General features: G+C 58.4%; 55 protein-coding genes and 2 tRNA genes (2 of these 57 cut by a window edge). 29 read left to right on the top strand and 28 right to left on the bottom strand.

Going from position 1 to position 56,313, the window contains the following annotated elements:
• From AGR13A_RS02160 to AGR13A_RS02150, 3 genes are all read right to left on the bottom strand, one after another.
• Positions 1-51: transfer RNA gene (locus AGR13A_RS02160), tRNA-OTHER, on the bottom strand (it extends 21 nt beyond the left edge of the window).
• Positions 52-82: 31 nt separating this feature from the next.
• Positions 83-1,330 carry a tyrosine-type recombinase/integrase gene (locus tag AGR13A_RS02155; protein ID WP_080833427.1) on the bottom strand — a complete coding sequence of 416 codons (1,248 nt, stop codon included), beginning with the start codon at positions 1,328-1,330 and terminating at the stop codon, positions 83-85.
• Positions 1,327-1,710: an Arc family DNA-binding protein gene (locus AGR13A_RS02150; RefSeq protein ID WP_139786004.1), complete on the bottom strand. Its 384-nt coding sequence runs from the start codon at positions 1,708-1,710 to the stop codon at positions 1,327-1,329. The genes AGR13A_RS02155 and AGR13A_RS02150 overlap by 4 nt, the downstream gene beginning before the upstream one ends.
• Positions 1,711-1,799: 89 nt before the next feature.
• Here AGR13A_RS02150 and AGR13A_RS25215 point away from each other — a divergent pair, with 89 nt between their 5' ends.
• The 15 genes from AGR13A_RS25215 (at position 1,800) to AGR13A_RS02070 (ending at position 12,814) form a co-directional block, all read left to right on the top strand.
• Positions 1,800-2,042, top strand: coding sequence for a helix-turn-helix domain-containing protein (locus tag AGR13A_RS25215; protein WP_374701800.1), 243 nt, complete (start codon positions 1,800-1,802; stop codon positions 2,040-2,042).
• A 61-nt stretch (positions 2,043-2,103) separates the two neighbouring features.
• On the top strand, positions 2,104-2,460 hold the full coding sequence (locus tag AGR13A_RS02140) for a hypothetical protein (protein WP_080833423.1): 357 nt from the start codon (positions 2,104-2,106) through the stop codon (positions 2,458-2,460).
• Positions 2,453-2,650 (top strand): hypothetical protein, encoded by a 198-nt coding sequence (locus tag AGR13A_RS02135; RefSeq protein ID WP_080833422.1) that lies wholly within the window; start codon positions 2,453-2,455, stop codon positions 2,648-2,650. The genes AGR13A_RS02140 and AGR13A_RS02135 overlap by 8 nt, the downstream gene beginning before the upstream one ends.
• Positions 2,637-2,918 (top strand): hypothetical protein, encoded by a 282-nt coding sequence (locus AGR13A_RS02130; RefSeq protein ID WP_080833421.1) that lies wholly within the window; start codon positions 2,637-2,639, stop codon positions 2,916-2,918. Before AGR13A_RS02135 ends, AGR13A_RS02130 begins: the two co-directional genes overlap by 14 nt.
• Positions 2,915-3,670 (top strand): hypothetical protein, encoded by a 756-nt coding sequence (locus AGR13A_RS02125; RefSeq protein ID WP_080833419.1) that lies wholly within the window; start codon positions 2,915-2,917, stop codon positions 3,668-3,670. The genes AGR13A_RS02130 and AGR13A_RS02125 overlap by 4 nt, the downstream gene beginning before the upstream one ends.
• A gap of 211 nt (positions 3,671-3,881) precedes the next feature.
• On the top strand, positions 3,882-4,268 hold the full coding sequence (locus AGR13A_RS02115) for a hypothetical protein (RefSeq protein ID WP_080833416.1): 387 nt from the start codon (positions 3,882-3,884) through the stop codon (positions 4,266-4,268).
• A gap of 14 nt (positions 4,269-4,282) precedes the next feature.
• Positions 4,283-5,143 (top strand): hypothetical protein, encoded by an 861-nt coding sequence (locus AGR13A_RS02110; protein WP_080833414.1) that lies wholly within the window; start codon positions 4,283-4,285, stop codon positions 5,141-5,143.
• A gap of 1 nt (position 5,144) precedes the next feature.
• Complete coding sequence (locus AGR13A_RS02105) at positions 5,145-5,486, top strand: phage tail assembly protein (RefSeq protein ID WP_139786003.1); 342 nt, start codon at positions 5,145-5,147, stop codon at positions 5,484-5,486.
• A complete protein-coding gene (locus AGR13A_RS02100; protein ID WP_167377378.1) occupies positions 5,473-5,769 on the top strand; it encodes a phage tail assembly protein in 297 nt (98 codons plus the stop codon). The genes AGR13A_RS02105 and AGR13A_RS02100 overlap by 14 nt, the downstream gene beginning before the upstream one ends.
• Entirely contained in the window at positions 5,766-6,086 is a 321-nt protein-coding gene (locus AGR13A_RS02095; RefSeq protein ID WP_080833409.1) for a phage tail assembly protein, read from the top strand. Before AGR13A_RS02100 ends, AGR13A_RS02095 begins: the two co-directional genes overlap by 4 nt.
• 169 nt (positions 6,087-6,255) lie before the next feature.
• Positions 6,256-8,559 carry a phage tail tape measure protein gene (locus tag AGR13A_RS02090; protein ID WP_080833407.1) on the top strand — a complete coding sequence of 768 codons (2,304 nt, stop codon included), beginning with the start codon at positions 6,256-6,258 and terminating at the stop codon, positions 8,557-8,559.
• Positions 8,559-9,863, top strand: coding sequence for a S49 family peptidase (locus AGR13A_RS02085; RefSeq protein ID WP_080833406.1), 1,305 nt, complete (start codon positions 8,559-8,561; stop codon positions 9,861-9,863). Before AGR13A_RS02090 ends, AGR13A_RS02085 begins: the two co-directional genes overlap by 1 nt.
• A gap of 12 nt (positions 9,864-9,875) precedes the next feature.
• Positions 9,876-10,907 carry a major capsid protein gene (locus AGR13A_RS02080; RefSeq protein WP_080833403.1) on the top strand — a complete coding sequence of 344 codons (1,032 nt, stop codon included), beginning with the start codon at positions 9,876-9,878 and terminating at the stop codon, positions 10,905-10,907.
• Between the two features lie 68 nt (positions 10,908-10,975).
• On the top strand, positions 10,976-12,067 hold the full coding sequence (locus tag AGR13A_RS02075; RefSeq protein ID WP_080833402.1) for a phage late control D family protein: 1,092 nt from the start codon (positions 10,976-10,978) through the stop codon (positions 12,065-12,067).
• Between the two features lie 237 nt (positions 12,068-12,304).
• Positions 12,305-12,814, top strand: coding sequence for a hypothetical protein (locus AGR13A_RS02070; protein WP_080833400.1), 510 nt, complete (start codon positions 12,305-12,307; stop codon positions 12,812-12,814).
• Between the two features lie 127 nt (positions 12,815-12,941).
• On the opposite strand, the gene AGR13A_RS02065 is transcribed toward AGR13A_RS02070, so the two are convergent.
• The 8 genes from AGR13A_RS02065 to AGR13A_RS02020 all read right to left on the bottom strand — a co-directional run bounded on the left by AGR13A_RS02065 (position 12,942) and on the right by AGR13A_RS02020 (position 20,835).
• Positions 12,942-13,622 carry a hypothetical protein gene (locus AGR13A_RS02065; RefSeq protein WP_080833398.1) on the bottom strand — a complete coding sequence of 227 codons (681 nt, stop codon included), beginning with the start codon at positions 13,620-13,622 and terminating at the stop codon, positions 12,942-12,944.
• A 16-nt stretch (positions 13,623-13,638) separates the two neighbouring features.
• Entirely contained in the window at positions 13,639-13,992 is a 354-nt protein-coding gene (locus AGR13A_RS02060; RefSeq protein WP_139786001.1) for a hypothetical protein, read from the bottom strand.
• A 14-nt stretch (positions 13,993-14,006) separates the two neighbouring features.
• The gene (locus AGR13A_RS02055; protein ID WP_080836441.1) at positions 14,007-14,267 is read right to left on the bottom strand and encodes a pyocin activator PrtN family protein; all 261 of its coding nucleotides are present in this window, start codon (positions 14,265-14,267) and stop codon (positions 14,007-14,009) included.
• Between the two features lie 158 nt (positions 14,268-14,425).
• Positions 14,426-14,501, bottom strand: a tRNA-Phe gene (locus AGR13A_RS02050).
• A gap of 239 nt (positions 14,502-14,740) precedes the next feature.
• Positions 14,741-15,166 (bottom strand): hypothetical protein, encoded by a 426-nt coding sequence (locus AGR13A_RS02040; RefSeq protein WP_080833391.1) that lies wholly within the window; start codon positions 15,164-15,166, stop codon positions 14,741-14,743.
• Positions 15,167-15,321: 155 nt separating this feature from the next.
• Positions 15,322-17,538 carry a 3-hydroxyacyl-CoA dehydrogenase NAD-binding domain-containing protein gene (locus AGR13A_RS02035; RefSeq protein WP_080833389.1) on the bottom strand — a complete coding sequence of 739 codons (2,217 nt, stop codon included), beginning with the start codon at positions 17,536-17,538 and terminating at the stop codon, positions 15,322-15,324.
• Positions 17,539-17,792: 254 nt separating this feature from the next.
• Entirely contained in the window at positions 17,793-19,001 is a 1,209-nt protein-coding gene (locus tag AGR13A_RS02025) for an acetyl-CoA C-acetyltransferase (RefSeq protein WP_080833385.1), read from the bottom strand.
• Positions 19,002-19,038: 37 nt separating this feature from the next.
• Positions 19,039-20,835, bottom strand: a complete 1,797-nt coding sequence (locus AGR13A_RS02020; RefSeq protein WP_080833383.1) for an acyl-CoA dehydrogenase C-terminal domain-containing protein — start codon at positions 20,833-20,835, stop codon at positions 19,039-19,041.
• A 378-nt stretch (positions 20,836-21,213) separates the two neighbouring features.
• On the opposite strand from AGR13A_RS02020, the gene podJ reads away from it, so the two are divergent.
• The 4 genes from podJ to AGR13A_RS01995 all read left to right on the top strand — a co-directional run bounded on the left by podJ (position 21,214) and on the right by AGR13A_RS01995 (position 27,575).
• Positions 21,214-24,966: a cell division protein PodJ gene (gene podJ / locus AGR13A_RS02010; RefSeq protein ID WP_080833381.1), complete on the top strand. Its 3,753-nt coding sequence runs from the start codon at positions 21,214-21,216 to the stop codon at positions 24,964-24,966.
• A gap of 261 nt (positions 24,967-25,227) precedes the next feature.
• Positions 25,228-26,154 (top strand): sulfite exporter TauE/SafE family protein, encoded by a 927-nt coding sequence (locus tag AGR13A_RS02005; RefSeq protein WP_035227581.1) that lies wholly within the window; start codon positions 25,228-25,230, stop codon positions 26,152-26,154.
• On the top strand, positions 26,151-26,978 hold the full coding sequence (locus AGR13A_RS02000) for a TIGR02186 family protein (RefSeq protein WP_080833379.1): 828 nt from the start codon (positions 26,151-26,153) through the stop codon (positions 26,976-26,978). Before AGR13A_RS02005 ends, AGR13A_RS02000 begins: the two co-directional genes overlap by 4 nt.
• Positions 26,979-27,137: 159 nt before the next feature.
• A complete protein-coding gene (locus AGR13A_RS01995) occupies positions 27,138-27,575 on the top strand; it encodes a universal stress protein (RefSeq protein ID WP_035227577.1) in 438 nt (145 codons plus the stop codon).
• A gap of 18 nt (positions 27,576-27,593) precedes the next feature.
• Here the strand turns inward: AGR13A_RS01995 and pdeM are convergent, their stop codons facing one another.
• Together pdeM and AGR13A_RS01985 are read right to left on the bottom strand one after the other, a co-directional pair.
• Complete coding sequence (pdeM, locus tag AGR13A_RS01990) at positions 27,594-28,322, bottom strand: ligase-associated DNA damage response endonuclease PdeM (RefSeq protein ID WP_080833376.1); 729 nt, start codon at positions 28,320-28,322, stop codon at positions 27,594-27,596.
• Between the two features lie 70 nt (positions 28,323-28,392).
• Complete coding sequence (locus AGR13A_RS01985; RefSeq protein ID WP_080833374.1) at positions 28,393-30,912, bottom strand: ligase-associated DNA damage response DEXH box helicase; 2,520 nt, start codon at positions 30,910-30,912, stop codon at positions 28,393-28,395.
• Between the two features lie 121 nt (positions 30,913-31,033).
• On the opposite strand from AGR13A_RS01985, the gene AGR13A_RS01980 reads away from it, so the two are divergent.
• Together AGR13A_RS01980 and AGR13A_RS01975 are read left to right on the top strand one after the other, a co-directional pair.
• Positions 31,034-31,537 carry an RrF2 family transcriptional regulator gene (locus tag AGR13A_RS01980; protein ID WP_080833372.1) on the top strand — a complete coding sequence of 168 codons (504 nt, stop codon included), beginning with the start codon at positions 31,034-31,036 and terminating at the stop codon, positions 31,535-31,537.
• A gap of 109 nt (positions 31,538-31,646) precedes the next feature.
• Positions 31,647-32,108, top strand: coding sequence for a carboxymuconolactone decarboxylase family protein (locus AGR13A_RS01975; RefSeq protein ID WP_035227571.1), 462 nt, complete (start codon positions 31,647-31,649; stop codon positions 32,106-32,108).
• Positions 32,109-32,134: 26 nt separating this feature from the next.
• On the opposite strand, the gene AGR13A_RS01970 is transcribed toward AGR13A_RS01975, so the two are convergent.
• The 3 genes from AGR13A_RS01970 to AGR13A_RS01960 form a co-directional block, all read right to left on the bottom strand.
• Positions 32,135-32,776 carry a YitT family protein gene (locus AGR13A_RS01970; RefSeq protein WP_080833370.1) on the bottom strand — a complete coding sequence of 214 codons (642 nt, stop codon included), beginning with the start codon at positions 32,774-32,776 and terminating at the stop codon, positions 32,135-32,137.
• Between the two features lie 73 nt (positions 32,777-32,849).
• Positions 32,850-33,461, bottom strand: coding sequence for a YitT family protein (locus AGR13A_RS01965; protein WP_080833368.1), 612 nt, complete (start codon positions 33,459-33,461; stop codon positions 32,850-32,852).
• 134 nt (positions 33,462-33,595) lie between these two features.
• The gene (locus AGR13A_RS01960) at positions 33,596-34,537 is read right to left on the bottom strand and encodes a class I SAM-dependent DNA methyltransferase (protein WP_167377377.1); all 942 of its coding nucleotides are present in this window, start codon (positions 34,535-34,537) and stop codon (positions 33,596-33,598) included.
• Between the two features lie 157 nt (positions 34,538-34,694).
• On the opposite strand from AGR13A_RS01960, the gene AGR13A_RS01955 reads away from it, so the two are divergent.
• A complete protein-coding gene (locus tag AGR13A_RS01955; RefSeq protein ID WP_003493739.1) occupies positions 34,695-34,961 on the top strand; it encodes a DUF6460 domain-containing protein in 267 nt (88 codons plus the stop codon).
• 1 nt (position 34,962) lies between these two features.
• Entirely contained in the window at positions 34,963-35,460 is a 498-nt protein-coding gene (locus AGR13A_RS01950) for a CAP domain-containing protein (RefSeq protein WP_035227562.1), read from the top strand.
• A 207-nt stretch (positions 35,461-35,667) separates the two neighbouring features.
• On the opposite strand, the gene AGR13A_RS01945 is transcribed toward AGR13A_RS01950, so the two are convergent.
• Together AGR13A_RS01945 and AGR13A_RS01940 are read right to left on the bottom strand one after the other, a co-directional pair.
• Entirely contained in the window at positions 35,668-36,759 is a 1,092-nt protein-coding gene (locus tag AGR13A_RS01945; protein WP_080833366.1) for a quinone-dependent dihydroorotate dehydrogenase, read from the bottom strand.
• On the bottom strand, positions 36,759-37,112 hold the full coding sequence (locus tag AGR13A_RS01940; protein WP_080833364.1) for a DUF952 domain-containing protein: 354 nt from the start codon (positions 37,110-37,112) through the stop codon (positions 36,759-36,761). Before AGR13A_RS01940 ends, AGR13A_RS01945 begins: the two co-directional genes overlap by 1 nt.
• A gap of 242 nt (positions 37,113-37,354) precedes the next feature.
• On the opposite strand from AGR13A_RS01940, the gene AGR13A_RS01935 reads away from it, so the two are divergent.
• Entirely contained in the window at positions 37,355-38,005 is a 651-nt protein-coding gene (locus AGR13A_RS01935) for a response regulator (RefSeq protein WP_035227557.1), read from the top strand.
• A gap of 111 nt (positions 38,006-38,116) precedes the next feature.
• Positions 38,117-38,770 carry a S24 family peptidase gene (locus AGR13A_RS01930; RefSeq protein WP_035227555.1) on the top strand — a complete coding sequence of 218 codons (654 nt, stop codon included), beginning with the start codon at positions 38,117-38,119 and terminating at the stop codon, positions 38,768-38,770.
• A 63-nt stretch (positions 38,771-38,833) separates the two neighbouring features.
• Here the strand turns inward: AGR13A_RS01930 and AGR13A_RS01925 are convergent, their stop codons facing one another.
• Both AGR13A_RS01925 and uppY read right to left on the bottom strand, forming a co-directional pair.
• The gene (locus AGR13A_RS01925; protein WP_080833362.1) at positions 38,834-39,586 is read right to left on the bottom strand and encodes a polysaccharide deacetylase family protein; all 753 of its coding nucleotides are present in this window, start codon (positions 39,584-39,586) and stop codon (positions 38,834-38,836) included.
• Positions 39,587-39,613: 27 nt separating this feature from the next.
• A complete protein-coding gene (uppY, locus tag AGR13A_RS01920; protein ID WP_080836438.1) occupies positions 39,614-40,909 on the bottom strand; it encodes a Wzy-type polysaccharide biosynthesis protein UppY in 1,296 nt (431 codons plus the stop codon).
• A 284-nt stretch (positions 40,910-41,193) separates the two neighbouring features.
• Here uppY and uppX point away from each other — a divergent pair, with 284 nt between their 5' ends.
• On the top strand, positions 41,194-42,486 hold the full coding sequence (uppX, locus tag AGR13A_RS01915) for a Wzx-type polysaccharide biosynthesis protein UppX (RefSeq protein WP_167377376.1): 1,293 nt from the start codon (positions 41,194-41,196) through the stop codon (positions 42,484-42,486).
• A 12-nt stretch (positions 42,487-42,498) separates the two neighbouring features.
• Here uppX and AGR13A_RS01910 read toward each other — a convergent pair whose 3' ends face one another.
• Positions 42,499-43,260: a transporter substrate-binding domain-containing protein gene (locus tag AGR13A_RS01910; RefSeq protein ID WP_080833360.1), complete on the bottom strand. Its 762-nt coding sequence runs from the start codon at positions 43,258-43,260 to the stop codon at positions 42,499-42,501.
• A 170-nt stretch (positions 43,261-43,430) separates the two neighbouring features.
• Here AGR13A_RS01910 and AGR13A_RS01905 point away from each other — a divergent pair, with 170 nt between their 5' ends.
• On the top strand, positions 43,431-45,368 hold the full coding sequence (locus AGR13A_RS01905) for a glycosyltransferase family 2 protein (RefSeq protein WP_167377375.1): 1,938 nt from the start codon (positions 43,431-43,433) through the stop codon (positions 45,366-45,368).
• Between the two features lie 209 nt (positions 45,369-45,577).
• Here AGR13A_RS01905 and AGR13A_RS01900 read toward each other — a convergent pair whose 3' ends face one another.
• Positions 45,578-45,871 (bottom strand): hypothetical protein, encoded by a 294-nt coding sequence (locus AGR13A_RS01900; RefSeq protein WP_167377374.1) that lies wholly within the window; start codon positions 45,869-45,871, stop codon positions 45,578-45,580.
• A 52-nt stretch (positions 45,872-45,923) separates the two neighbouring features.
• Positions 45,924-46,649 (bottom strand): aquaporin Z, encoded by a 726-nt coding sequence (gene aqpZ / locus AGR13A_RS01895; RefSeq protein ID WP_080833357.1) that lies wholly within the window; start codon positions 46,647-46,649, stop codon positions 45,924-45,926.
• A gap of 340 nt (positions 46,650-46,989) precedes the next feature.
• On the opposite strand from aqpZ, the gene AGR13A_RS01890 reads away from it, so the two are divergent.
• A complete protein-coding gene (locus AGR13A_RS01890; RefSeq protein WP_080833355.1) occupies positions 46,990-51,501 on the top strand; it encodes a beta strand repeat-containing protein in 4,512 nt (1,503 codons plus the stop codon).
• Positions 51,502-51,752: 251 nt separating this feature from the next.
• Positions 51,753-52,328 carry a recombinase family protein gene (locus AGR13A_RS01885; protein WP_080833353.1) on the top strand — a complete coding sequence of 192 codons (576 nt, stop codon included), beginning with the start codon at positions 51,753-51,755 and terminating at the stop codon, positions 52,326-52,328.
• A 23-nt stretch (positions 52,329-52,351) separates the two neighbouring features.
• Here AGR13A_RS01885 and AGR13A_RS01880 read toward each other — a convergent pair whose 3' ends face one another.
• The 5 genes from AGR13A_RS01880 to AGR13A_RS01865 form a co-directional block, all read right to left on the bottom strand.
• Positions 52,352-52,834, bottom strand: coding sequence for a hypothetical protein (locus tag AGR13A_RS01880; protein WP_080833350.1), 483 nt, complete (start codon positions 52,832-52,834; stop codon positions 52,352-52,354).
• 52 nt (positions 52,835-52,886) lie between these two features.
• Positions 52,887-53,120: a hypothetical protein gene (locus AGR13A_RS25085; RefSeq protein ID WP_308399962.1), complete on the bottom strand. Its 234-nt coding sequence runs from the start codon at positions 53,118-53,120 to the stop codon at positions 52,887-52,889.
• A complete protein-coding gene (locus AGR13A_RS25080) occupies positions 53,117-53,263 on the bottom strand; it encodes a hypothetical protein (protein WP_308399960.1) in 147 nt (48 codons plus the stop codon). Before AGR13A_RS25080 ends, AGR13A_RS25085 begins: the two co-directional genes overlap by 4 nt.
• A 556-nt stretch (positions 53,264-53,819) precedes the next feature.
• Complete coding sequence (locus AGR13A_RS01870; protein ID WP_080833348.1) at positions 53,820-54,233, bottom strand: hypothetical protein; 414 nt, start codon at positions 54,231-54,233, stop codon at positions 53,820-53,822.
• On the bottom strand, positions 54,230-56,313 hold the end of the coding sequence (locus AGR13A_RS01865) for a hemagglutinin repeat-containing protein (RefSeq protein ID WP_308399959.1). 5,053 nt of this gene lie beyond the right edge of the window; only the last 2,084 of its 7,137 coding nucleotides appear in the window; the start codon falls outside the window, past its right edge — the gene reads right to left on this strand; the stop codon is at positions 54,230-54,232. The genes AGR13A_RS01870 and AGR13A_RS01865 overlap by 4 nt, the downstream gene beginning before the upstream one ends.

The following is a 56,313-nucleotide window of genomic DNA, read 5'->3' as shown; positions in this document are numbered from 1 at the left end:
AACCACCGACACGCGGATTTTCAATCTTACCATGAGCCCTACTTTCCGGGCTTTTTCGTAATAATGTTGCATCCATGTTGCGTCAAGATAAAAGCGCCCGCTCCGCCTCGGCCAGCTCGTTACCGTCGTCGTGACGAGGGAACAGGTGTCCGTAAACGTCCATCGTCATAATGATCGAGCTATGCCCGAGACGCTCCTGCACTACCTTCGGCGGAAGCTCCATACCTCCATCCCCCCGTGCGTTGATGCACCATGAGGCATAGAAGTGGCGCAGCGCATGCATGCCGCCGTACTTGGCATCCATGACAGGTTTGCCGTTCTCATCTTTCTCGTCAGTCGCGATCGTCACCCCTGCCCGAACTTGCGTCGGAATGAGGCCACGATTGATAATGTTCGCCAGGCTTTCGACCTTGCCAACACCATTCGGGAAAACGAGATGGGTCGGCCGGGCTTCTTCGCGAATTTCCGTTCCGTCATCGCGCTTACCAGTCACCGGACGGCTGTAGGCGAGCCGCCATTCTTTGAGAGCATCAATAACGGTTGGGCCAGCTGGCACTGATCTTTCACCCGCCTCAGATTTTGGCCGGCCGATATCATTGAACCGATCTGCGCGCTGGCGAACGTGGATCAACTTTTTCTGGAAATCTACATCCTGCCAGCGAAGGCCGCGAAGCTCCGAGGCGCGCAATCCGCAGAAGATCGCAGTTAGCAACAGCGGCCGCCATCTCCCCTCGACAGCTTGAACGATGGCTTTTATTTCCGCCTTCGTCGGGATATCGACGCCGACCTTGAGTTTGCCTTTCTGTCGCCGCTCGTGGCGCCGATCCTTGCCCTTCTGGCGCGCACGGCTCTTTTCCCTGACCACGTTGCGGCCCACAAGGCCGCGCTCTTGAGCGTCGGCCAACAGCGAGCCGAGGCTCACCATTACTTTTTTGACCATCGCGGGCGAGCGACCGCTTTCCCGGAGCTTATCCTCGAATGCACGGGCCGCCGGCAGCGTGAATTTAGAAAGCAGGGTCTCCCCGATCAGTGGCGATATGTGCAATTCGACGTGCTGGCGATATTGGTCGATGGTCGAGCGCTCAAGGCCGTTGGCCGTCGCGCTCGCTATCCAGAATTTGCCCGCCTGGCTTATCGTCGCGCTTGCGCTGTCCGCAACGTGTGTTCCCTGCCGAACCTCTACGGATGCGGTGGCCGCGAACTGATCCGCATCCTTCTTGAGCTTGAATGTCTTATGGCGTCGTTTCCCCGTGGCATCAACGTAATCGACGGCCCAAGCGGACTTTTTCACCCCTTTTGGAGTTGTCCATTCACGTTTCCGGACACTCATTGATCGCGCTCAAACCAGATTTGCTGTTTCTCAGCGTCCGATTTCCACAAATTGTACGCTTGGGATATCGCGCGCTTTTGCTCCTCGGAAATACCCTCGACGCTGCCGTGAGCAACGGCGTCAAGTACGTCATGTGCCTTTGTCAAAAACTCCGCAATCGCTGCGTTTCCATCCCCCTTCCTGAATATTTCCAGTACGTCCAATAGGTCAGTGAGTTGGTTTTCAATGATTTCCGGCTCGGGAAACTCTCGCTCTAAAATCCTTACAATCTCCGCGTTTGTGGATCGCCCATGACGATCTGCATGCGCCTTGATGCGATCCCTCAGGCCCGGCGGTAGCCGTAGCTGAAATTGATCTGTGTTCGTTCGGTTCACACCCATCGCCAATCTCCCGCGCATGTGACTATCCAGCAGATACATTTACCGCTTGACTGTAAATCCTATCTGCTGGATACATCTATCTGCTGGATATGAACAGAGGGTTACGATTTATGACAAGAAATGACAAAAACACAGCCGAGCAACTCGATCTCATTTGGGGTTGCGAGGAGATGGCTAAGTTCATTGGCCGATCACAGCGGTCAGTCCTTCGCATGCTGGATAATGGTGAACTTCCAGCGAAAAAGGTTGGGGGCCGATGGGTAGCAGAGCGCGGTGCGCTTACAGCGGTATTCACACAGCCGGAAAAAGCACAGAACCGCTCAACGAATTAAGCCGATGCGGCTGCAACCGCATCGGCCCGTTCACGAAACCGCAAACATCTAGGAATTCGATATGTCTACCAAAAAGATCGACACCGCGAAAGCTGCCCCCGAGGAGTTTTTCGCCGCTATGACGCTCCCCGACTTGGCGAGCGCACTTTCCGCGCTCGTATCTATGCGCACCACGGCTGGTCTCACTTCCAATCTTGCGAACCACATGAAGCGCGATAATCTGGAAGATTTCGCGGACGCTCTCAGCGAGGCCCTTGGCGATCAGATCGAGGCCATTGAAGCGGAGTTGCTCAGCCGCTCCCCACTCGATGCAGCGGATATTGCCGACCGAGACGAACTTCTCGCCATCGCCGTCAACACGCTGCGGCCGGGAGAGCGTGGAACCAATATGCGGATCGGGAGGGCTGCTCATGGCTGAGCAAATCGAACAGTCTGACGTGATTTGGGGTGCGGGAGAAATCGCGAAGGCGATCGGCACGACCGAGCGGGCGACGTATCACATGCTTGAACTCGGCAAAATCCCTGCCCGTAAAATCGGCGCTCGTTGGGTTGCTTCGCGTCAGAAGCTCCGCCAGCATTTCGAGGGCGAAGCCAGTGAGCAAAATTGATCATAGGAAGCGCGCGCAGGCCGATCGCCTGCGCCGCCATGGCGCCGAGACGGCCGACGATCTCGGCCCGATCTTCCCGACGAAACAGAGGCCAGTAAAACGCCGGCCTTCTAAGGCCGACCTCCGCAGCCAGGCCGAGAAGGCGGTCGCGAACATTACACGCACCGTCACATGCACGGGCTGCGGCCATTCCGCCAATGTTGCGTTGCCGGCGTCGGCCGCCGGCAAGCGGCTGCGGTGCTCGGTTTGCAAGAGGGTCGCGGAATGACAGAGACTGCAAAAAAGCGCCGCGATACCGCTATCGTGTCCACATTTTTTGACTGGCAAAAGCGCTTCCGTGAACGCTTGCTCGTTCATCCAGCTTCACAAAAAAATCCGCGTCTTTTCTGCCTCGGCTTCATTCTCTCGGACATGTTCGATTGGCAGAATTTCGACTGCCATCCGAGCCGGGAAAATCTCGCGGCGAAACTCGGCGTGACGGTTACGCAGGTTTCGACGCTGACAAAGGAACTCGCAAATATGGGGTTCCTTCATGTAAAGCGCCGCCGCAACACGTCAGCTATTTATGTCGGGCAGATGCCGCAGGAAGTAAATTCTAGTTCACTTCCTAATGGTGTGACATCGCATGTGACAGATGATCAGGAAAACAAGTCTAGCGCACTTAGGAAATCAAGTGTGGTTGACTTCGGGAAGTCAAGTGGACTTGTCCCTAACGTAGTGAGGAACGTAGGTTTTGACGTAGGCGGCGGCGCCCATGCGCCCGCCGCCCCTTCCGTATTTACTGTAGCTGACCTCGATCGATTGTCAGACGATGTATTCATTCCGCCCGCCGCCGCTAAGGCGGCGCGGGCCGACATCATCGAGTTTCTGATCCGAGACGCTGTATTTAAGATCGAAGCTGCCGAGGTAATTGGCCCCCTCTTAGACCGCGGCACTCTTACCAAAAGAATATCCCGGGAGATCACTGACGAGATCGATAGAGGGGATGACGTTCAAGAAATTTTGGAGGGTTTGCGATGAGCGTACAGCTAGACTTATTCGCATGGGCAGATAGTCGCCCCTCCAATGTCATCAACGCCCGCGGGAAGTTCGAGAAACGCATAGTTGAGCTTGGCGTTGCTATGGCTCGCGGGCGGGTTCCCTTCCGCAACGGCGACGTTGTTCCGTTCATTCGACGCGCGAACATTGCACCCTTGTCAGGACCGCCCGCAGGCGGAATGCGGGGCGCGCGATGAATTCATCCGAGGACAAAGCATTTCCTGTCCCGATGGCGGAAGCCGAAATTATCAGCCTTAAAGAGGCGCGGCGGAGATCGGGGAAGGACATCAAGACAATTAAGCGTTGGTGCATTAGCCACGGCATCGGCCGGCGGCCTGGTAATTCCGGCCCGTGGCAAATTTCTGGTCCCGCTCTCGAAATGTATCTCAACGGCGATATGGAAGCGATTGAAATTCTCCGAATGAACGATCGATTGCATCCGCGATTGATAAAACATTTCTCTCGTCTCGGCCTGCCGCCCGTTCCGCCCGGCGAGATGGACATAGCGCGCAAAAGGGCTGCCGTGTCCGGCCGTGTCACCTTATTCCGCTCCGCTCAAAATGGTGAATTGGCTCCGTAACCCGGAGCCAATCGATGCAATTCTCTCCCGCACAGCTGAAGAAACTTCCCTCGAAAGCCCGAGAAAAGGCCATCAAGCTTGGTGAGCGGTCGGAATATCATCTCGGGGCAGCCAGACAGGTCTACGCGCAGAAGGATGATCTTCATAAGCGGGCCAATGACATCGTTATCGAGCGCTCCGAGTTCATCGCCCGCCTCGGCGGTCAGAAACTCAGTGCCGACGCCGAGAAGGGATTTAACGAGCGCAAGGCAGCGGTCAGCGTCCAGATCAAACAACTGGCGGACGAAATCCCCAAGTTTCGCGATGCTTGGGAGGAATTCGATAATCTCCTCCGTAAGTGCGCCGCCGTTATCGATGATCACAGTGGACCGTTTGAGCCAGCGAAGCCAGCCACGCGGCCCCGGTCAATTGAGGCCGCGCGGGAGCGGATTGCGGCGCTCAAGAAGCAACATGCCGATGTTTCTATCGCTCCCATCCCACGCGATCAGTACATTGCCGCCGCCAAAGTGGCGCTGGATAAAGCGGCGAAGACAGGCGAGACCTTTTTCGATCCCCGTGTCCATTCCGGCGATCCTTTCCGCCTCGCCTCAGTGATCAACAATGACGGGCGAGCTTCCGGCATAGGAGCCGGAGCCCTTCTACTGGCAATTTTTCGTGACGAGGTTCTCGCCAAGCTCGAAGCGATGATCCCGCCGGATAGTCCGGATACGTTGACGGAAGAACAGCGGGCCAAGAAACTCGCCAAAATCGAGGCCGATTTACTTCAAGCGGAGCGCGAGGAGGAAGCGTTTATTGAGGCCGCCGACGCCGATGGCTGGCGCATCGCCCGCCGATCGGACGCGAACCCTCTCGCTATCCTCGGTATAGAGGCCTGACATGAAGACGATTTCCTTATCGCAACCTTTGTTGCTTGATGGGTCCGTTTCTGTCGATCGAATTGTCGTTCGCAAACCGTCTGCCGGCTGCCTTAAGGGTATGCGGAATTCGAGAAATTCCGTCGCGGGCTTCACGTATTCGCAAGTGATCTGGTTTTGCTGCCGCATGACTTGCTACGGCGAAGTTGCGCTTCGGAACCTCAGTGCCGCTGATTTTGCCGAACTCTCGCGCGCGATTGAGGAAATCTATCAAGCTTGCCAAGGCGAAATTTTTCTCGAAAGCGAGAACGGTAAGGCGATCCTTGATCGTGGCAATGGGGAGCGTCCCGATGCAACGGATTAATCTCTCTCACCCCATTCAGCTTGCCGGCCGCGAAATCACTTTCATCGAAATCCGGACGCCAGGTCGCGCCGCCTTCGATCGGATCACTGCGGTTGCCGATCCGACGCTCAACGAGGCGGTCCGGCATGTGTCCCGGCTGTCGGGAGCCTCAGAGGCCAAAATAAGAAAACTTCACCCCGCCGATCTGCGGCGCGTCCTCGACGCGGTGCAGGAAGAGATAGCCACCATGCGGAAGGCTATGCGCGTACGGAAAGCCCAATCCAAAAACGGAGAAATGAAATGATGCAGGACACCCAAACCCCTGTCACAACTTGGCGAACGGTTGAGCACAAGCTCATTCACCCCGTTGCCGGGCCTGATGGCAATATTTCCTCGGTCGTTTTAAAAGAACCTGACATCGAGGCGCTCGAAAAGATCGATGATCTCGGCATCATCGAAGGAAAGCCGATGAAGGTCGCACAGATCAGGGGCATCATCGGCGCTGTCTCCGGCCTTCCTGATGAGGCGCTCAAGCGCATTCATCGCGACGATTTCGCCGCCCTCGGAGAGCTTGCTGTCCCTTTATTGGCGGCGCCGGAGAAGGAGAAGGGCAAGGATTGAACCTTGCCGTCATTCTTCTTTGGGCGCGCGCCCGGGGCGGTCTCGATCGAGTGTCGGCGGAAATCTCGGCCGTCCTCAACACTCCTTTCCCAACAGTCCGGTCAACCCGCATTTCGCTCATCATGCGAATGCACAGGGAGGTTGAGCGCATAAAGCGCTCCTCGATGTTATGGCAGCAAGTTCGCTAACCTCATCGCTTGTCGTTCGCCTTATTGATCAGGTGACGGGACCGGCCCGGGCAGCGTCGAAATCGCTGCTGGGGTTGAACCAAGCCGCCAACGCTGGTCTCGGTAACCGATTGTCGGCGGCAATGGCGCAGAACAACGCAGCGCTTGACCGTGCCCGAGGCGGTCTCGCAGATGCGGCGATCGGCTTCTACGCTCTCAAATCCGCAATACAAGCGCCGCTAACGGCCGCCATGGACTTCGAAAGTGCGATGGCAGACATCGCCAAGGTTTCCGGCTTTGACGATGCCGGCCTCGCGGCCTATGCAAAGCAGCTTCGAAATCTCGCAAAAAACGAGATACCTATGGCCGTCAGCGATCTGGCCGCGCTCTCTGCGGCCGCGGCTCAGGCTGGCGTCCCTGACGAGGATTTGTACGATTTCACTCGCTTGACGGCACAGGCAGCCGTCGCATGGGAAGTAACGGGCGGCCAAGCTGGCGAAGCCCTCGCAAAAATCCGCACGGCCCTCAATCTGACGAACGCGCAGACGGCCGCCTATGCCGACGCGATCAACTATGTTTCGGACAGCCTAGCAACGAATGCACCTGAGCTCATCGATTTTACGAAGCGGGTCGCAGTGCAGGGTGAGTTCTTTGGTTTTGCAAAAGAGCAGTCGGTTGCATTCGGCGCCGCGATGATCTCCGCCGGCTTCAATGCCGACGTAGCCGCTACCTCGTTCCGCAACATGGGCCGCGCGCTCACCAAGGGGGCCAGCGCCACAAAAGCGCAGCGCGGAGCGTATGAGACGCTTGGTCTAGACGCCAAGAAGGTCGCCAAGGCGATGCAGAAAGACGCCGTTGGCACAACAATGAAAGTCATCGAGAAGCTCGGGCAACTTCCCGAGCACATGCAGGCGTCGGTCATGTCCGGTCTGTTCGGGGATGAGGCCGCCGCACTCGTTCCGCTTCTCAAAAACACAGAGCTCCTCCGAAAAGCTCTGTCGCTAACAGCAGATGAGCAAAAATACCTCAACAGTGTTGGCAAAGAATTTGAAAAGCGGGCCGCCACGTCAGCTTACAAGTGGCAAATGTTCAAATCTCAAATTTCTGACATAGCAATGACGATCGGTGGGGCGTTGTTGCCGGCACTTAATCAGACAATGAAGGCGCTCGGCCCGGTCCTGCTCAAATTGTCGGACTGGTCGGAAGCTCACCCCGAACTTATCCGCAATCTCGTTGCGGCAACAACTGCTGTTGTAGGCTTCAAGGTTGCCGTTGCGAGCCTCAAATTCCTCGGCCTCATAGGCCGAGGCGGCGCTCTATCGATGATGGCGCTCGGTTACAACACCGTGGGCAAGGCTGCGATCTTCGCCGGCCGCGGGATGAAGCTCATGGCATTTACGCCAATCATCGCCGGCCTCGGCGCTGCGCGTCGAGCCATGGTCGGGTTCGCTGCCTCTGCGGCTATCCTCGGGCCAGGCGGAGCGGCAGGCATCGCGATCAAGGGCTTGGGAAAAGGGGTTCTGTCCATCCTGAACCCCCTCAACATTGTGCGCCGATCGGCTGTTCTTTTGCGGGGAGCGCTGATGTTTACCGGCGTAGGCGCCGTGATCGCCGGCATCGCTGCGGCCGGCACCCTCATCTATAACAATTGGGATGGGTTGGTGTCGTTCTTCCAAGGCGTGGGGAAAGGCTTCATGGAAGCCCTCGCGCCGGTGCGCCCTATCATGGAGCCGATCGCTGGTTTTGCTGAGCGCATATACTCGGCCGTAAGCAACATGCTCGGGCCGATCAAGGCCACAAACACCGAATGGCGCGCATGGGGCGAAACTGTTGGCGGCGTTGTCGGCGGCGCCGTCCGCACTGTTGTCGAAGCGATCAATGATTTGATCGCGAAGATACAGAGCGCCGTGCAATGGGCGCAGAACCTCGGAACCTCGATCAAGAATGCCTTGACGTGGGGCGGTGGCGAGGCCGAGGGCGGCGCAAGTGGCAGCGCTGGCGGTGGCGGAACGCCCGAATATGACAGCATGGGCAATGTTACCGGCCATCGAAAGAACGGCGGTCCTGTCTGGCCCGGCGGTTCCTTTATCGTCGGTGACGGGGGCGAGCCAGAAGTTTTCAGACCTAAGACGGCCGGAACGATCACGCCAGCAAGCAAAGCCGGCGGCGTCCGCGACATCACAGTCATCAACCACATCAACGGCGTGACAAACCCCGAGGAGGTTGCGCGTGAGGTCGAAAAGCGACTTCGAAACAGCCTCCGCGACCAGATGCACGGCGCGTTCTCAAACTCCGGAGTTAGATAATGTCCGATAATTTTCTACCCATGCTCGCGGATCGCATCCTCAACCGTCCGCTTTTGGTGCATCCGGACAAGGCGGCAACCATCCTTCATGTGCTTGAGGGCCGCATCACGCTCGGCCGCAGCGTCGATCAGGTGGACGCAAGCCGGTTTGTCGGAACAACGGCTCGCGGCGATGGGACCGGCCGGCGGTTTACCCGGGCAGATGGCAAAACGGCTATCATCACGGTGGACGGATCGCTCGTAAACCGCGGCGCATGGGTCGGCGCAAGCTCAGGCTTGACCTCCTATGAAGGGATAGCCGCTCAGCTTGACGAGATAGCCGCCGAGGTCAGAGCCGGGCGGCTCGAAAACCTCGTTATCGACATGAACAGCTATGGCGGTGAAGCTACCGGCATGGCGGCCGTTGCAACGAAAATCCGAAACCTGCGGAAATCGATGCATGTCGTTGCGGTTGTCAACGACGTGGCGGCGAGCGCTGGTTACGGGATTGTGAGCGCGGCCGATGAAATCGTAATTTCGCCAACCTCGCTTGTTGGCTCGATCGGCGTCGTAATGATGCATCTCGATCGATCCGCGGAAATGAATGCGAAGGGCATTCGCCCGACACTTATTCATGCCGGTGCCAAGAAGGTTGACGGCAACCCCTTCGGGCCTCTGCCCGAGAACGTTCGAGCAGACATGCAAAAGGACGTTCTGGCTTTCTACGATCAGTTTCTTGAGACCGTGGAAGCCGGGCGCGGCAAGGCGCGATTGAGCGCCAAGAAAGCGCGCGAAACCGAGGCTGACGTCTTTATCGGAAAAGAAGCCATTGCCGCCGGATTGGCGGATCGCATGGCCTCTCTCGATGAGGTTCTAGCCGAATTATCCCGCCCCGCTCGGGCTGCGGGCAAACCCTCACAAAGGACGTTAACTATGGACAGAGAAGACTTGCCCTCGGCTCATGCCGAGGCTGAAAAATCCGCATCTGCAATCTTGCTGGCTGCGACGAACGAGCGCGAGCGCATCAAGGCCATTCTCGCGCTGCCCGAGGCGAAGGCTCGGCCGGCAGTTGCTCACGGCCTGGCATTCACGCCCGGTTTCTCTGTAGACGCGGCAAAAACCGCGCTGGCGGCCATGCCCGAGGAAGTTGCGGCGATCGCAGGTGTCAGCCCGGCGCCGGCTGCGCGGACAATTCCCTCGATCGCAGAGCGAGCCCTCGAACAACGCGAGATAGGTCCGACCGGCAGGCCCGAGGGCGCGGCCCCCGACACCATTAAGGCGGGTTGGGCCAGTGCCGCCAACAAAATCAATTCCCGTTACGAATAAAGGAAAAAAGCGATGCTCGATATCTTCAACCAAGACGCATTCAGCGTAACCTCTCTGACGGACGCGCTTCGCGACGTGAAGCCGCGCCCTTCCCGCATCGAGAATATGGGGCTTTTTCGAGGCAGCGGCGTTCGCACTTTGACAATCGCAATTGAGCGCATTGGCGATATTCTGCAACTCGTTGCTCCCACGCCTCGCGGTGGCCCGGGTGAAACCCGCGACAAGCCAAAGCGTTCGGTCGAAAATCTATCCATTCCACATTTCCAGCGTGATTGGGCCGTTTACGCCGATCAGGTTCAGGGCGTCAGGGCGTTCGGCAGCGAAACCGCGCTGCGCCAGGTGCAAGACGTTGTGATGGAGGAAATGTCGGCCAACCTTGCCGACCTCGATCTTACCGATGAGTATTCACGCATCGGCGCAATTCAGGGCATCGTTACTTACAAGGGCGGGCAGACGCTCGATCTTTTCACCAAATTCGGCGTTGCTCAGTCGGACGAAATCAACTTCGATCTCGACAATGTGAACCCGGTTGATGGCATCCTCCGAGAGAAATGCGCAAGCGTAATCCTGGCAACACGGAAGATCGTTGGCGGTCTCGTCTTTGAGCATGTTCACGCTTTTGTGGGGGATGATTTTTTCAAGTCCCTTCTACGTCACCCGGAAGTTCGCGAGAGCTATAAGGGATGGGATCAGAACCGCATTCTCCGCGAGAGCTATGTCGGAAAAAATCGTTCATCCAATCCGATTTTCGAGTTCGGCGGCATTGTGTGGGAAAACTACGGCGCCCTTGAAGACAACGGCGACGGCGCATTGATGGGCATCCACAAGGATAAGGCTCGCTTTTTTCCGGTCGGCGTTCCTGATCTTTTCCGCACCTATTGGGCGCCGGCTGATTACAACGATACCGTAAATACGGTCGGCCTTCGCACTTACGCGAAGCAATGGCCTATGCCCAACGACAAAGGTATTTTTGGGGAAACTCAGCGAAACGTTTTGCACATTTGCACACGTCCGGCAGTGCTCCTGCGCGGTCGCCGGGCGTAATTTCGCAGCATGTGGCGGCGCCGGCATGGTGTCGGCGCCGCGTGTCCTTCCAACGTGAGATCGAGATTATGAAAAAAGCCATCGCTGAAATTTGGGTTGACGGCGTGAACGTGACGGATCGTATTTCTCCGCTCCTGATCAGTCTCAGCGTTTCCGATCGCGCGGGAACGTCGAGCGATAGTGCCTCGATCGAGCTTGACGATACCAACGGCCGCGCAATCATGCCGTCCGACAGAGCGGCCGTGTCGATTAAGCTCGGATGGGAAGGGGAAGGCGTTGCAGAGATTTTCAGAGGAACGATCGACGGCTCCCCCCGTGCAGACGGCAGCCGCAGCGGGCGAACGATCTCTATCACGGCAAAAAGCATGGATGTGCGCGGCAAAGCCAAGCAAGGCCAACGCCGGTATTTCGACAACGAGACAATTGGCAATGCTTTGCAGGTAACCGGGCGGTGGGCCGGTCTCACTGTTGCCGTTCATCCCGACTTCGCATCGATCCAGCGCAAATACATTGGGCTCGATGATGAGAGTTTCGCGGAGTTTGGCGAGCGCATCGCCCAAGAATTAGGGGGAACGTTCAAGATCGTTGGCGATCGAGCATTCCTCACAAAGCGTAATGGAGGCGTCAACGCTGCTGGCGCAGCGCTTGCGACCGTGCAAGCGATATGGGGCGAAAATCTGCATGATTACAGCATCACTCCGATCGCTGGGCGCCGGCTGGAAAAATCAGTTCGAACGCGCTGGTACGACACCAAAGCTGCCGAATACAAGACGACGGATGCCGAGACCGGGACCGAGGACGCGACAACCGTATATTCTGATAACTTCGATGCGAGCGATGAGAGTAGCGCTCAGCATAGAGCCTCCGCCCTTGCGGCCGAGCTCGATCGCAAGAGCGGCGAGGGCTCGGTAACGATCGAAGGGAATATCGGCGCGCAGCCCGAGGGATCATGCGTCGTTGCCAAATGCCGACCGGGGATTGATGGCACGTACCGCATTGAAGGCGTGACCCATAATTATTCGCGCTCTGGATGGGTAACCCGCCTTGAGCTCGGGCAGCCGAAAGGCGAGGCCGGCAAGGATAAGCGGGGGAAGTCATCGAGCGCCGGCGACGGCGACGATGACGATTTCTCGCTCCCTCCCGATAGTGAACTTGGCTGAACGTCACGCTTTCCGTGTGGTGGATGGCAAGAGAAACAATACCTTAATGTTCAATGTGACGGCGTGACATCATGTGACATATGCAGGATGTCCGATCGAAGGCGGGACGCTCTCAAGCGTCCCTCAACCCCTCCCCCCTTCAAGGGACCGTACGGCGGGGGCGCCTTACGCGGGTACGATTACCCCCGGGTCTTGCCTATTTTTTTGTTTTCGTTTTTCCATTTGGAGTTGGAGAAAATGGCATCAAAATCGACCAATCCCACTATCGAATGCGACGGCCAATCGCTGATCTCGCTTGAGGCCGCCGGGAAGCTGCTCGGCCTGAGCGCGGAGCGCATTCGCCTTCTCGTAAAGGATGGTTTTATCGAACGGCCGGCGCCTGGTCGCGTCACCCTCGGGAGTGTGGCGCGCGGATATGCGCGCTATTGGCAGGAGAAGGCTTCACAGCAAACCAAAACCTCGGAGGATCAGCGCGTAAAGAGAGCCCGCGCCGAGGAAATTGAACAGCGCATTGCCGAGCGAAACCGCCGGCTTGTTCCCGCCGAAGAAGCTATCGCGGCGATTGATCACATCGTCGGGGCATGCGTTGAGACCTTCAACGCGCTGCCTGCGATGATCACCCGTGACATCGCAGAGCGAAAGCGAATTGAAACCGTTGTCAGAAACGCGCAGCACGGGGTTGCGCGGCGATTAGGGGAAGCTGCGGACCTTGTTAGAAAAGGTGGGACGCTTCCCGGTTCCGAATAGCGAAGCCATCGCGTCGGCCCTCCATCGCGTGAGCGTGAATGGAAAAATCAAAATCAAAAAAACAGCGAGAAGCCGGGGGGCGGTTGACCCGCATAGGGGGGCTCCCGGGTACGGTCCCTAAAAGGTTTCACGCGTACCTTTCCAACATCTTCTTGTAGAATATGAGCTCCTTATCAAGAACCTCGATGCAGTCTTCGAGATAGGCTCGCGCAGATGCAATGCACAGGTTAAACGCGAAATATACGATCGCTTCGACATGCTTAGGCGGGGAGACATCGATATCGGAACCGAAATTGCTGAGATATTGATCGATGTCTGCAACTGCCTTCTTCGCGTTGACCCGCCACATGTGCGCAATGTTTTTTTCCAACCAAGCAAAGTCATCGCCGGCAATCACATCCCTTACCGACTGAATTTGCTTCCGGAGTTCCTCTGGGCCTACGTATTTCATACCATCTTTTCGTTCGTATCCCCTCACTTCGGAAAGTAAACGAGATGAAACTCCTCGTAGATCAGCCGCGGCCACCTGGTCTCGTTTTATCGAGACCCATAGCGTGTCTTTCCCGAGCATCCGTTGCAACTCAACCTGCTTAAATACGAACCATGCTGCCGGGATTGCTGCGATCAATGCCGCCCATGATCCCGTCGCGCTCAGCCACTCGCGGAAACAGCCAGTTTCATCTTTGGCGCATGCGACAGCTTGCAGATTTGGTGATTGCCACACCACGGCAACGAAAAAGACGGAAGCAAGGCCGAAGGCAGCAAACCAGCCAGCACAATAACCGAGTTCTTCATGTCTGTTTTTCATGCTGCCCGTCGCCCCATTAAGTCCTAGTGCGGCGCCGGCGGCGCCACCGCTTCAACCCGAGCATAATTCCGATTTCCTCATTAGAAAATGCCCGCTTCGCCTTGAGGGCCTTCCATTCGGCCTCCCTCTCGGGCGGCACGTCGTAACCACGACGGGCCGCGTTACTGAGGCGCTGCATTTCATCGCGCCTCGCTTTGAAGCGCTCCCGGCCCCGCTCATCGCGGGCCGAGGCAAAATCGGGATTGGCATGCATTTTTCGCAGCCGATCGGCGCCCAAGATTTTTCGCTTGTCCACGCGCCGGCGCCGAGGGCTTTTCCCCCGAGCTTTCGATCGAGACGCCGGCCGGTCAGTTTCCACCACATCAAGCATCGGCGCATATCCCTCTATCGCATGAAGGCTTCCATTTCGCTCTTTGCGACCTTTCGGCGGGCATCTATGTATTCAGCCAGATCATGGACGTGAATTCCCTTCGCGGCCTTCTGGCTCGGCTCGATGTAGATCAGCGGAAGCTTGATCTCTCCCCGTGTCGCCTTGCGCACGAAATGGTTTATCGTCAGATGAGGGAAATAGTCTCGGCAGACCATTTCGGCCGGGATAATCGCCCGTCCGTCGTACTGAGCCATCAATAGAAAAACCGTCTTCAAGAACCCCTCCATGTTGCATTTCATGTTGCATGGATTTGCCGGGACATCAGGAAAAAGCCCGGAAAATCAAGGAAAACGCGGGAAAACCGACGCAACATCAAATCTAGGAGAAATTGCCGAACTTTTTCGCTACGCCATTGTTTTTCTTAGGGAAAATATGGTGCCCGGAGGCGGATTTGAACCACCGACACGCGGATTTTCAATCCGCTGCTCTACCAACTGAGCTATCCGGGCACTTCAGGTCCTTGAAGAACCTCCGCTTTTGGCGGGCGGGGCTGTTTGGTGCCCCGAAAGTGAGCGGGGTTATAACATCTTGTTCGGACATGGCAAGCGCCATCGCGAAGTTTTTTGACAGTTTTTTCACGGCGCCTGTGGATGGCTGGAAAGTCTGCCCGGCGAAGGCAGGATTGCGGCGGAAAACCCGCTCCTGGGCATCCGCCGGGCCAGCGGGCGGTGGCGCGGCGGGGGACGGCTTACGCCCCCTCATTGCGCCGTGCGGCAAGGCCAAGCGCGATTGGCACAACGGCCACCAGCGCCGCCATGACGGGCGAGGAGGCGAAGATGCGGCTTGCCAGCGAGGTGACGGCAACGGAGCGCACCACCGTCATCAGGCGCGAATTCTCGCGGTCGCGCTCATGCCGGGCGTTGGCGGATTTATGATGGGACGGGTTGGCGGCGGCTTCCAGCCGTTTGACGTCGCGGCGAATCTTTTCGAGCTGTTTGCGCAGATCATCCAGCTCCGCGCGCAAGGATGATTCCGGCGGGGCGGCGGCACGCACCCTTCGGGCAACAGCGGGTTTTGCAGCCTTCTTCTCCACGGCCTCTTCGTCCAGTTCGGCCAGATGGTCGTCAAGGTCGGAGGGCTTGTCGAAACCGTGGGATCGCAGTGGTGCTTTCATCGCTGTCTCCTGAGGCGTGCTGAATTGCGGCGGCGGGCGCTTTTGCCCAGTCAGCCTTTTCAACGCCTCAGCCGGGCAAAGGATGCACGGAAAGCAGAGAGGCAGGCATAATAAAATAGGCCCCGGAGGGCCTGTTCAATGTCTCGCTTGAAGCCTCAGGCCGCCTTGGCGGCGCTGGCATAGGGATCGAAGCGACCGTAGAAGGTCTCGCCCTTGGCGGCCATGTCCTTCAGCAGCGGCGTCGGCTTGAAGCGCGGGCCGTAGGTCTCACTGAGCTTTTCGGCGAGTGCCACGAAGTTCTTCACGCCCATGCCGTCGATGTAGGACAGCGCACCGCCGGTATAGGGCGCAAAGCCGAAACCGAGGATGGAGCCGACATCCGCCTCACGCGGATCGGTGACGATGCCTTCTTCCACCGTGCGGGCGGCTTCCAGCGCCACGGTGACGAGGAAGCGCTGTTTCAGCACCTCCATATCCACGTCTTCAGGCTTCTGCTGCGGATAAAGGTCCTTCAGGCCGGGCCAGAGGGATTTCTTGGCGGGCTTTTGCGGATAGTCGTAAAAGCCCTTGGCGTTCTTACGGCCGAAGCGGCCCTCGCCTTCCACCAGCTTCTTCACCAGCTCCATATGGCGCGGATCGACAGCCTTTTCGCCGAGATCGGCGACGGTGGCTTTCAGGATCTTGTAGGAAAGATCGATGGCCACCTCATCGTTCAGCGCCAGCGGGCCGACCGGCATGCCGGCGAATTTCGCGGCATTTTCGATCATGGCGGCGGGTACGCCTTCGATCAGCATATCGTAGCTTTCCGCCATGTAACGCAGCACGCAGCGATTGACGAAGAAGCCGCGCGTATCATTGACCACAATCGGGGTCTTCTTGATCTTGGCCACATAATCCAGCGCGACGGCGAGCGCCTTGTCGCCGGTTTCCTTGCCGAGGATCACTTCCGTCAGCATCATCTTCTCGACAGGTGAGAAGAAGTGGATGCCGATGAAATCCGCCGGGCGCTTGGAGTTCTTAGCAAGCCCGGTGATTGGCAAAGTGGAGGTGTTGGAGGCGAAGATCGCGCCCTGCGGCAAGACGGCTTCCACGGCCTCGATAACGGCCTTCTTCACATCGCGGTCTTCGAAGACGGCCTCGATGACGAGATCGGCATCGGAGAGCGCCTTGTAATCCGCCGTCGGGGTGACGAGGTCTAGCAGGGCCTTGCCCTCGTCCTGCGTCAGCCTGCCCTTGCCGATGGCGGCCTTGACGCTTTCCTCGCAATGGCCCTTGCCCTTGTCGGCTGCTTCCTGATCGCGGTCCACCAGCACAACGGGGATGCCGGCGGCAGCGGTGACATAAGCGACGGCAGCGCCCATGAAGCCCGCGCCGACGACGCCGACCTTCCTGAACTCCGTCTTCGGCTGGCCGGCCGGGCGGCGCGCGCCCTTGCCCAGTTCCTGCATGGAAATGAACAGCGAGCGGATCATGCCGAAGGCTTCCTTCGAGCGAAGGATTTCGGTGAAATAACGCTGCTCCACCTTCAGCGCCGTATCGAAGGGCAATTGCAGGCCTTCATAGACGCATTTGAGGATGGCGAGTGCGGCCGGATAGTTGCCGGCACTTTCACGGCGCAGGATGGCCGGTGCTGCGGGCCAGAGCTGGGCTGCGGCAGGCGTCCAGATGCCGCCGCCGGGGGCCTTGAAGCCCTTTTCATCCCACGGCGCGACCGGCTTCAGGCCGTCCTTGATCATCTGCTTTGCAGCGGAAATAAGCTCATCCGGCTCCACCACCTGATGCACCAGCCCCATGGCCTTGGCGCGCGCGCCGGTCAGCGACTGGCCGGTGGTCATCATCTGCAGCGCCGATTGGGCATCCGTCAGGCGCGGCACGCGCTGGGTGCCGCCGGCGCCGGGGAAGATGCCGACCTTGACTTCCGGCAGGGCGATCTTGAGGTTCTTGGCGCTGGAGGCTACCCGGCCGTGGCAGGCAAGCGACAGCTCAAACGCACCGCCCATGCAGGTGCCGTTGATGGCCGAAACCCAGGGCTTGCCGTTGGTCTCGATCTTGCGGAACAGGCCCGTCATGCGGCCAACCAGTTCGAACAGCTTTGCCGCCGCCTGATCCGGGTTCTTCGTCTTCTCATCATTGTAGAAGGAGAACATCGACTTGATCATCGAAAGATCGGCGCCGCCGGAAAAGGTGCTTTTGCCGGAGGTGAAGACGACGCCCTTGACGGCGCTGTCTGCGACGGTGGCATCAACAATGGCGTTCAGCTCGTCCATCACCTCTGACGTGAAGACGTTCATGGATTTTTCCGGCATGTCCCAGGTGACGAGGGCAATGCCGTCTGCGTCCGTCTCGATGGTGAAATTGGTGTAAGTGCTCATTTGGGATTCCTCTTCCCTCAAATTTCCCTGCGGTTACGACAGTCCGAGTGCGAGGCCGACACAACCGACCACAAGAACAAGAAACACAATCAAACCCCAGCGCTCTGCCCGGAGCCGCCGGATGTGGACAGGGGAAACGGGGCGGATGGACGCCCTATGATCCTGTGCCATGTCCTTTTCCAGATTGTGCCGAGCCAGCTGCTGTTCGATCTCATTCTTGGGCCGCTCGTAAACCTCGCGCCTCATGACCAGCCTCAAACCCGCTCGATAACCGTCGCCGTGCCCATGCCAGCGCCGATGCAGAGCGTGACGAGCGCAGTGTTCAGATCGCGCCGCTCCAGCTCATCCAGCACCGTGCCGAGGATCATCGCGCCGGTTGCACCGAGCGGATGGCCCATGGCGATGGCGCCGCCATTGACGTTCATCCGGTCGTGGTCGATGTCGAAGGCCTGCATGTAACGCAGGACCACGGCGGCAAAGGCTTCGTTGAGCTCGAAAAGATCGATATCGGCAAGCGACATTCCGGTCTTTTTCAGGAGCTTTTCAGTCACATCCACCGGGCCGGTCAGCATCAGCGCCGGGTCAGAGCCGATATTGGCGAAAGCCTTGATGCGGGCGCGCGGTTTCACACCCATCGCCTCGCCGCCCGCCTTCGAGCCAACCAGCACGGCGGCAGCGCCATCAACGATGCCGGACGAATTGCCGGCGTGATGGACGTAATTGATCCGCTCCACTTCCGGATGCGCCATGATGCCGACGGCTTCGAAGCCGCCCATTTCACCCGGCATCTGGAAGGACGGATTGAGCGAGGCAAGCGCCTGCATGTCCGTGCCGGGGCGCATGTGCTCGTCACGGTCGAGGATCGTCAGGCCGTTTGAATCCTTCACCGGAATGACCGACTTGTTGAAATAGCCCTTTTCCCAGGCATGCGCCGCGCGCTTCTGGCTTTCGACGGCATAGGCGTCGACATCGTCACGGGAGAAACCATACTTTGTGGCGATGAGATCGGCCGACACGCCCTGCGGCATGAAGAAGGCCGGGAAGTTGACCGAAGGGTCCATGTACCAGGCGCCGCCAGACATGCCCATGCCGACGCGCGACATGCTTTCGACGCCACCGGCGATGACGATATCGTCAGACCCAGCCTTGACCTTGCCGGCCGCAAAGTTGATGGCATCGAGACCCGAGGCGCAGAAGCGCGATATCTGCATGCCCGGGGCCTTATTGGAGTAACCCGCCTCGAAGGCGGCAGCCTTCGGGATCACCGCACCGGCATCCATGACAGGATCGACGCAGCCCATGATGATGTCATCGACAGCGGATGTGTCCAGCCCGTTGCGGTCGCGGAGGGCTTCCAGTGTCTTGGCGGCAAGGCGAACGGAGGGCACCTCATGCAGGCTGCCATCCTTCTTGCCGCGTCCGCGCGGGGTGCGGACATGGTCGTAGATAAATACGTCGGTCATTGTTTCTCTCCCTGCGGCGTCAGAAACGCCAGCCTCATCAGAATGCTTCCGCAGCCAGTTCCATCATGGTGTCCGCGCCGGTTTCGATGCGGGCCTTCCGCAGCGCCGTTTCCGGCATGATGCGCTCCATATAAAACTTCGCCGTGACAAGCTTGGTCTTGAGGTAATCCTCGTCCGAAGTGCTGCCCGCTGCAAGCGCTTCGCTGGCGGCTTTCGCCATGCGCGCCTGCATGTAGCCCAGCACCACGATGCCGAAGAGATGCATATAGTCGGTCGAGCCGGCACCGGCATTGTCGGGTTTCGCCATGGCGTTCTGCATGAACCACATGGTTGCGGCCTGCAGGTCGTTCAAGCCCTTCTTCAGACCCTTGGTGTAGAGGCTGAGCTTTTCGTCGGCGCGGTTCTCCTCGCAGAAATCGCCGATTTCCTTGAACAGCGCCATCACGGCGCGGCCGCCATTCATGCCGAGCTTACGGCCCACCAGATCGAGCGCCTGAATGCCGTTGGCACCCTCATAGATCATGGTGATACGCGCATCGCGGACATATTGGCTCATGCCGTGTTCCTCGATGTAGCCGTGGCCACCGAAGACCTGCTGCGCCATCACCGCATGGTCGAAGCCCTTGTCGGTCAAGACACCTTTCAGGATCGGGGTGACGAGGCCGAGCAAGTCGTCCGCCGCCTGGCGCTGCTTTTCATCGGCGGCGCGGTGGGCGATGTCGGATTGCAGCGCGGTCCACAGAAGGAATGCGCGGCCGGCCTCGTTATAGGCCTTGATGGTCATCAGCGTGCGGCGGATATCCGGGTGCACGATGATCGGATCGGCCTTCCTGTCGGGGAATTTTGCACCCGAAAGCGAGCGGCCCTGAATGCGGTCACGGGCATATTCCACCGCGTTCTGGTAGGCGATCTCGCCAACGGACAGACCCTGCAGGCCAACGCCGAGGCGGGCCTCGTTCATCATCACGAACATGGCGGAGAGACCCTTGTTCTCCGCGCCCAGCAGATAACCCGTCGCGTCATCATAGTTCATGACGCAGGTGGCGTTGCCGTGAATACCCATCTTGTGCTCGATCGCACCGCAGGTGACGCCATTGCGCTCGCCGAGCGTACCATCTTCCTTGACGAGGAACTTCGGCACGATGAACAGCGAAATACCCTTGGTGCCTTCCGGCGCGCCCTCGATACGGGCAATCACCAGATGGACGATATTATCAGTCATGGAATGTTCGCCGGCGGAGATGAATATCTTCTGGCCGGAAATCCTGTAGCTGCCGTCGCCCTGCGGAACCGCCTTGGTGCGCAGCAGGCCGAGATCGGTGCCGCAATGGGGTTCGGTCAGGTTCATGGTGCCGGACCATGTGCCTTCGACCATCTTCGGCAGATAGGTCTGCTTCTGTTCCTGCGTTCCATGCACGAGGACTGCGGCGATGGCGCCCTGCGTCAGGCCGGGATACATCATCAGCGACAGGTTGGCGGACGACATATATTCGCCGATCGCGGCATGGAGCGTATAGGGCAGGCCCTGACCGCCAAATTCCTGCGGAACGGCAAGACCGATCCAGCCGCCCTCGCAATAGGCGTCATAGGCCTCCTTGAAACCTTCAGGCACGGAAACCGAACCGTCGTCGGCGCGCTTGCAACCCTGCTGATCGCCGGAAAGGTTGAGCGGGAAAAGCCGCTCTTCGGCAAGCTTGGCGGCTTCACCGGTGATGGCCTCGATCATATCAGGGGTTGCATCTTCGAAGCCGGGCAGGTTGTTATACCGCTCCAGGCCGAGAACGTCGTTCAGGATAAAAAGCGTGTCTTTGACTGGGGCCTTGTAAACAGGCATTACCGATGTTCCTCCGCATCGTGAAAGCCGGAGCCGATCCGGCAAATATGGGATGACAATATTTGACGTGCGCGTAAACGTCAAATAAATTCCGGTTGAATATCGACTGCCCTTTCCGCCGATTGGATGGTCAGCCCGCGCGCGGGAGTGCCGCGCGCCACAAAAGTTAAAAAATTCCCACCATAGTTAACCACTTCTTTACCACGTTTCGTGAATTCTCCCGACAGAGGTAACTGCTTCGTCCATCGGCGCATTTTCCTCCAAGGGGGCAAATACCGGCTCTAGAATTGCTGCATGTTGCGGCGACGGCATGTCCAGACAGGCAACCGTCGCGACAAACAACCGGGCACGCCGGACGGAAGCGAAGCGAGCGAGAAGATGAACGGATTGCGATCGAAAACCCAACAGCCAGGCGACAGATCGTCTCTTGATGCTCTCAATCGCACCATTGAAGGTCTTGAAGCCCGTATTGAAGGGCTGATGAGCCAGAAATTCCCGCGCGAGCCGCGCACGGCGACCCCGGCGCCGGAACCGAAAACCGAGGCTTACGCCGCGCCGCGCGAACCCCGCGCCACGGTTACGCCGCCGCAGCTCGACCCCGTCAACGAAATCCGCCAGCGCCAGCGCCTGCTCGAATCAAGCTTCCAGCGGCCGCAGGAGCCCGTTGCACGCCCGGAACGAACCATTACCAGGCCGCTTGCGCCGGAATATCGCCCGAACGAGGCGGCTGCCGCCGCACCGCGTGCACGCTCCATTCCGCCTTATCAGGAGCAGCAGCGTAACGACGCGGCCTTGCAGGAAATCGCACAGGCCCTCGTCAACCTGCGGCATGAGCTGAAGCACGATATTTCCGAAGGCGTGGCGCGCGAGGCGCAGGGGCTGCGTGCGGAGATCCGCAACATTCGCGCCATCGCGGAAGACCAGCAATTCATCGGCGATCTGCGCGACGATATTGCACGGCTTGCCGGCAGCATCGACCAGCTCGGCAACCTGGCATCGCCTGATGCCTATGGGCTGCGCAACGAATTCGAGGACCTGCGCCTGACGATCGACCAGCTTGCGCGTGAAGACAGCGTGCACCGGATCGAAAGCCGCTGGAACAACGTGGAAGATACGCTGCGCGGTTTTGACGCCGCCTCGCTGCAGGATGAGATCGTTTCGCTCGCCTATCGTCTGGACGACATCAAGACCCAGCTCGGCGGCATGAGCAACAATCCGGCCGTGCGCGTGCTTGAAGAAAAGCTGATCGCTATTGCGAGCGCCGTGGAGCAGCTCGGCAAACACATGCAGCCGAACGAGGCGGCCTTTACCGAACAGTTTTCCGGACTGGATCAGCGTCTGGACGAAATCAGCCGCGCGATTGCCGCAACCGGGGCCCGCTCGAATGCCCAGGCCACGGATAGTGCGTTGGCGCAGCGGCTGGAAACCCGCCTGAACGGCCTTGCCGAACAGCTTGATGACATCAACCGTCTTGCCGCCACCAAGCCTGAGCCGGCGCTGGACCTGACCGCCCGTCTCGAAACGCTGGCCGGCAAGATCGATGAGCTCAGCACCGCCCGCGACGCCGCGCAGCTGCATGAGCGGCTGGACCAGCTTTCCCTGCTGCTGGAGCGTTCGCAGCGCCCTTCGCAGCAGGCGGAACTGACCTCCTTCCTCAGCGACATTTCCCGCAAGATCGACGCGCTGGATCACGGCGCCGTCAATGATGGCCTGGCCGAACGGCTCGACACGCTGTCGCGGCGGATCGAGGATCTCGATTATCGTTACAGCCAGCCGCAGCCCGCATCAGGCTTCAGCGAAAGCGCTTTCTCCCGTCTGGAAGAACGGCTCGGCAATATTGCCGCCCGCCTGGACGAGACCGCCCATGCCGCGCCCGCCGACAGCCACGCGCTGGCAAGCCTCGAAAACCAGATCGCCCATCTCTCAACGCTGATCAGCCAGCCGGTGCACGCACAGGCGAGCCTGCCGCCGGAACTCGATGCCCGCATGGCGGCGATCGAGGACTATATGGCGTCCAACGACGAATATATCATCGAAGCGGCGCGGCAGGCGGCCGAAGCCGTTCTGGACGCCTATACCCGCAACAACCTGTCCGCCGGCGCCAATCTCGCCGACATGACGATGCTGACCGATCTCGCGACCGATCTTCGCAGCCTAGAGGCCCTGAGCCGTAACACCGAAGAGCGCACGCACCGCACCTTCGAGGCGCTGCATGAGACGCTGGTGCAGATCGCCGGCCGGCTCGACAGTCTCGACAATCGCGAGGCTGTTCCCGCCTATCGTGAAGAGGCCGCGCCCCGCAACGTTGCGCAGCATATGGTTGCTCCCGCCCGCGAAGATGTGCCCATGCCGGCAGCGGTCTTCCCGGAGGAAGGTTATATCGCCGAGGAGCAGGCCATTCTCGACGCCGACGAGAAGGATGCGGATGCGATGACCGTCGTGCCGCCTGCTGCGGCAAAGCCGGCAAAGGCCGAAAAGAAGAGCCTGCTTGCCGGCCTGACGAAACGGTTCAGGAGCAGCACGGCGAAGGCGGCCAAAACCGCTGAAGAGCCCATATCCGCCACCTCCACGCGCACGCAGGTGGAGCCCGCGCCTTCGCTCGACCCGATTGACGTTCTGCCAGCCGGCCAGGAAAACGAGCTTCTGGAGCCGGGTTCGGGCGCGCCTGATATCAAGAAGATACTGGAACGGGTGCGCGCCAGCCAGGTTGCCGCCAGCGGCAAGGCCGCCGATGCCGAAGGACGGACGGATTTCATTGCCGCCGCCCGCCGCGCGGCACAGGCCGCCGCCATGGAAACCTCGCCGGAGAAGCTTGAAACCGGCAAGAAAAATCGCAAGGCCGACGCCTCTGCGCTCTCGCGCTACCGTCGTCCGCTGCTGCTCGGCATCGGCGCCATTCTTCTCGCCATGATGGCCATGCCGCTCATCAAGACGTTGATCGGTGGCGCGGAAGCGCCGGCACCCGTCATCGAACAGAAGATGGAAAACTCTCCGGTCTCCGCCCTTCCCGAGAGCGGCGACAAGGCAGTGACCATCCCGTCCGACCTCGCGATCGATCAAGAGCAGGCGGCATCCGCCGACAGTATCGAAAACGCCGCACCGCCGCAGAATACAATCGATCCCCGCACCATAGGCGGCGCACCGCTCGCCGACGAGCCGCCGGTCGCCAATGCTCCGGTTGTCGATACGACAACACCTGACACAATCGTAAAAAGTGAGCCGCAGGCACCGGCGCAGCAAGCCGCCGCCACGGCTGCCCCCGCCCAGGACGCGATTGCGGTTCCCGCAGGCATCGAGCCGGCGTCGCTTGCTGAGGCCGCAGCCAAGGGCGACACGCAGGCGCTGTTTGAGATCGCCGCACGTTACACCGACGGCCGCGGCGTGGCCGCCGACCGTGCTGAAGCCGCGAAATGGTATAAAATGGCGGCGGATCGCGGTCTTGCACCCGCACAATATCGTCTCGCCAATCTTTACGAGAAGGCAAACGGCGTCGAGCGCAACCTTTCCGAGGCCAAGCGTTATTACACGCTGGCCGCAGAGCAGGGCAATGCCGGCGCCATGCACAATCTCGCCGTCCTGCTTGCCTCAGACGCGGCCGGCCAGCCGGATTTCACTGGTGCCGCACAATGGTTCATCAAGGCTTCCGAACTCGGCGTTCGGGACAGCCAGTTCAACCTCGCCATTCTCTATGCCCGCGGCAGCGGTGTGAAGCAGGATATCGAGGAATCCTACAAGTGGTTCGCGATTGCCGCCAAGGATGGCGACGCTGACGCCGCCCAGAAGCGTGACGAAGTTGCCGGGGCCATGAACCCGCAGCAGCTTCAGAGCGCCAAGGCCAAGGTGGACGTGTGGAAGGTCAAGCCGCTTTCGGAAGACGCCAACAGCGTCAACCCGCCTGAGGAATGGGCCGGCAAGGAAGGTGTGAAGACCGCCTCCGTGGACATGGAAAAGGCGATCCGCAACATTCAAGCAATCCTGAACAAGAACGGTTTCGATGCCGGCCAGCCCGATGGCAAGCTTGGCAAGAACACCGTCACCGCCATCAAGGACTTCCAGAAATCCGTCGGCCAGACGCCTGACGGACGCATCACCAACGAGCTGGTGACCGCGCTGCTTGCCCGCAACAAGTAACATTCCGGAACCGATGGGGCGGCCTCCTGGCCGCTTCGGCGCAACACGGCGCAGGAATGTGACGGCCTGCCGACACACGGCCGCTATCTTTCCAAATTATCAACGTATTTACCGTTGAATGTTGACACGTCAGACCCTCGCGGGCATGACGAATGAAGGCTGGGCATGCCCGGTCTTTTCAGACAGAAAGTATAATCGCGGCGCGGCCCCCTCACCCGGACAGGCCCCGTCGCCCGGAACCATTTGCCCGAGGTCCGAGCCGTGACTGTCTATCTGCCAATCGCAGAACTGTCGGTGAATATTTTCATCATTCTGGGCATGGGCGCGGCTGTCGGTTTTCTTTCCGGCATGTTCGGCGTTGGCGGTGGTTTCCTGATCACGCCGCTTCTGATTTTCTATAATATTCCCCCCGTCGTGGCGGTTGCGACTGGCGCGAACCAGGTGGTCGCCTCTTCCGTTTCCGGCTCCATCACGCATTTCCGGCGCGGGACGCTGGACGTCAAGCTTGGCAGCGTGTTGCTTGTGGGCGGTCTTGTCGGCGCCACGGTCGGCGTGTGGATATTCTCCTTTCTGCGCAGCATCGGCCAGCTCGATCTCATCGTCTCGCTGCTCTACGTCATCCTGCTCGGCACCGTCGGCGGCTTGATGCTGAAGGAGAGCATTTCGGCGCTCCGCCGCGCGGCCCGCAACGAAACCGTGACGCTGCGCCGTCCCGGCCACCACAACTGGGTACACCGTCTGCCGCTGAAAATGCGGTTCAAGAAATCGAAGATCTATCTCAGCGTCATTCCCATCGTGACCCTGGGTTTCGGCATCGGCATCCTGACCTCGATCATGGGTGTCGGCGGCGGCTTCATCATGGTGCCGGCCATGATCTATCTTTTACGCATTCCCACCAGTGTGGTCGTCGGCACCTCGCTGTTCCAGATCATTTTCGTGACCGCCTATACGACCGTCGTACAGGCCGCGACCAACTATTCCGTCGATGTGGTGCTGGCTTTCATCCTGATGGTGGCGGGCGTCATCGGCGCGCAATATGGTGTGCGGGTGGGGCAGAAACTGCGCGGCGAACAGCTGCGTGCGCTGCTGGCGCTGCTGGTGCTTGCCGTTGCGCTTCGCCTCGCCGTATCGCTGGTGGTGCGCCCGGAAGACCTGTTTTCGGTTGCCGTCGGGGGGTTAGGTTATTGACCCGCCCTATTTTACACGCCGTGTTTTTTCTTCTCTCATGCCTTACCTTTGGCGGCATTGCCTCGGCGCAGACACCACCGCTTGCCCTGCCGCCCGGTCCGCAGCAGCGGTCACTGCTGGAAAACATCGAAATCGGCGCATCGACGACGGAAATCCCCATCGCTTCCGATTTTCGTGGTGCGGATTTCACGCTCTTCGGCGCGCTGAACAATACCGACCAGCTGCTGCTTGCCATCGGGCAATATGATATTGTCGTGACGCTCGAAGGACCGAGCGACTACATGACCGTGCGCAAGAAAGAACGTGTGGCCGGTATCTGGATCAATACCAGCGCCATTACCTTCACGCCGCTGCCGGAATCCTATTCCATGGCCAGCACGCGCGACATCAGCGCCATCGCCTCGCCCGGTACCTTGCGGGCCATGGGGCTGGGTGTCGATCATCTGTCGCTCAAAAGCGCTGTCTTTTCCGGCGTGCCTGACAATGTCTTCGATTTTCAGGAGGCCTATCGTCGGCTCAAGCTTTCAAGCGGCATTTATCGCAACGACACGACCGGGGTGAGGCTGGAACGCACCGGCCTTTTCTGGGCGACGCTTCGCCTGCCCGCCAACGTGCCGAACGGCGTGCACACCGCCCGCGCCTATCTCTTCAAGAGCGGCAAATTCATCGCCCAGCGCGAACTGAAACTGCGCGTCGTCAAGACGGGCATGGAACAGGCGATCACCGACGCCGCCCATCAGACGCCGCTTGCCTATGGCGCTCTTTGCGTTCTGCTCGCCGTCGTGACCGGCTGGGGTGCGAGCATCATCTTCCGCAAGGACTGAGCCTTTTCCCTCCCGGAAAAGACACCGTCTGCCGCCCTTTCCTCCAAAGATAGCATTCGCTTCCTTCAACGGTTTGCGGTAAAATTCAAGGCGTTACAACCACGCACGCAGATCACGGCGGTAAGTGCGGTTGTGACCGGGATGAAAAGGAGAAATGTCATGTTCAAGCACATTCTCATTCCCACCGATGGCTCGCCGCTGGCGCAGATCGCAATCGACCAAGGGTTCGCTCTCGCCAGGGAGGCAGGCGCAAAGGTGACCGTCGTGACGGTATCGGAACCCTTTCACGTGATTGCCAGCGATGTCGAGGACATTGCCGCCATTGCTGAAGAGGAATTTCACCGTTGCGAGGAGGCGGAGCATCTTCTGAGAGACACGCAGGCGCACGCCGAATCCATGGGGCTCGATTGCGAAGCCCTGCTGGCGCGAGCGGGGCGGCCGGATGAGGCTATCATCGAAATTGCCGACAGAACCGGCTGCGACCTCATCGCCATGGCGTCGCACCGGCGCAGGAGTTTCATCGAGATGCTGCTCGGCAGCGTTACGGCCAAGGTGCTGAAGAATTCGAAGATACCGGTGCTGGTCTACCGTCAATAGGCGGCTGCAACACCATGCTCAGCCGAGCAGATTGGCAAACCGCACCGAATAGATGCGCTCCCGCCCCATCAGATGCGCGACGAGAGCGGCGTGATCAAAGAGACCGCGCATAGCCTTGTGCCGCAGATCCAGCCCGCCGCTCATGACCCCGAAAGCCGGCATCAGAAGCCGTGAACCATCGGTGGCGAAACAGGGCCGCCGAACCGTCTTTTCGCGACGACGAACGGTGGCGGAAGGATGTAGGTGGCCGGCGATTTCGCCGGCGGCATCACGCGCTTTCGGCTCATGGCGGAAAACGAGATTGCCGTAAAACATCTCATCCACCGAAGATCCCGGCAGATCGACCGTACCGTCAGGATCATGATTGCCGTTGATCCATATCCATTCACGGCCGCTGGCCATCTCGCGGATGATTTCACGCAGCATGGGCGGCAGATGCTCGGACCCCACGCGGTCGTGGAAATTGTCGCCGAGGCTGACGACGATCTTCGGGTCGTAGCGGCTGACGAGGGAGGACAGGATTTTGAGGGTAGCGATGGTGTCATAAGGCGGCAGCATGCGCCCGCGCCGGGCAAAGGCCGCCCCTTTTTCCAGATGCAGGTCGGACACCACGAGCAGCGACAGGTCGGGCAGGTAAAGTCCGCCGAGCGGATCGCACCAGGCCGCGACACCATTAACGGCGGTTTCGCTGCCGAGGCATTCGAAACCGTTTGAAAACCTGTCGCTCAATGTGAGACGGCTCAGCACTTCTCGTCGTTCCTTTACCGGGTCCGCATATCGGACGGCCCGAAAGTCGTTTGCATCTGTCCGCCGGCTCCTAGGACATCGCTTCCGCGATCAGTTCGTCTGCGGCTTCGGCCAGCACATCGTCCATCGCCTCGCCCGCCACCGTCTCGCGGCCGATTTCCAGCATGACCGGAACGGCAAGCGGCGAGACATGCTCCAGCGCGCGGTGGGTGGTGTGACCCTTGATTCGCCTCAGCATATCGCCAAGACGGCCAATGTCCAAAAGTCCCGCCGCGGCATCGCGCCGCGTCGCTTCCAACAGGATATGGTCCGGCTCATGGCTGCGAAGAACGTCATAAATAAGATCGGCGGAGACCGTGACCTGTCTGCCGGTCTTTTCCTTGCCGAGATGGCGGCGTTCGATCAGCCCGGAAATGACGGCGCAATTGCGGAAGGTGCGCTTCAGCATGAAGGATTCGTCCAGCCACGCCTCCAGATCATCGCCCAACATATCCTCGTCCAGCAGGTCTGCAAGCGACAGGCGGCGGGATTTCAGCCGTCTGCCGATGTCCTCCATGGCCCAGATGGCGAGCGAATAATCGGTGGCGACAAAGCCCATGGGCTTTGCGCCCGCCCGCTCCAGCCGGCGCGTCAAAAGCATGCCGAGCGTCTGGTGCGCCAAGCGCCCCTCGAAGGGATACATGACCATGAAGAAGCGCTTGCGGAAGGGGAAGGTCTCGACCAGCAGCTCGTCGCGCTTGGGAATGATCGACTTTTCCTTCTGGATCGCCAGCCAGTCGCGCACCTGATCCGGGAGCGCATGCCAGCGCGTCGGGTCTGCCAGCATGGAGCGCACCTGATCCGCGAGATAGGTGGAGAGCGGGAACTTGCCGCCGGCATAGGAGGGTATCTTCGGGTCCATGGAGAAGGCCTGGGAGACCAGGCATTCATTCTCCCTGATACCCTCGAAGCGCAGCACCTTGCCGGCGAAAAGGAAGGTATCGCCCTGCACCAGCTGTTCGAGGAAATATTCCTCGACCTTGCCGAGCGACATGCCGCCGCGCCCGACCGTGCCCTTGGCATTACGCTTGACCATGCGGACATTGAGTTCCGCCGCCTCGACGATGGTGCCGAGGTTCAGGCGATATTGCTGCGCGACCGCCGGATTGGAGACGCGCCAGCGACCGTCCTTCATCTGCCGGATGCGGGCGTAACGCTCATAGGTGCGCAGCGCGTAACCGCCGGTGGCGGTGAAATCCACCACCCGGTCGAAGGTGGCGCGCGGCAGATCGGCATAGGGCGAGGCGCTGGTTACTTCGCGATAAAGATCATCCGCATCGAAGGGCTCGGCGCAGGCCATGCCAAGTATGTGTTGGGCGAGAACATCGAGCGCGCCCTCGGCAATCGGTGGCGTATCCTGCGCGCCGATATAATTGGCATCAAGCGCTGCCCGGCACTCCATCACCTCGAAGCGGTTGGCGGGAACGAGGATCGCCTTTGACGGCTCATCCATGCGATGATTGGCGCGGCCGATGCGCTGGGCCAGGCGGCTTGCGCCCTTCGGCGCGCCGACATGCACGACGAGGTCGACATCTCCCCAGTCTATGCCGAGATCGAGCGTGGAGGTGGCGACGACGGCGCGCAATTTGTTTTCCGCCATGGCCGCTTCCACCCTGCGGCGCTGGCCGGCATCCAGCGAACCGTGATGGAGTGCAATCGGCAGATTGTCGTCATTGATGGTCCAGAGTTCCTGGAAGATCAGCTCCGCCTGCGAGCGAGTGTTGACGAAGATCAGCGTCGTCTGATGGTCCTTCAGCGCGGCGTACAAATCCTTCATGGCGTAACGCGCCGAATGGCCGGACCAAGGGATGCGCTCTTCCGTGCTCAGGATGGAGATATCCGGCTTTGCCCCGCCTTCGACGGTGATGAGGCCGGCGGGCGGCTCCGCCTGCCCCTGCGGCGCGAGATAACGGCGCAAATCCATCGGCTCCGCCACCGTGGCCGAAAGGCCGATAAAGCGCACATCGGGTGCGTGCAGGCGCACCCGGGCGAGCGCCAGCGACAGCAGATGGCCGCGTTTGGAGGTGACGAGCGAATGCAACTCGTCGAGCACCACATATTTCAGGTCACGGAAAAAGCGCTCGGCCTCCTTGTTGGCGAGCAGCAGCGAGACCTGTTCCGGTGTCGTCAGCAGAATGTCTGGCGGCTTCACCTTCTGGCGCTGGCGTTTTCCCTGCGGCGTATCGCCGGTGCGGGTCTCGATGGAAATCGGCAGACCCATTTCAGAGACGGGTCTGGTGAGGTTGCGTTCGATATCCACCGCCAGCGCCTTGAGCGGCGAGATATAGAGCGTGTGCACGCCGACGAAGCCGGAGCCCGCCGGCACCTTGCCGCGTTCTGCCAGATCGGTGAGCGAGGCCATGAAGCCGCCCAGCGTCTTGCCGGCGCCCGTGGGCGCGATCAGCAGCATGTTTTCGCCGCCGCGCGCCCGGGCCATCAGCTCCAATTGATGCGCGCGCGGAGACCACCCTTTTTCGGCAAACCATTTCTGGAATGGAAGGGGCAAGGAGCCGACATGCGTGCCGGAAATGGGAGACTCGGCGTGTTTCACATCTTCAAGGTAGTGAAAAAGCTGCAAAAAAGAAGGGCGGAACGGGACCGCTTGACAGAAAGCGCAATCACGGATAATTTTTATCCACGATACTGAAACAAACCGCACAGGGACAAGTCGGATGAAACTCGGCGACGGCGTGGAACAGGCCATTCACAGCGTGGGCATGCTGGCGGGGCTTTCCGAAGGCGGCGTGCTGTCGGCAGCGGCGCTGGCGGAATTTCACGGCGTTTCCACCAGCTATCTGCTGAAGCATCTTCAGTCGCTGTCCAATGCCGGGATTGTCGCCACCGTGCCGGGGCCGAAGGGCGGTTACCGTCTGGCCCGGGCGACAGACAGGATCACGCTGCTCGATATCGTGCTGGCCGTCGAAGGGCCGCAGCCTGCCTTCCGCTGCGCGGAAATCCGCCAGCGCGGGCCGAACCCCTTGCCGGGGCGTTATTTCACCAAGCCCTGCGGCATCAATGCCGCGATGCTGAAAGCGGAGAAGGCCTATCGGGCGGAACTCGCCAAAACCACCATCGCCGATATTCTGGACGATCTCGCCGCCAATGATGATGGCGGGATTGCCGCGCGTGGCTGCGCCTTTCTGGAGCTGAACGAGCGCAAGACGATGACGCGCTGAGACCCGAAAACAGGCCCCCCAAAAAAAGATCGACCTGCACCGGAGAGCTTCGCCGCTTTCCGGACCGATGACGCATGACTTCAAACAGACCCAACCAATGGAGAGACCCATGAAAACCCGTATCAACTATGCCAAAGCATCGCCCGAAGCCTTCAAGGCCGTCATGGCTCTGGAAAATTATGTTCAGGGCAGCGGGCTCGAGCGCCGCTTCGTTCACCTCATCAAGCTGCGCGCCTCGATCATCAACGGCTGTGCCTTCTGTGTGGACATGCATGTGAAGGAAAGCCGCCATGACGGGCTCTCCGAACAATGGATCAACCTGATGAGCGTGTGGCGGGAATCCCCCGTTTATACCCAGCAGGAACGGGCGCTGCTCGGATGGGTGGACGCGGTGACGAAGATTGCCGAAACCGGCGCCCCGGATGATGCCTTCGAGACGCTGAAGGCGCATTTTTCCGATGAGGATATCGTGAAGATCACGGTCGCCATCGGCGCCATCAACACCTGGAACCGCATCGCTGTCGGTTTCCGCTCCCAGCATCCGGTCGATGCGGCTGCGAAGGCGGCGTGACCTCTTAAACCCAAAATGGGCGGCCGCTACATGGCGATGTAGCGGTCGTTTCTGTGATTGATGGCGAGCGTGAGGTTCATGACCAACGCGCCGAGGATGGAGCAGATGATGACGAAAGGTGTGGCCACGAAGAACGAGCAGGCCAGCACCATGCCGTCAAAGGCGAGCTGCACGAGGCCCGCGCGCCAGCCGAAACGATCCTGAAGATAAAGCGCGAGGATACCAAAACCGCCGAGACTCGTGCGATGACGGAACAGCGCCAGCATGCCGGCCGCGACGGTCAATCCGCCAAAGAGAGCCGCAGCAACCGGATTGATGCTCTGAAAGGCGAAAAAGCCGGGCATATATTCCGACAGCAGCGCCGTCATGGCGATGGCGCAGAAGGTCTTGACCGTGAAGGCAAGACCGAGACGTCGGAAGGCGAGATAATAAAACGGCAGGTTGACGAGGAAGAACACCACGCCGAAGCTGAAGCCGGTGGAATAATGCGCCAGAAAGGCAAGGCCGACGGTGCCACCGGTGAGCAGGCCCGCGGCAGAAAGCAGGGTCACACCGAGCGAGACGAGCATGCTGCCGGCCAGAACGCCCTGGGCATCCTCCAGCATCGAATGACGATCTGGCGCGGAAGCCCAGATATTCAAGCGCCTGCGTGCAGTCGTATCGCCCATGCCTGTTCCCCTGATTTTCCGGCCTCTGTCGAGCTATTGCGCAAAAGCGCGATGGATTTCAAGCGTGCTTTACTCAGCGCACAACGATGTATCTGTCCGAGCGGTGATTGATGGCGAGAAACATGTTGAGCACGAAAGCGCCGACAATCGAATAGACGACGGTGGCCGGATCGATGACGAGGAAGGCGCAGAGCATCACGAAGGCATCGAAGGCCAGCTGGATCAGACCGGCGCGGATGCCGAAGCGATCCTGAATATAGATGGCCAGAATGCCGATACCGCCCAGGCTGGCGCGGTGGCGATAAAGCGCCAGCAATCCATACCCCAGAAGCAAGCCGCCCAGAAGCGCCGCCCAGAGCGGGTTGATGCTGTCGATGATCATCCAGCGCGCCTCCACTTCCGTGAGCACCGAAACGAGGCCGATGGCAATGAAGGTCTTCAAGGAGAAGGCAAGACCGAGGCGTCGGAAGGACAGGTAATAGAAGGGCAGATTGACGAGGAAGAACAGGAGGCCGAAGCTGATGCCGAAGGCATAGTGAAGGAGAAAGGCGACGCCGGCGGTGCCGCCGGTCAGAAGGCCGACCTTGTTCAGCAGATAAAAGCCGAGCGCCGACACGATGGCACCGGTGACGATGCCCTGCACGTCTTCCACCGGCGCATGTCTGGCCGGATCGGAACTCCACATGCTGTAAACGCTTCTCGTTCTGCTCACGCTTTTTCCCTCAGCTTCAGGCATATTTTGCACTGCAAAAAACGTCTGAGCAAGAAGGATACGTAAGGAAGCCTGACCTATCGCGAAAATGGCAAGAAACGGAATGTTCAGGCTTTGGCGCGGGCAAGAAAAAGAATGCCGGAAAGGGGTTTTCCGGCATCCTTGCGAATGGTGGTTTTGCGGATTTCGAGGAGGGAAAAGCCCGTCCGTTCCAGAAGGCCGGTGACGTAGCTCTTCGAATGGGCGTAACGAAGGGATTCACGCAGCACGAAACCCTCTTCATCCCCGGCATCCTCCACCGAAAAGGCGAAGAAACCGGAGGGTGCAAGCAGGGCGGAAACGAGCGGCATGACAGTTTCGAGACTGCCGAGATACATCATCACATCGGCAGCGGCGACGAGAGCGGCGCGGTGCTGCACCATGGTCGGGGTGAACAATCCCGACGCTTCCGCTTCGAGCGAAAGATCTGCCTGGCCAAGATGGTCGTAAAGACCTTTTTCCTCCGCCTTGGCGAGCATGTTCTGGGAAATATCGAAACCTTCAAGCCGCTTTGTCAGGGAGCTTATCTCGACGCCGAGAAGGCCCGTGCCGCAGCCAATATCGACAATGGTGTCAAAGACGCCGCCATCCGCCGCCGTCCCGATCAGCTCCGCCAGTTTCTGCGGTACGCTGTAATCCAGTTTCTCGACGAGCGACGTTTCGAAACGGTCGGCATAATCGTCGAACAGCCCTTCCACATAACGACTCGGCGGCTGCTCGGGTGTTTCCGCGGCGCCGAGAACCGCCAGCTTCAGTTCGGCTGCAAACAGCCCTTCCGTATCCAGCGTGGCGACTTTCTCGTAAGCCGCCACGGCTTTTGCGGGTTCCCCCGCCTTTTCGTGATATTCCCCGAAGCGAAACCAGCCCGCCGTCCACCGTGGCGCAAGTTCAAGCGCCTGTTCCATAAGTTCGGCGGCGGCGGGATAGTCGCCGCCTTCCGCCAACATGCGGGCATAGTCCGCCCGGCGGTCGGCAATGACGTCACCGGAAGAAAACTGGTTTGGGGCCATCAATGATTCCTGAGAAGATGCGGGCTGTCATTTATCAAGCCATAAAAAAACTCAAGTCCTATTTCATGGCAGCGGCGAATATGGCGCGATATAGTGCGCGAAAACTTGCATCGAAGCGGTGCGCCCCATATGTCAGGACAAAACAGGAGACTTGCTGATGGCCGGTGAGGTCAACAAAATGCTGGGTGATACGGTGGCCCGCACCGTGGTGAAGCTGCTGGTGGTTTCATTGCTCGTTGGTTTTCTGATGGCGATCTTCGGATTGACGCCCTGGAACATCATCTATGGCGCGCGCGATTTCGTGGTCGATCTCTGGCGTAGCGGTTTCCATGCGCTCGGCGCGATCGGCGACTATCTGATCCTCGGCGCCACGATCGTCATTCCCGTTTTCATTATTCTTCGCCTCCTGAGCTATCGTCGCTGACATGACCGACACATCATTCCAGACGCTCACCCGGCGCGGCTTCGTGCTGGTTTCCGCCGGCTCCGTGCTTTCCGCCTGCGTTTCCGTGCCCACCAACAAGGGCATGCCATCCGGCACCCGCGACGAGACGGCGGCGGCCCTTCCCATGGTCAATGATCTGCGCCGATCCAAGGGGCTTTCGCCGCTCGCTATCAATGGCGCGGCTAGCAGCGCCGCCGCTTATCAGGCCGGCCGCATGGTCAAGGCGCAGAAAATGGCGCATCTGATCGGCCTGACCGACAGTTTCCTCATTCGCATGAAGGACGGCAGCGTGCCGCTTCCGGCAGCGGAAAACGTGGCGGCCGGACAGGATAGCGTGGAACGCGTCGTAAAGGCCTGGATTGGCTCCAAACACCATCTCGAAAACATGCTCGGGCCCTATAATGGTCTGGGTGTTGCAGTCGCCTATGATGCGGCCAGCCGCAACCGGCCCTATTGGGCGATGGTGCTCTGCGCCTGAGATAATTGGGGCCGGCGGCGAAAACCCTCTCCACCCTCATTCCTGTGCCCAGCCGACGCGGTCCGCGCGACGGAAAGAGTTCCTTCAGCCCAAGGACTTGGGCTGGCTGGATCCCTGTGACAGGCACAGGGATGAGGAGAGAAGAGCGCCCCGCCACGAGAAGCACTCCTTCTAACCGACGCACCGTCTCGACCCTTTAGATCATGCTCAACCCAGTGGGCGATCCGCCCAGCGATCGACCGCGCTGTCGCGCAGGTCACGGATCGACTCCACGCCCTCGCGGGCAACCAGCTTCGACAGGCCCTTGACGATGGACGACGGCAGGCCGGGCCCCTCATAAACCATGCAGGAATAGAGCTGAACCAGATCGGCCCCTGCCCTCACCTTTTCCAGCGCCGTTTCCGCCGATGAAACGCCACCGACGCCGATGATCGGCAGGTTACCGCCGACGCGCCGGCGCATTTTGGCGAGAACCGTGGTGGAAAGCTCGAAGAGCGGCTTGCCGGACAGGCCGCCGGCCTCGCCCTTGTGCGGGCCGGGTCGCAGGCCTTCGCGGGAGAGCGTGGTGTTCGAAACAATCAGGCCATCGAGATCATGGGCCAGCGCCTCCTCGGCAACATCGTCCAGCCCCTCTTCGGTCAGATCGGGCGCGATCTTGAGGAAAACCGGGATACGTTTGCCGAAACGTTCAGCTTCCGCCTTGCGGCGCTCCAGCACGGCGACGAGAAGGGCGGCAAGGCTTTCGCGCGCCTGAAGATCACGCAGGCCGGGCGTGTTGGGCGAGGAAATATTGACGGTGAAATAGGATGCGACCGAATAAAAGGCCTCGATGCCCTGCACATAATCGGCGATGCGGTCTTCGCTATCCTTGTTGGCGCCGATATTGACGCCGACGATGCCGCGCAGCTTTGCCTGCTTCAGACGTTCCAGAGCGGCCGCATGGCCTTCATTGTTGAAGCCGAGGCGATTGATGACGCCCTCATCCTCGACCAGACGGAAGATGCGCGGCCTGGGATTGCCGGATTGCGCCTTGGGCGTGACGGTGCCGATTTCGGTAAAGCCGAAACCGAGCCGCAGAAGCGGCCCTGGTACTTCCGCATTCTTGTCGTAACCGGCGGCCATGCCGAGCGGGTTGGGAAACACAAGGCCCGCCACGGTCTGCTGCAGACGCGGATCATGCGGCACCATGCAGGTGGGCAGGAAGCCGCTTTTCAGCGCCGCAATGGATAGGCCATGCGCCTTTTCCGGATCGACGAGAAACAGGCCCTTGCGACCGACCGAGGAAAATAATCCGCTCATCACAAAATCTCCGGAAACTGATGCTGGCCATCGTGGCCGAGTGAAAGCGGCGTTTCCCAAAGCACGGCACTCAGGGGAAGCGGAGCATAAAGATGCGGGAAAAGATCGCCGCCTCTTGAGGGTTCATAGATCAGCTTGTCGCCGAGGGCCGCGCCGTCGACCGCGATCAGAAGCAGATCGACCTGGCCGGAAAAATGCCGCGCGGCGGTCTCCGCCGCCTGTTTTGCCGTTGAAAAATGAATGAAGCCGTCGGTCAGGTCGATGGCCGCACCTTCGAAGACGCCCTTCGCCTTTGCCGCGCTCCATAACGTCTCCGGCACGATTTTATAGATGATCGCGGGCGTTTCCTGCATAGGGCTCTCCAAGGCTTTCCACTCAGCGGGATTTGCCGCAAAGCTCGAAGATTGTCCACAGTTTCCACGGCATTTTTATTGCGGAGAGCCCGAAAGACCGCCTGTCCACAAGCTTTTCCTTGTAATGCGGGACCGATTGGCGCAACCTTGAGCGGAGGAGCTGGCAGTGTTTCGACCGCCGGCAAATGGGAGTGTACCAGACCTGCGAAAGAACCGCATAACGCCCTTGGGAGGGGGCCAGAATGTCGGAACTTGTCATTATCATAGCAGACGACCACCCGCTTTTTCGCGGCGCCCTCAAACAGGCCGTATCCGGTCTTGACGGGCAGCAAACCATCATAGAAGCCGGGGATTTCGAAGCCGCGCGAAGCGCTGCGACAGCGCGTAACGACGCCGATCTGATGCTTCTCGACCTCGCCATGCCGGGCGTCAGCGGGTTTTCAGGCCTGATGGCGCTGCGGGCAGAATTTTCCAGCCTGCCGATCGTCATCGTTTCTGCAACGGACGATGCCACCACCGTTCGGCGCTCCATCGAACTCGGCGCTTCCGGTTTCATTTCCAAATCCTCCGGTATCGACGATATCAGAGAGGGCATTCGCGCAGTTCTGGAAGGCGACGTCTGGATACCGGCGAGCTGCCAGGGCGAGAAGGAAAACGACCCGGATGTGGCAAATCTCATCGGCCGGCTCAGAACACTGACGCCGCAGCAAAGCCGGGTTCTGGGCATGCTGGCCGAAGGGTTGCTGAACAAGCAGATCGCCTATGAGCTGAATGTTTCGGAAGCCACCATCAAGGCGCACGTCTCCGCGATCCTGCTGAAACTCAAGGTCGACAGCCGCACGCAGGCGGTGATCCAGCTTGCGAAGATAAACACATCGGCCATGGTGGCGTAGGTAAGGATTTTATTCCTTTCTTTTCTTTACTCCGGGCCGGATATGGTCTAGATTTCAGAAGTAAACGACAGGAGCTTTTCCGCCACCTGCTCCACCTGCGGGCTTTCTATCATGCTGTCACACGAGACGATCTGGAGCGCCATCGATACGCTTGCCAAGCGCCATGAGCTGACACCCTCGGCATTGGCGAAGCGTGCCGGTCTCGATCCGACGTCCTTCAACAAATCGAAGCGTTTCGGCCCGGATGGCCGCAAACGCTGGCCTTCGACCGAATCGGTCTCCAAGGTGCTGGAGGCGACTGGAGCAAGTGTCGACCAGTTTTTCGGTTATGCTTTTGGCAAGGCGACCCAGACGATGCAGCCCTCCGGAGCGGAGAATGCGATCCCCCTGCTCGGTTTTGCGCAGGCCGGTTCCGGCGGCTTTTTCGACGATGGCGGTTTTCCGGCCGGTCAGGGCTGGGATGTGGTGGAATTCCCCTCTTCTCCCGAGCGCAAGCAGGGCGTCTATGCGCTGGAGGTCCAGGGAGAAAGCATGATGCCGCTTTACCGCGATGGCGACATCCTGATTGTGGAGCCGGGCGCGCAGGTGCGGCGCGGTGACCGCGTGGTGCTGAAAAGCCGCGACGGCGAAGTGATGGCCAAGGTGCTGGCGCGGCAAAGTCCCAAGAACATCGAGCTACTTTCGCTCAATCCAGAGCACCCGAACCGCAGCTTCGACATGGCCGACGTGGAATGGATTGCCCGCATCATCTGGGCCAGCCAATAACCACGCCTGCATGTGCCTCCCGCTTCCGCGACGCAGCTCTGGGCATCGTACCGACAATACCCTTTACAGGCCGAGTGCGGTTACGGCGGCATCAACCGGCATGACCTTCGCGCCACCGGACACCGCCCTGCGGACAAGGCCTTGCAACCTGTCTTCCGGGCAACCGTAAAAACTCGGCTTCGGCGAGACATCGTGGGTGAAAATGATGAGCCAGCCGCCATTTTGCAAAACATCCTCGAGCCAGCGATCCGCCGCATCGAGATAATTTGGGTCAGGGCGCAGTTCGACTGCGGCAAGATTATGCGGATCGATGCTGCCCCGATTGATGCCGGGCATGATGCCGCGGGCAGTCTTGAACCGGCGTCGCAGCAGCGGCTGCATGATAGGCGAGGCCATGCCGAAAGGAACGGAGAAATTCCGTCTGTGCCGGCTTTTGTCGAACGATCCGAGCACGCTGTCGTTGCGATCGAGATCCTCTTCAAGCCCACGCCGCGAAAAGCTTGAGAGCTTGCGATGGGAATAGGTGTGACAGGCAAGCTCGTGGCCGGCTGCGGCCAGTTCCGAACAGCCTTGGGTGGAGATCATCTCCTGTTCATCATCATGCCTGTCGATAAAGACGCCCGCGATGTAAAACGTGCCGCGAACGCCCTCATTTTCCAAAATGCTCGCGCCGCTTGTCCAGGCGGATGCCGGTATATCGTCGAATGTGAAGGAAACGATCGGTTCGGATGTCTTGATCCGCGCCGCCGGTCCCGGAAAATACCGCACGAGCCGGTTATTGATCCTGTCTGCAAATGTCCCGATTTTTTGCGTCATACATAGCCCCCCGGCCTGTCTGCAAAATTACTGACCCTGTTCAAGTATGTCGTAAGCCTGATGCCTCAAACAATAGATTGCAATCAGAAGAGACGACCAGATAGGCCCTGTTCCGGTAAAGAAATTACTCTCAAGACACGAAGAAAGTAATGCATACACCCAGATTCTTGCAAAAAGCCGGGTTAATCCCGGATCAGTGCCCCTTTCTACTGCTATACGGAAATCGTTTGCAGGAATAATGACGAGCCATATGACGATGAGAATGAAGGCCGGCAAGCCGCCATTCAGCAGGCTTTCGACAAAACCATTATGGGCATGGAAGGCCGTGACTGCCCAGGTTTCAGAGATATCCGCCTGCGCCAGGAGCCGGTCACTCGCCCAGAAAGCCTGGAAACCCTGCCCGAAAATCGGCGATTGTGCAAAAGTGTCGAAAGACAGACGCCATATGTCCGTTCGTCCGGTGAAGGTGGAATCGATCCCCAGACTTTCGACCAGATTCTGTATGCTCGGAAAATAGGTGGAGCCAACCGCGAGAATATTGAGGAAAGCCAGAAGGCCACCGATCATCAGCAATGTGCGGCCGGCATGTCTTTCCATGACCCAGATCAGCGCGATGGTGACAGGCAGCAGCATCGCGGCGGTTTTTCCGTTTGTTTTCCAGAGAAAGAAACCCGCCAGCAGTGTGATTGCGATGCCGCCGACCGTGGACCAGGCATTACGCAGGTAAAGCCCGACCATGAAAAGAATGATCATGGCGGGAGCGGCCGCATTCTTGTGGTTGAAGATGCCACGCCAATCGCCCGCGAGCGCTGTTTCATCGAGATCATAGGGCTGATGGATCGAACGCGAGCGCAGAAAGAGCACCCCGAAATAACAGAGCGCCAGCAGGATGACCGCGAAGATGGCCATCATCCGGTCAAACTGCCGCCGATCTCGCGGCATGACGACGAGGACGCTGGTGATGAAGCACAGGATGGCCGTGAAGAGCAGACGCTGCAGCGAGGTGGCAGGCTGCGTGCCGAGGACCGAGCAGACCGCCAGCCAGAAAAACAATAGCAGGATGGGTAAGCGTGGCCGCAGCAACAACCCCGTCAACCGGTGGCGCAGGGCGAAAACACCCAAAATCAGCGCGATGACCAGCCCCGTCAGCTGGTTTGCAGCGGCGTGCGGCACCGGCGGAGCCGCGAGATTCTCGAAAGGTGCGACGGAAATCCAGATATAGAGCATCGTGCCGACGAAAAAAAATGCGTCGCGCCGACTGCCCGAAAGGGACATGGCATTGCCCTGCGCCGAAATGGACTGCGTCTCAGCAAGCCGCGACATGGTGGCCTGCATCAGGAACGGAAAATCGGATCATTGGCCTGCCTTGTGACGAACAACGTAACCCTTGTTGAAACCGGGCCATGTCCAAATAACCATAAACGGTCATTATCATCATTATTGTGCAATTGCTTTAACCCTCTCTTACCTCAAGAAGGCTAAGACAGAAGAAACTGTCATTTATTCGGGCGGGCGGCATTCAGACTGGCCGGCGGCCGGCGTTCATCGCCAGATATTAAGAGGCAGGGCAGTCATTTTTTGAATTCGACCGGTAATGCCGGAAAAACATGGAGAATGAGGTGTCGTTGAATACGCCGCGGCTCGGCCATCTAGTCAGACTGGGATTGACCTACATGGCGTCCGGCGGGGCTCTCCTGATGTCCAGCGCCGCCCAGCTTTTGACATTCGCCCTGCTTGCCCGTCATCTCGGTGTCGAACAATTCGCGCTTTATGCCTCGATCACCGCCGTCACCAATCTCGGCGTTCAGATTTGCGGCATCGGCTCGCAGGAATCGCTGATCCGCCGCGTGGCGCAGGATCGCAGCATGTTTCCCGTCATGCTCGGCCACAGCTATCTTCTCAGTGCGGCGACCGGCGTGGTGCTGACCATCATCGGCATGGTGACGATCCCGGTCTTCTTCCCGACATCGGAAACATTGCTGCATACGCTCATCACCACCTTCGTGATTCTGGTGACGAATCTCGTTCTTCTGAAAGTCATTTCGCTTTCCACGCAAAGCTTCATTGCCCATTCCGACTTCGCCTCTGCCAATAAGCTGGAAGTGATGTTCGCCATTGCACGCACGATTGCCGCCGTGGTTGCCTGCCTCATCTTCAAGATAGAAACGGTGGAGGCCTGGGCGCTGTGGAACCTTGCCGCCCACGCCATTGCAACGGTGATTTCAGTCAAGGCGATCGGCAGGCTGGGAAGGCCCGTGTTCCGGATCGTGCGCGATGAAATCCGCATCGGCATCCTGTTTTCCACCCAGTTCCTGTTCAAGGCCGTGCGCGGCAACGCCGATATTCTCGTTCTCGGCGCCATTGCCAGCGCCGAGGTTCTGGGCAGCTACTCCATAGCCCGGCGTATTCTCGACAGTTCCTACCTTTCGGTGGAGGCCCTCAACCGGCTGATCTATCCGGGTTCCGCCTCCGCCGCCCTGCAGGGCATCGGAAAGACCATAGAACGTGCCTATAATGTGCTGAAGGCGGCGCTGGTCATCGCAGTGGGCAGCGCCCTGGTGATCTTCATCATAGCGCCCTTTCTGCCCCTGTTGTTCGGCGACGAATATGTTTCGCTGCCGAACATCACCCGCGTCCTTTGCTGGGTGGTGTTGCCGATGGCGGTTGCGGCGACGGCTCTTGAAGCACTCGGCGCATCCGGGCGGCAGGATATTCGCGCCAAGATATGGAACAGCGGCAATCTTATCGGCTCTGTCGTCGTCGCCGTCTTCACCTGGCTCTTCAGCATTTCGGGAACGATCGGCAGCTATTTCCTCGTGGAATCCGCCATTGCCGCCGCCGTCTGGATCGCGCTTCTGCGCCTGCGGCGCAACGACCAGGCCCTTGCACCCGCCAAATAGGATGCGCTTTTCCTAATAAAGCCCGTAGGGGAAATACCGCCGGTAAATTTCTTCCAGGCGGCCATTGCGGGACAGTGCGGCAAGCGCCTGATCAAAGGCCGGGACAAGTACATTGTCCGGATCGACAGCCATGATGGAAAGGCCCTCGCCAAGAAACCTGTCGGACATATAAGGCCCGCCGAAGAGGGCGCAGCAACCTTCGGACGCGCTGCCCGAAACCCAGAAGGGCAGGCGCAGGCCATCAGCAAAAACGGCGTCCACCTTGCCTGTCTTCAAAGCCTCGTACATGGGTTCATACCCATCGAAACCTTCGGCCGTGGCTTTTGGAAAAAACGCCTTGAGCATCTGTTCGTGGCGGGAACCCGTGACCACGCCGACCTTTTTTCCTGACAAGGCGTCAGCGCCGGAACCGCTCAATTTTTCCGCCTTGTTGACGGCAAGACGGGCGGGCAACAACAGATAGGGGCGTGAGAAGGTGAAACTCTTGCGCAGGTCAGCGGTGGTGGCAAGGCCGGAAATCACCGCCTCGCCCTCCCCCATTTCCAGAGCGGCCTCCAGCTCGTCAAAGGGCAGTGCCTGCACCTGACACTTGCTCTCAACCTTCAACTGGGCGCAGATTTCACGCACCAGATCGACATGGAAACCCGCAAGCCGGCCCTCCTGGTCGGTAAAATTGAAGGGTGGAAAATCGACCGACATCAGAAACCTGATGCGGGGAACAGAGGAAAGATCACCACCCGGAAACCGCTCCTGCGCGTCAAACAGCACCGGCATCCGGTTTCCGCTCGCCAGATCATCCGCACGAGCTTCGCTAAAAAAACCGACAAATTGTAAAGCGAAAGCTAAAGTAAAGCCAAGACTTACATTCCGCGTTACATTCGTCATTCTCATCTATACTATCCGTTACAGGAAGTTGGGCGTTACCATGACGGCGGCGGCGATGCATGGATTCTTTTAGGCAGTATACACGAGAATCGTTTCGCACGACGCCAGCGGGACGAAAAATTGCGTTTTCGCTCATCGGCGATAATCCGCTCTGGAGCGCTCCCGAACCGGATGAGCCGGGACCGACGCGCTTTCTCACTTCGCTGGGATTTGGCAAGCCCTATATCAGCACATTCGAAGAACAGGCTCTGAAAAACAACTCGACCATCGAAGACGAGTTACTGGCAAGCGGCCTTGTCGATTCTGATGCCTATTTCGGTGCTTTTGCCAGATTTTTGCGATTGCCGTTTCTCCCGGAAATCGATCCGGGCCGTGTAGCAGACATTAATCACCTGGATACGCAACTTGGCGAACCACGGTTTCTGCGGCTGACACCGCTCAACGGCAAAACAGTGCTTCTGATCGTGCCGGAACTGGCACGGATGGAATTGCTGAAAGAAATGCTCGATCAACGCCCGCATCTCCTGGACGAACTTGCCGTCACCACGCCACAGGCCATGCGTAGCGCAATCTGGAAGGCCGGCGAGACACGCCGCTCGTCGGAAACCCGGCAGCTGCTTTTCAACACGGCGCCGCAGCATTCCGCCAGGATTACGCTGCACGGCCAGCAGGGTTTCGTGAGTGGCGTCCTCATCACCCTGCTCGTGCTGTCGCTGCTGTTTTATACGCAGACGGCCTTGGCCTATATTCATGTAACCCTGACGCTGCTTTATCTCTCCACCCTGCTTTTCAGGCTGTTTGCGCTCGTTCACGCACCAAGGGAAAACGAAGGGAGAACCGTCTTCCCGCTCCAGCGGGACGGGGATTTACCGGTCTACACCGTTCTCGTGGCGCTTTATCGCGAAGAAGCGGTCGTTGATCAGCTTGTCAATGCGCTGGAGCGGCTGGACTGGCCCAAATCCCGGCTCGACATCAAGCTTGTCTGCGAAGCGGACGACGACGCGACGATCGAGGCTATTCAGAAGACAAATCCCGGTCAGCATATAGAGATCATAAAGGTGCCGCCGTCCCTGCCGCGTACCAAGCCCAAGGCGCTGACTTACGCACTCGCCGGCGCGCGTGGTACATTCGTCGCCGTCTACGATGCCGAAGACCGACCACATCCGCAGCAATTGCGCGAAGCCTACGCCACTTTCCGCGACCAGCCGGACAACGTGGCTTGCCTGCAGGCGCCGCTTATCATCAGCAATGCCCGCGCCTCCTGGCTCAGCGCCTGTTTCGCACTGGAATATTCCGGCCTCTTCCGCTGCATGCTGCCCGTTCTCGCCGCTCACAGGCTGCCGCTGCCGCTTGGCGGCACTTCAAACCATTTCCGCACGGCCGTGTTGCGCCGGGCGGGAGCCTGGGACCCCTATAATGTCACGGAAGATGCCGATATGGGTCTCAGGCTGCACAGGCTCGGTTATCGCTGTGGTGTCATCCGGAGGCAGACGCTGGAGGATGCGCCAACCTCGCTACCCGTGTGGCTGAGCCAGCGCGCGCGCTGGTACAAGGGTTGGCTGCAAAGCTGGCTGGTGATGACCCGCGCCCCCTTCACCACCGCGCGCAACATGGGATGGGTCGCCTATATCGTCTTTCAGCTGCTGATCGGCGGCATGCTCCTGTCATCGCTGACACATCCCTTCCTGTTCGTTTCCTTCGCTTTCATGGCCATGGCGATCCGGGAAAATGGCGCCGATATGCTGTTTTCCTGGCAGGGCCTTCTATTCCTCATCGATACGCTGAATATTTTCGGGAGCTACGCCATCTTCATGCTAATGGGCAGGAACAGGATGATACGATACGAAAAACAGCAGATCAGGCAGCGCTGGATGGCGATCCCACTTTACTGGCTGATGATGTCGGTTGCGGCGTGGCGCGCCGTGGTGGAGTTAAAAACCAGACCCTTTGTCTGGAACAAGACACCGCATATGCCGGTCGTCAGAGAGACGACCTGACGAAACACAACCGAAAAGAGCCCCTCCCTGCGCTTTTTAAGGCACGCGGAAGATGTCCCACTGGTTCAGGCCACGTTTCCGCAATTTGCAAATGAATTCCGGCTTCTATGGCGATGCCGCTATCGACACGTCATATCCGAAAATGCCTTGCCGAACGAAGCCTGTCGCCGGCAAGGCCTTTGATTTCGCCACCGAAGCGGCCGGCAACTTTATTTGGCGACGAGCTTGTTCTTGATCAGGCCGACGATGATCTGGACGATCAGGCCGCCGACACCGCCACCAACGAGCTGGCCGGCAAGAGCGGCAATATCCACGCCGCCGGCTGCCGCCGTGCCCGCCGTCCCGAGCAGCGATCCAAGTACGGTTCCGCCCCCGATGCCGCCAATGGCGCCCGCGATCAGGTTTCCGAGCGAACCGAGATCGGAATCCTTCAGTATCTTTCCGCCGGCCGTGCCGCCAACCGCACCGCCAACGATTTGGGCCAATATCGAAGTAAGATCCATGTCATCCTCCTCAGCAGTTTTCCCGACCATTCGGGAAAACAAAGCCACTTATTCACGTCTGCGCAGGCTGAACAGAACCGGCGTGACCGGCCTTCTCTTCCTCGCCAAAGATTTTCCAGACCACAGCGCCAATGACGCCGCCGAGGATCGGAGCCAGCCAGAACAGCCAAAGCTGTTGCAGCGCCCATCCGCCGACGAACAAGGCCTGCCCGGTCGAGCGGGCCGGATTGACGGATGTGTTGGTAACCGGAATGGAAATCAGATGAATAAGGGTGAGGGCGAGACCGATGGCTATCGGCGCGAAGCCGGATGGAACCCTGCCATGCGTCGACCCCAGAATGACGATCAGGAAAAAGGCCGTCAGGATGACCTCGATCAGCAGTGCCGAAACGAGAGAATATCCGCCCGGCGAATGTTCGCCGTAACCATTGGCAGCAAAACCGCCAATGTCCGCCCCCGCCTTGCCCGTAAGGATGACATAAAGCGCCGCAGCCGCGACAGTCGCTCCCAGCACCTGCGCCACGATATAGGGCACAAGATTTGCCGCCGGAAATTTACCGGCAACTGAAAGACCGACGGAAACGGCCGGATTAAAATGACCTCCCGAAATGCCGCCAACCGCATAGGCCATGGTAAGTACCGTCAGGCCGAAAGCGAAAGCGACGCCGAGAAAACCAATACCCAGCTCCGGAAAAGCAGCAGCAAAAACCGCACTTCCGCACCCTCCGAAGACGAGCCAAAAGGTACCCAAAAATTCCGAAAGAAGTTTGCGACTCATAACACTTCCCCTCATGTTACGACTGCATCAACTATTACGTGCAATTTAATCGTAGTCAAGCTAAATCGTATATTAACCCGACTGCCAAGAGAACCAATACTCTCCGGCATCGCGTAGCGCTCCTTGGCCTCTGCCAAGTCTGCCAGTACCCGAAGCGGTTTTAAAATATATCGCAAAATTTTACTGACTGAAGCATAGCAACTTCAGGTTCAGACAAGCCCGGTCGCCTAGTCATTCTTTGCAACTTGATGGGTTTTCGCCGATGTATTTTAGGGACACCGCAAGTAAATAATCTCTTGGCTGTTGAATGATTGGATTTAAAATTTAGGATTTTCTAGACATGACTTCGATCACCTCTTCCCTGAGTGTCAATCAGATCAAATACCTTTCGACAGCGGCCGTCGCAGCCTGGACAACCGACGAGGTTGCGTCGCTTTCCACAACCCAGATGCAAGCACTCTCTTCGGCTCAGGTCGCAGCACTAGATGCAGAGGATGTCAAAGTCCTCAACTCTCGACAGTTAAATGCAGTTTCACAAGGCACCATCATTGGTTTGACACTGGATCAGCTGAACATTCTCGATCAGTACGCCATCAAAAGCCTGAGCGCGGGTCAGATTTCTGCGCTCACCACTATGCAGATTGATGCCCTGACGGCAGATCAGGCGGAGGCTTTGACGGCGCCTCAGGTGAGCGCCCTTAAAGCGACGCAGCTTGCTGCCCTGAGCGCGGAGGACATTGCGACCTTCTCGACCGCCGATATTGCGGCGATCGCGGCCAAAGCCGTACCAGGCCTGGGCACAGATATTGTCGCCTCCCTAAATATCGATCAGATCGCCGCGTTGACGGTGGCTCAGGTCGCCGCACTCAAAACGACACAGGTCGCGGCCCTAAGCGTCAACCAGATCGACGCCCTGTCACCGGCACAGGTGATGGCGCTAAGTTCTGCACAACTCGCGGCCCTAAGCATAGATGCCATAGCAACGTTCTCCCCCGCCAACATCGCAGCGATTACGGGCAAGGTCGCACCGGGCCTGAGCACGCAGGCGATCGCAAGGTTTACCCCGGATCAGACCGCTGCCCTGAGCACAAGCGCAGTTGCAAGCCTGACGGCCGATCAGATCGAAGTCTTGAGCACCGACCAGATCACCGCATTGACGACGGCTCAGATTGCCGCACTCAAAGCGACACAGGTCGCAGCCTTAACCACGAGCCAGATGGAAGCCTTATCGCCGGCACAGGTGATGGCGCTGAGTGCAACGCAAATTACAGCCCTTGGAGCCGAGGATATCGCGACCTTCTCGACGGCCGATATCGCGGCTATCACGGGCAAAGCGATACTCCGCCTGGGTACGGAGGCGATCGCCGCACTTACCGATGATCAGATCGCAGCATTGACGACGGCCCAGCTGAGCGCCCTTAGTGCGGCGCAGTTCCAGGCCGTGAATACCGGGCAGATCGAGTTCCTGTCGACCGACCAGATTGCCTCCCTGAGCACCAGCGTGATCGCAAGCCTGACAGGGGATCAACTAGAAGTCTTGAGAACCGATCAGGTCGAGGCCCTGTCCTCGGCACAGGTGAGGTCACTGAGTTCGGTGCAACTCGCGGCCTTGAGTATGGAGCAATTGGCGACATTCTCGACCGACGATATTGCAGCGATCACAAATAAAGCCATGCCGGGCCTGAACATGGATGTTATTGCCGCGTTGACCAAAGATCAGGTCGCCGCCCTGAGCACCAGTTCGATTACAGGCCTGACGGCCGACCAGATCGAAGCCCTGAACCGCAATCAGGTCAGCCTTCTCTCCGCAACACAGCTGAAAGTTTTGAGTTCGGCGCAAGTCGCCGCCTTGGGCAGCGATGTTACAGTTCTGTCAACCAGCCAAACCGCCATGTTGAGTGCATCAGGCGTCAAGGGTCTGACCGCCGACCAGATCGCGGCAATGAGTATCGATCAGTTCTCGGCCTTGACCACCCTCCATATTGGGGCTCTCAACCCGACGCAAATTGCGGCAATGAGCAAGGATCAAATAGCATCGCTTTCCGCGGCCCAGATCGCAGCAATGAGCACCTCTGGCGTCGCGGGACTTTCGGCCAGTCAGATAGCCGCCTTGAGCCCCGATCAGATTTCGCGTCTATCGGTCAGGCAGATGGCCACCCTGAACTCCACGCAAATTGCGGCCCTGAGCACAGACGATATAGCGGCTCTTTCAAAAGCCCAGGTCGCCTCCATGAGCGCCGCAGGCATTAAGGGACTAAGCACCCAGCAGCTGGCGACGTTCAGCACCAGTCAGGCGAGCGCCCTGACAGGGGCGCAGATCGTCAACCTCGATGCCACACAGATTTCGGCGCTGGGGACGGACGATTTAGCGACATTCACACCCAGGGAGTTTGGTGCCCTCAGTTCGAACGCGATCCCGGGATTATCGACGACGACTATGGCCTTGCTGACGACAGCGCAGATTGCTGCGCTGAATACGCAAAGCGTCGGTGCGTTGAGCATAGCGCAGATCGCCGCCCTGAGTACGGCTCAGATAGCGGCGTTGACCCCCGCACAGGTCAGCGCTCTCAGTTCAAAACAGATAGCGGTCTTGAGCACAGGCGACATAGCAACATTTTCGACGAAGGATATTGCCGCGATCAGTTCAAATGCGATCCAGGGCTTATCAACCGAGACCATAGCCTCCATGGCAGCAAGCCAGATATCAGCTCTGAATACGCAAAGCGCCGGTGCGCTAAGCACTGCGCAGATCGCCGCCTTGAGTACGGCCCAGGTTGAGGCCTTGACCACCGCGCAAGTCGGCGCTCTCAACTCAAAACAGATAGCGATCTTGAGCACAGACAAAATTGCAACGTTCTCGACCAAGGATATTGCATCACTCAGTTCCAATGCGATCCCGGGTTTATCGACGGAGGCCATAGCCTCTCTGACGACAGCGCAGATTGCCGCCCTAAGTACGGCTGGTATTAGCGGACTGAGTACCGGGCAGGTTGCCGCTTTGACCAGCGGCCAGGTGAACGTCCTGACCAATGCCCAAATCCGTGCCTTCGCCTCCAGACAGATTGCAGTGTTGCGCGTGGACGATATCGTCTCGCTCTCGGCATCCCAGATCGCCGCTCTCAGCGCTGCGGGCATAACGGGCCTGACCTCCAATCAGGTTGCTTCCCTCACCGCCGATCAGGTCGCGGCTCTGACCAGTGCTCAGATCGGCGCACTTAGCTCGAAACAGATCGCGGCCCTCGGTGCCGATGACCTGAACACCTTCACCGCTTCGGAGCTGGCCGCAATCAGTTCAAATGCGATCCCAGGCTTGTCGACGGAAACGATCGCTTCGATGACTGCAGCGCAGATCGCAGCGCTGGGCACGACAGCAATAGCAAGCCTGACCGCCGAGCAAATTGACGCCCTCCATACCGATCAGGTGGGCGCCCTGAACAATGCGCAAATCGGCGCCCTGACCTCCAAACAGATTGCGGCTCTGGGCACGGACGACATCGCTTTTCTTTCAACTGCCCAGATCGCCGCGCTCAGCACGGCAGGCATGACGGGCCTTACAAGCAATCAGATTGCGGCGCTCAGCAGCGATCAGGTTGAGACTTTGACCGGTGCCCAGATCGGTGCGCTCAATTCGAAACAGATCGCTGCCCTCGGTGCCGATGATCTGGTCACGTTTACCACTGCCGAGCTGGCTGCAATCAGCTCGAATGCGATCTCGGGCTTATCGACGGAGGCCATGGTATCGCTCACGGCAATGCAAATAGCAGCACTAAGCACGGATGGCATCAGTGGACTGAGCACCGGGCGGGTCGCCGTCTTGACCAACGGTCAACTGAACGCTCTGACCAATGCCCAAGTCACCGCCCTCACCTCCAGACAGATCGCGGCGCTTAATCCTGCCCACATCGTCTCATTCTCGGCAACCCAGATAGCAGCTCTTAACGCTCAGGCTGCATCGGGTCTCAGCGGCGCACAGATCGGTGCGTTGAGCGTTGAGCAGATCGAAGCACTATCCACCCGCCACATAGCATCGCTGAGTTCGGATGCACTTGCGGGACTATCTCCGGCCGTGCTGAAAACCTTCTCGCCGGCAAAGCTCGCTGCGATTGGCTCGAGCGCAATAAAGGGATTGCCTGCGGACTTTCTCGCCACACTGTCTTCCACTGAGGTTGCGTCCTTGAGTACGGCAGGCGTCGCCGGTTTGACCAGCGACCAGATCGGCGCTCTCAGCAAGGAGCAGATCCAGGCACTCACCACCGGCCAGATTGCCGCATTGAGTTCAGCCGCACTTGCGGGGCTGACGATGGAGGATCTGGCAACCTTCTCGACCGAGGAACTCGCCGCGATCAACCCGACAGCGATCAGAGGCCTGTCCACTAACGTTATAGCGTCCCTACCATCTCAAGGGATCAGCGCCCTGACGACAGGCCAGGTCACGTCGCTGAGCTACGGCCAGGTGGCGGCGATGGGTGCAGAGCAAATCGGAGCGCTGTCAACCTCACAGGTCAGTGCCCTTAAAACAATGCAGGCAGCTGCGCTCGGCGGAGACGACCTCGCCGCGTTTTCCACCGAGCAAGTCATCAGCTTGAGTTCGAGCGCGATCTCGGGATTGACCACCAGGGCGCTCGCCACCTTGACTGCCTCCCAGGCGGCGGTCTTCACTCCAGGCCAGATTGCCGCCATGACTGCGGCGCAGGTCGTGGCATTGAATAGCGACGATCTGGCAGACAGTTCCGTCCAGTATATCGCCTCCTCCAAACCAGCCGAAGAGTCGAGTGTTTCGATTAAAATGCAAGTGAAGTCTCAAGAGCCGCCTGACATCGCTGCGGCCATTTTGTCCCAACTCGACGTCTGACTTTCGCTTGCGCGATACACGTTGAACATCATTGCTGGAAAAGTCGCTGGAGCGGGTGAAGGGAACCGCATTCACGATACAACATACTGAGATATTGCCATAAATAAAAAAGATCTATGGCTCTATACCATAGAATGTACAGTGCCTTTGTTGGATGTTGCTGGACGAACAAGTGTTCCTCGACGCTTAATAGCAGTCATCCGCTGCGGCAGAAGCGGCATTGTAGTATCGTGCTGCATAAATCTCGATGAATCAGATACGCGCGCGTTAGCACACTCGATCAAGATTTAGAAATTCAGCAACAGCGACTTGTTGCCGAAGGTTGCCAAATCGTCCGGTGCGAAAAGGTCTCCGGTGCAAGCCGTCAAGGCCGAGCCGAGCTGGCAACAATCATCCAGTTTTTGCGTGAAGGTGACGAGTTGATTGTCACACGACTTGATCGCCTCGGCCGTGACACCCGTGATGTTCTAAACATCGTCCACGAATGTGAACAGCGCGGCGCATACATCACTGTTCTCGAACCACACGTTTCAACAAAAGGCGAAATGGGAAAAGTCATTTTGACCGTGCTCGGCATGGTGGCGCAGATGGAACGGCGCTTCATCAGAGAGCGGCAGCGCGAGGGTATCGAGCGCGCGAAGAATCTCGGTGTATACAAGGGTGGAAGTCGTCGTGTGGATCGCGATCTCGTTATACGCCTATCGACGCAAGGAATGCGGCCATCCGCCATAGCTGCTTCGGTCGGCTGTTCTCGAATGCAGGTCTACCGAATACTTCAAAATCCTGCAGATGAGGGCGGCGTGAACACTGGACCAAAAAGAGAATGATATATCGATAGATAGACTAAAGATTATAATCCAAATATCCGCTGGCAAGTCGATTCCATCCCTGAAGACAGGCGATAGCTGTCCGTCGGAATACCGATATCGCGGCGCGTGTTTATCGCTGCTATCCGTCCTGCTTTCACCGTGACGGCGATCTCGCAACTTTTCTGCGCGTCGTGCGCAGAAATGAACTCCCTGCGTCTAATTGTCATATTTTGCATATAGTCCGCTGTCTCAACATATTGTCCCGGAATATGCGCGACAATGGTGCGAAACCACACGCGGTTCCCTTCCTTGTCCTGGCCTGTCGGTGCCCCGAACCTGCTCTGAAAGTCTGCGAGTGTCTTGCCTCGCCATTGGGAGTCAAGTTTTCGGTATGGTGACAGCATCGCAGCGACGACACCGCTATTCGCGTCGTTGATCGCCGACGATGTCTGATTCAATGCGGTGCATCCAGTCAGGAACAGAGATCCGACAATAATGGAGGAGAATGATTTCAACATCTTCATTAATTATATCGGCGTCTTCTACAATGAATCGGATGACTTACCCCAACCCTCATCAAAACCGCCCTTCGCTATGATCGCCATTAAATATGGATTTGTACTCGGCAAGCGCTTCAATAGTTGATTTAATATCCAAACTATATTCTGTATTCTGCCTTTCAAAATCCGTCAAAACAATAATACTATCATCAATACGATAATTTGTTCGACACATTCCATGGAATGTTTCAAAAATACTTTTTAACCATAGTTTCTCACCATATTTTGCCTTTTTAAACTCCTCTATCAAAATATCCCCTGAAAATTTATCGTTTTTCCATAGTAAACAGCAGACAAAACTGCTGATATTCTTTCTTCTGGATCGTTGTCAATACGCGACAAAATCTCAATAACTTCTTTTTCCGTTCTGTTTTCCGGCGATTTGTACTTCACTTGACAGGCCTCCCTTTGGCCGTGAACAGCCCAGCACGGATAAGTGCATTTCTCTCAGACTGCCGCACGCCGTTTAAAGGGGTCGCAAGTAAATCGCCGCAGGCAAACATGCTGACTCACGTCGTTGGGCTGAACGTAGCGTGTCAATTGGAGGCCCAATCCGATTATCCGGTGCAAACCCACGCCTAATTGGCCGCGCATTTTATGAAGTAAGATCACTTAGTCACATCGCAGAGCTCCTACTTCGGCGAGCCTAACCACTCCTCGTCATCAATAAATGTTTCATAGACGTCACCAGAGTCGCTCAAGCCAAGCCGCGTGAGATAATTTGATAGATCTACAAAAGTGGCGTACGCAATATAATCATTACAAAACCATGTCGCTTCACATTCATAGCACAAATATACTGTTCTATGGGCCGCTCCTATGTGGACCTTCTTCACCCAGTCTTGGTGGCAGCGAGGGCATTCTATCTTCATGATTAGCTAGCACCAACATCCCACTTATTGGAAAAACAAAAGCTCTCAGAGCGCTTAGTACCCAAGTGGGAGAGAATCTACCAGAACTTTGGGAACTCCATAAACGCGTCTCGTAATTTACTAACAAATGTCCCGTCGAGGTCACTTTTCAACTGTGCTCCAAGGCGCATAAACCCGTTCGAGTTCTGCGGTTCGTATGCCTGAATTTCAATCTCAAAGCAGGTTGCAGTTCGCTCAATGGAAAAAATAAAATACTGACTCATATCAAAAAACTTGAGAGTTTGGGCTTGGGGCGAAGAAAGATCGGCAACAAACAAGTCCCACATTGACGCCTCGAGCCAGATATCCGTCGCTTCATACGTAAAGCATCCCGTAAAATGTGACAGGGTCAACTTAACGCTCCAACGCGATGAACCTTGATCATTTGGATCACACTCTAAATAGTTCATCTCTAAGTAAACGCCTTCAGCGGCGAAGCTTATGTCACTCATGGGATATACAACGCGTGTTTGATTACGGGAAAGACATCCCCAGGCCTTTTACTGAAAATTATTTCCCATCCATTTACATTGTAAACTTTACCAAATTCGATGCTAGCCGACGAAATCTCTTTTACGGCGTCCGAGAAGCTACGCAAAAGAGTCTGATCATTTATCGGATTCGAAGATTTCTGGAGGTATTCAGCCATGTGTTTTGTCGCATTTGAGTTTACATAAAATTCGATATCGCCCGTTTTTAGCTTGAAGGTTGCAGGTATGTTTGTGTTCGGCAAGTTTCCTGCGGTTGTGGTAATATCATCCCAGACGGTCCCTGTCTTGCCACCAGTTCCGCCCTCGGTGATCTTTTCAGCACCCGATCCGAATAACTTCAAGCGGGTTGCGAGCGTGACCACTTGCACCATCGCCGCCGGGTCACCGCCGCTGGCTTTCTGAATTATCTCCGGTAATCCAAGGATCATGAGAGGATCGGTTACTAGGAGATTGATCGTCCCAGCAAGTTGTTCCGCTTGTTCATTGCTGAGACCACTCGTGCCATTCGGCGCCAAAATCTTTAGAATTTGGCTCAGTCCGCCCGAAGCATTGAGACGATCGAAATTCGCTTGTTGCTCACTTGATGAGGACCAATAAGACACGATACCAGCGTAGCTGGAGAGTGCGGCTACGGCATCCGCCAGAACAGCGGAGCAACCTGCGCCGCTGTATCCATTACTTCGGCAATCGAGGTATTCCCTCTGCTGCCGTTCGTCTTTTGCCTCAAGTCGTGCTTTCTCCGCGCACGCTGACTGATCCCCTCCGGCACACGAAGCCTTAGCCTCATTCAACTTTTCATTATCTGCATGATTGAGGTAATTATAATTAACGTTGTCTAGCCCGGCGGCCGCGCCGGTTTCGCCTCCGACCGCCGCGCCGACTATTGCCGCCACCCACTGCGTGATGGCACTCTTCTGGTCGTCTGTCAGGTTCGGATTGGCGCTCAACACCTGCTGCAAAACGCCATTGACGACTTCGCTCAATCCACCTGCCAATGCTCCCGATCCGGCATTACCGCCTGCAAGCTGCGCGACAAGGCCTCCGACCGCAGCATGGAGGGCAATCTTCGCCGGACTGCCTTCGGCAAAGCCGAGTTTAGCGGAGATATCACCAACGGCGATGTTGGCAAGCGCCGAGAGGGCAGCCGCACTCTCCTGCTTTGCCTTCAGGCGCTCAATGTCAAATGGGTCGGCCGTTGTGTTGGCGTTAGAGAGGTCTGTGTTGAGCGCGGCCAGATCTTGTGTTTGATTGGTGAGGGTCAACTGACCCGGTGTCAGTGTGGCACGGGCAACCCCCTGGTCCTCCTCCTTGGCCGGCTGGCCGACTACAGGAACGGGAATGCCGCCGGGCGTCAGGGATATTCCAAGACTGGAGCTCGACGCCTCGGAGCGATTGCCTATATCCGACCATGTCAGCGAATTGGCAGAAAGCGTATTTTCGGCGGGATCAGCTGTTGAACCTATGACGCCACCGGCGAGATCGACATTACCACCGACCCTGACGTTATATCCGCCAGAGCCCGCGATTATGCCGCTTTGCTCGGAGACGTTGGCATAGTTGCCTTCAACGTTGCTTTTCTGAACTCCACCGGAGACCTTACCCGCCGTAGAAAGATTGAGGCCACCGCCAGCTGTCTTTTCGTCGTAGATCATCGTGTCCTGGCGGCTGACGATGTTGAGATCGCCACCGACGGCAGCAGTAACCCGTTCACCGGACACAACAGCTCCCGCAAGCGTGGTGTCGTTGCCAGAAGCCAGTGTGACATTGCCGGTGCCCATGACATGGGTGTTGAGGTGAGTGACGCTGTTAGCGTCCTGCTTACCGCTGCCCGCTGCAAAACCACCGCTCAGACCGCCGTTCGTAAGATTGACACCAATTGAAGCGTTTGCTGACTGGCTGCTGCTCGAGGAGGATGAAGCAGACTGGGCGCTTTCCAACAGAATGGAGCCGCCAGCCATGAGAAGCACGTTCCCTGATGTCGGATCGCTTTGGGAGCCTGCTGCAATCTGAACGCCACGACCGGCCAAATCGCCAGAGTTGG

It is taken from the genome of Agrobacterium genomosp. 13 str. CFBP 6927, from assembly GCA_900012615.1.
Classification (GTDB): domain Bacteria; phylum Pseudomonadota; class Alphaproteobacteria; order Rhizobiales; family Rhizobiaceae; genus Agrobacterium.
This window is presented reverse-complemented; position numbering and strand designations above follow the sequence as displayed.

What these genes read in the sequence shown, in the direction of transcription:
- AGR13A_RS02155 (WP_080833427.1), bottom strand. Translation starts at nt 1,330, where the DNA reads ATGAGTGTCCGGAAACGTGAATGGACAACTCCAAAAGGGGTGAAAAAG.
- AGR13A_RS02150 (WP_139786004.1), bottom strand. Translation starts at nt 1,710, where the DNA reads ATGGGTGTGAACCGAACGAACACAGATCAATTTCAGCTACGGCTACCG.
- AGR13A_RS25215 (WP_374701800.1), top strand. Translation starts at nt 1,800, where the DNA reads ATGAACAGAGGGTTACGATTTATGACAAGAAATGACAAAAACACAGCC.
- AGR13A_RS02140 (WP_080833423.1), top strand. Translation starts at nt 2,104, where the DNA reads ATGTCTACCAAAAAGATCGACACCGCGAAAGCTGCCCCCGAGGAGTTT.
- AGR13A_RS02135 (WP_080833422.1), top strand. Translation starts at nt 2,453, where the DNA reads ATGGCTGAGCAAATCGAACAGTCTGACGTGATTTGGGGTGCGGGAGAA.
- AGR13A_RS02125 (WP_080833419.1), top strand. Translation starts at nt 2,915, where the DNA reads ATGACAGAGACTGCAAAAAAGCGCCGCGATACCGCTATCGTGTCCACA.
- AGR13A_RS02115 (WP_080833416.1), top strand. Translation starts at nt 3,882, where the DNA reads ATGAATTCATCCGAGGACAAAGCATTTCCTGTCCCGATGGCGGAAGCC.
- AGR13A_RS02110 (WP_080833414.1), top strand. Translation starts at nt 4,283, where the DNA reads ATGCAATTCTCTCCCGCACAGCTGAAGAAACTTCCCTCGAAAGCCCGA.
- AGR13A_RS02105 (WP_139786003.1), top strand. Translation starts at nt 5,145, where the DNA reads ATGAAGACGATTTCCTTATCGCAACCTTTGTTGCTTGATGGGTCCGTT.
- AGR13A_RS02100 (WP_167377378.1), top strand. Translation starts at nt 5,473, where the DNA reads ATGCAACGGATTAATCTCTCTCACCCCATTCAGCTTGCCGGCCGCGAA.
- AGR13A_RS02095 (WP_080833409.1), top strand. Translation starts at nt 5,766, where the DNA reads ATGATGCAGGACACCCAAACCCCTGTCACAACTTGGCGAACGGTTGAG.
- AGR13A_RS02090 (WP_080833407.1), top strand. Translation starts at nt 6,256, where the DNA reads ATGGCAGCAAGTTCGCTAACCTCATCGCTTGTCGTTCGCCTTATTGAT.
- AGR13A_RS02085 (WP_080833406.1), top strand. Translation starts at nt 8,559, where the DNA reads ATGTCCGATAATTTTCTACCCATGCTCGCGGATCGCATCCTCAACCGT.
- AGR13A_RS02080 (WP_080833403.1), top strand. Translation starts at nt 9,876, where the DNA reads ATGCTCGATATCTTCAACCAAGACGCATTCAGCGTAACCTCTCTGACG.
- AGR13A_RS02075 (WP_080833402.1), top strand. Translation starts at nt 10,976, where the DNA reads ATGAAAAAAGCCATCGCTGAAATTTGGGTTGACGGCGTGAACGTGACG.
- AGR13A_RS02070 (WP_080833400.1), top strand. Translation starts at nt 12,305, where the DNA reads ATGGCATCAAAATCGACCAATCCCACTATCGAATGCGACGGCCAATCG.
- AGR13A_RS02065 (WP_080833398.1), bottom strand. Translation starts at nt 13,622, where the DNA reads ATGAAAAACAGACATGAAGAACTCGGTTATTGTGCTGGCTGGTTTGCT.
- AGR13A_RS02060 (WP_139786001.1), bottom strand. Translation starts at nt 13,992, where the DNA reads ATGCTTGATGTGGTGGAAACTGACCGGCCGGCGTCTCGATCGAAAGCT.
- AGR13A_RS02040 (WP_080833391.1), bottom strand. Translation starts at nt 15,166, where the DNA reads ATGAAAGCACCACTGCGATCCCACGGTTTCGACAAGCCCTCCGACCTT.
- AGR13A_RS02035 (WP_080833389.1), bottom strand. Translation starts at nt 17,538, where the DNA reads ATGAGCACTTACACCAATTTCACCATCGAGACGGACGCAGACGGCATT.
- AGR13A_RS02025 (WP_080833385.1), bottom strand. Translation starts at nt 19,001, where the DNA reads ATGACCGACGTATTTATCTACGACCATGTCCGCACCCCGCGCGGACGC.
- AGR13A_RS02020 (WP_080833383.1), bottom strand. Translation starts at nt 20,835, where the DNA reads ATGCCTGTTTACAAGGCCCCAGTCAAAGACACGCTTTTTATCCTGAAC.
- podJ (WP_080833381.1), top strand. Translation starts at nt 21,214, where the DNA reads ATGAACGGATTGCGATCGAAAACCCAACAGCCAGGCGACAGATCGTCT.
- AGR13A_RS01995 (WP_035227577.1), top strand. Translation starts at nt 27,138, where the DNA reads ATGTTCAAGCACATTCTCATTCCCACCGATGGCTCGCCGCTGGCGCAG.
- AGR13A_RS01980 (WP_080833372.1), top strand. Translation starts at nt 31,034, where the DNA reads ATGAAACTCGGCGACGGCGTGGAACAGGCCATTCACAGCGTGGGCATG.
- AGR13A_RS01975 (WP_035227571.1), top strand. Translation starts at nt 31,647, where the DNA reads ATGAAAACCCGTATCAACTATGCCAAAGCATCGCCCGAAGCCTTCAAG.
- AGR13A_RS01970 (WP_080833370.1), bottom strand. Translation starts at nt 32,776, where the DNA reads ATGGGCGATACGACTGCACGCAGGCGCTTGAATATCTGGGCTTCCGCG.
- AGR13A_RS01965 (WP_080833368.1), bottom strand. Translation starts at nt 33,461, where the DNA reads ATGTGGAGTTCCGATCCGGCCAGACATGCGCCGGTGGAAGACGTGCAG.
- AGR13A_RS01960 (WP_167377377.1), bottom strand. Translation starts at nt 34,537, where the DNA reads ATGGCCCCAAACCAGTTTTCTTCCGGTGACGTCATTGCCGACCGCCGG.
- AGR13A_RS01955 (WP_003493739.1), top strand. Translation starts at nt 34,695, where the DNA reads ATGGCCGGTGAGGTCAACAAAATGCTGGGTGATACGGTGGCCCGCACC.
- AGR13A_RS01950 (WP_035227562.1), top strand. Translation starts at nt 34,963, where the DNA reads ATGACCGACACATCATTCCAGACGCTCACCCGGCGCGGCTTCGTGCTG.
- AGR13A_RS01945 (WP_080833366.1), bottom strand. Translation starts at nt 36,759, where the DNA reads ATGAGCGGATTATTTTCCTCGGTCGGTCGCAAGGGCCTGTTTCTCGTC.
- AGR13A_RS01940 (WP_080833364.1), bottom strand. Translation starts at nt 37,112, where the DNA reads ATGCAGGAAACGCCCGCGATCATCTATAAAATCGTGCCGGAGACGTTA.
- AGR13A_RS01935 (WP_035227557.1), top strand. Translation starts at nt 37,355, where the DNA reads ATGTCGGAACTTGTCATTATCATAGCAGACGACCACCCGCTTTTTCGC.
- AGR13A_RS01930 (WP_035227555.1), top strand. Translation starts at nt 38,117, where the DNA reads ATGCTGTCACACGAGACGATCTGGAGCGCCATCGATACGCTTGCCAAG.
- AGR13A_RS01925 (WP_080833362.1), bottom strand. Translation starts at nt 39,586, where the DNA reads ATGACGCAAAAAATCGGGACATTTGCAGACAGGATCAATAACCGGCTC.
- uppY (WP_080836438.1), bottom strand. Translation starts at nt 40,909, where the DNA reads ATGTCGCGGCTTGCTGAGACGCAGTCCATTTCGGCGCAGGGCAATGCC.
- uppX (WP_167377376.1), top strand. Translation starts at nt 41,194, where the DNA reads ATGGAGAATGAGGTGTCGTTGAATACGCCGCGGCTCGGCCATCTAGTC.
- AGR13A_RS01910 (WP_080833360.1), bottom strand. Translation starts at nt 43,260, where the DNA reads ATGCCGGTGCTGTTTGACGCGCAGGAGCGGTTTCCGGGTGGTGATCTT.
- AGR13A_RS01905 (WP_167377375.1), top strand. Translation starts at nt 43,431, where the DNA reads ATGGATTCTTTTAGGCAGTATACACGAGAATCGTTTCGCACGACGCCA.
- AGR13A_RS01900 (WP_167377374.1), bottom strand. Translation starts at nt 45,871, where the DNA reads ATGGATCTTACTTCGATATTGGCCCAAATCGTTGGCGGTGCGGTTGGC.
- aqpZ (WP_080833357.1), bottom strand. Translation starts at nt 46,649, where the DNA reads ATGAGTCGCAAACTTCTTTCGGAATTTTTGGGTACCTTTTGGCTCGTC.
- AGR13A_RS01890 (WP_080833355.1), top strand. Translation starts at nt 46,990, where the DNA reads ATGACTTCGATCACCTCTTCCCTGAGTGTCAATCAGATCAAATACCTT.
- AGR13A_RS01880 (WP_080833350.1), bottom strand. Translation starts at nt 52,834, where the DNA reads ATGAAGATGTTGAAATCATTCTCCTCCATTATTGTCGGATCTCTGTTC.
- AGR13A_RS01870 (WP_080833348.1), bottom strand. Translation starts at nt 54,233, where the DNA reads ATGAGTGACATAAGCTTCGCCGCTGAAGGCGTTTACTTAGAGATGAAC.